General features: G+C 39.3%; 51 protein-coding genes (2 of these 51 running past the window's edge). 18 read left to right on the top strand and 33 right to left on the bottom strand.

The window, feature by feature from the left end:
• The 4 genes from H5161_RS14645 to H5161_RS14630 form a co-directional block, all read right to left on the bottom strand.
• Window positions 1-92 carry the start of a ChaB family protein gene (locus H5161_RS14645; protein WP_024590240.1) on the bottom strand. The gene continues 142 nt to the left of window position 1, outside the view, so 92 of the gene's 234 nt are visible here — the first part of the coding sequence; the start codon lies at window positions 90-92; its stop codon lies beyond the left edge, outside the window.
• Window positions 93-108: 16 nt separating this feature from the next.
• Window positions 109-678, bottom strand: coding sequence for a superoxide dismutase family protein (gene sodC, locus H5161_RS14640; protein ID WP_182769563.1), 570 nt, complete (start codon window positions 676-678; stop codon window positions 109-111).
• 588 nt (window positions 679-1,266) lie between these two features.
• Window positions 1,267-1,761, bottom strand: coding sequence for a general stress protein (locus H5161_RS14635; protein ID WP_182769562.1), 495 nt, complete (start codon window positions 1,759-1,761; stop codon window positions 1,267-1,269).
• Window positions 1,762-1,973: 212 nt separating this feature from the next.
• Window positions 1,974-3,206: a cytochrome C gene (locus H5161_RS14630; protein WP_182769561.1), complete on the bottom strand. Its 1,233-nt coding sequence runs from the start codon at window positions 3,204-3,206 to the stop codon at window positions 1,974-1,976.
• A 350-nt stretch (window positions 3,207-3,556) separates the two neighbouring features.
• Between H5161_RS14630 and H5161_RS14625 the strand changes: the two genes are divergently transcribed.
• The 3 genes from H5161_RS14625 to H5161_RS14615 all read left to right on the top strand — a co-directional run bounded on the left by H5161_RS14625 (window position 3,557) and on the right by H5161_RS14615 (window position 5,946).
• Window positions 3,557-3,802, top strand: coding sequence for a DUF4235 domain-containing protein (locus tag H5161_RS14625; RefSeq protein WP_002958040.1), 246 nt, complete (start codon window positions 3,557-3,559; stop codon window positions 3,800-3,802).
• Between the two features lie 384 nt (window positions 3,803-4,186).
• Window positions 4,187-4,495 carry a hypothetical protein gene (locus tag H5161_RS14620; RefSeq protein ID WP_182769560.1) on the top strand — a complete coding sequence of 103 codons (309 nt, stop codon included), beginning with the start codon at window positions 4,187-4,189 and terminating at the stop codon, window positions 4,493-4,495.
• 302 nt (window positions 4,496-4,797) lie between these two features.
• Window positions 4,798-5,946 carry a hypothetical protein gene (locus tag H5161_RS14615; RefSeq protein WP_182769559.1) on the top strand — a complete coding sequence of 383 codons (1,149 nt, stop codon included), beginning with the start codon at window positions 4,798-4,800 and terminating at the stop codon, window positions 5,944-5,946.
• Between the two features lie 238 nt (window positions 5,947-6,184).
• On the opposite strand, the gene H5161_RS14610 is transcribed toward H5161_RS14615, so the two are convergent.
• From H5161_RS14610 to H5161_RS14585, 6 genes are all read right to left on the bottom strand, one after another.
• A complete protein-coding gene (locus tag H5161_RS14610) occupies window positions 6,185-8,992 on the bottom strand; it encodes an NACHT domain-containing protein (protein ID WP_182769558.1) in 2,808 nt (935 codons plus the stop codon).
• Between the two features lie 1,023 nt (window positions 8,993-10,015).
• Window positions 10,016-10,960 carry a hypothetical protein gene (locus H5161_RS14605; RefSeq protein ID WP_182769557.1) on the bottom strand — a complete coding sequence of 315 codons (945 nt, stop codon included), beginning with the start codon at window positions 10,958-10,960 and terminating at the stop codon, window positions 10,016-10,018.
• A gap of 764 nt (window positions 10,961-11,724) precedes the next feature.
• The gene (gene gcvP / locus H5161_RS14600; protein WP_182769556.1) at window positions 11,725-14,616 is read right to left on the bottom strand and encodes an aminomethyl-transferring glycine dehydrogenase; all 2,892 of its coding nucleotides are present in this window, start codon (window positions 14,614-14,616) and stop codon (window positions 11,725-11,727) included.
• A gap of 175 nt (window positions 14,617-14,791) precedes the next feature.
• Window positions 14,792-15,181 (bottom strand): glycine cleavage system protein GcvH, encoded by a 390-nt coding sequence (gcvH, locus tag H5161_RS14595; protein ID WP_002958029.1) that lies wholly within the window; start codon window positions 15,179-15,181, stop codon window positions 14,792-14,794.
• Between the two features lie 73 nt (window positions 15,182-15,254).
• On the bottom strand, window positions 15,255-16,337 hold the full coding sequence (gene gcvT / locus H5161_RS14590) for a glycine cleavage system aminomethyltransferase GcvT (protein WP_002958027.1): 1,083 nt from the start codon (window positions 16,335-16,337) through the stop codon (window positions 15,255-15,257).
• A gap of 98 nt (window positions 16,338-16,435) precedes the next feature.
• A complete protein-coding gene (locus tag H5161_RS14585) occupies window positions 16,436-17,035 on the bottom strand; it encodes a hypothetical protein (protein WP_182752437.1) in 600 nt (199 codons plus the stop codon).
• Window positions 17,036-17,161: 126 nt separating this feature from the next.
• On the opposite strand from H5161_RS14585, the gene H5161_RS14580 reads away from it, so the two are divergent.
• Together H5161_RS14580 and H5161_RS14575 are read left to right on the top strand one after the other, a co-directional pair.
• Window positions 17,162-18,007, top strand: a complete 846-nt coding sequence (locus tag H5161_RS14580) for a LysR family transcriptional regulator (protein WP_002958025.1) — start codon at window positions 17,162-17,164, stop codon at window positions 18,005-18,007.
• 212 nt (window positions 18,008-18,219) lie between these two features.
• Complete coding sequence (locus H5161_RS14575) at window positions 18,220-20,376, top strand: TonB-dependent receptor domain-containing protein (protein ID WP_182747586.1); 2,157 nt, start codon at window positions 18,220-18,222, stop codon at window positions 20,374-20,376.
• A gap of 219 nt (window positions 20,377-20,595) precedes the next feature.
• Here H5161_RS14575 and rlmB read toward each other — a convergent pair whose 3' ends face one another.
• From rlmB to H5161_RS14545, 6 genes are all read right to left on the bottom strand, one after another.
• A complete protein-coding gene (gene rlmB, locus H5161_RS14570) occupies window positions 20,596-21,339 on the bottom strand; it encodes a 23S rRNA (guanosine(2251)-2'-O)-methyltransferase RlmB (protein WP_002958023.1) in 744 nt (247 codons plus the stop codon).
• The gene (gene rnr, locus H5161_RS14565) at window positions 21,336-23,831 is read right to left on the bottom strand and encodes a ribonuclease R (RefSeq protein WP_058154169.1); all 2,496 of its coding nucleotides are present in this window, start codon (window positions 23,829-23,831) and stop codon (window positions 21,336-21,338) included. Before rnr ends, rlmB begins: the two co-directional genes overlap by 4 nt.
• Window positions 23,832-24,020: 189 nt before the next feature.
• Window positions 24,021-24,755: an enoyl-CoA hydratase/isomerase family protein gene (locus tag H5161_RS14560; protein ID WP_182736221.1), complete on the bottom strand. Its 735-nt coding sequence runs from the start codon at window positions 24,753-24,755 to the stop codon at window positions 24,021-24,023.
• 98 nt (window positions 24,756-24,853) lie between these two features.
• A complete protein-coding gene (locus H5161_RS14555) occupies window positions 24,854-25,468 on the bottom strand; it encodes a DNA-binding response regulator (RefSeq protein ID WP_024599310.1) in 615 nt (204 codons plus the stop codon).
• Window positions 25,468-26,568: a sensor histidine kinase gene (locus tag H5161_RS14550; RefSeq protein ID WP_182769555.1), complete on the bottom strand. Its 1,101-nt coding sequence runs from the start codon at window positions 26,566-26,568 to the stop codon at window positions 25,468-25,470. Before H5161_RS14550 ends, H5161_RS14555 begins: the two co-directional genes overlap by 1 nt.
• Window positions 26,565-26,735, bottom strand: coding sequence for a hypothetical protein (locus H5161_RS14545; RefSeq protein WP_182769554.1), 171 nt, complete (start codon window positions 26,733-26,735; stop codon window positions 26,565-26,567). The genes H5161_RS14550 and H5161_RS14545 overlap by 4 nt, the downstream gene beginning before the upstream one ends.
• A gap of 158 nt (window positions 26,736-26,893) precedes the next feature.
• On the opposite strand from H5161_RS14545, the gene H5161_RS14540 reads away from it, so the two are divergent.
• The 4 genes from H5161_RS14540 (at window position 26,894) to queG (ending at window position 30,927) form a co-directional block, all read left to right on the top strand.
• On the top strand, window positions 26,894-27,760 hold the full coding sequence (locus tag H5161_RS14540) for a DMT family transporter (protein WP_024594632.1): 867 nt from the start codon (window positions 26,894-26,896) through the stop codon (window positions 27,758-27,760).
• Entirely contained in the window at window positions 27,757-28,461 is a 705-nt protein-coding gene (locus H5161_RS14535; RefSeq protein WP_182769553.1) for a glycerophosphodiester phosphodiesterase family protein, read from the top strand. Before H5161_RS14540 ends, H5161_RS14535 begins: the two co-directional genes overlap by 4 nt.
• Before the next feature lie 45 nt (window positions 28,462-28,506).
• Window positions 28,507-29,727 (top strand): methyl-accepting chemotaxis protein, encoded by a 1,221-nt coding sequence (locus H5161_RS14530; RefSeq protein WP_002958016.1) that lies wholly within the window; start codon window positions 28,507-28,509, stop codon window positions 29,725-29,727.
• 66 nt (window positions 29,728-29,793) lie between these two features.
• The gene (queG, locus tag H5161_RS14525; protein WP_058154164.1) at window positions 29,794-30,927 is read left to right on the top strand and encodes a tRNA epoxyqueuosine(34) reductase QueG; all 1,134 of its coding nucleotides are present in this window, start codon (window positions 29,794-29,796) and stop codon (window positions 30,925-30,927) included.
• 34 nt (window positions 30,928-30,961) lie between these two features.
• Here the strand turns inward: queG and H5161_RS14520 are convergent, their stop codons facing one another.
• The 3 genes from H5161_RS14520 to H5161_RS14510 all read right to left on the bottom strand — a co-directional run bounded on the left by H5161_RS14520 (window position 30,962) and on the right by H5161_RS14510 (window position 34,746).
• Window positions 30,962-32,089, bottom strand: coding sequence for a PleD family two-component system response regulator (locus tag H5161_RS14520; protein WP_182693580.1), 1,128 nt, complete (start codon window positions 32,087-32,089; stop codon window positions 30,962-30,964).
• 54 nt (window positions 32,090-32,143) lie between these two features.
• Entirely contained in the window at window positions 32,144-34,138 is a 1,995-nt protein-coding gene (locus H5161_RS14515) for an ATP-binding protein (RefSeq protein ID WP_182711443.1), read from the bottom strand.
• 119 nt (window positions 34,139-34,257) lie between these two features.
• On the bottom strand, window positions 34,258-34,746 hold the full coding sequence (locus H5161_RS14510) for a GNAT family N-acetyltransferase (protein ID WP_182769552.1): 489 nt from the start codon (window positions 34,744-34,746) through the stop codon (window positions 34,258-34,260).
• Between the two features lie 81 nt (window positions 34,747-34,827).
• Between H5161_RS14510 and H5161_RS14505 the strand changes: the two genes are divergently transcribed.
• From H5161_RS14505 to H5161_RS14480, 6 genes are all read left to right on the top strand, one after another.
• A complete protein-coding gene (locus H5161_RS14505; protein ID WP_182694709.1) occupies window positions 34,828-35,403 on the top strand; it encodes a glutathione peroxidase in 576 nt (191 codons plus the stop codon).
• An 86-nt stretch (window positions 35,404-35,489) separates the two neighbouring features.
• A complete protein-coding gene (locus tag H5161_RS14500; protein ID WP_002958009.1) occupies window positions 35,490-35,771 on the top strand; it encodes a peptidylprolyl isomerase in 282 nt (93 codons plus the stop codon).
• Window positions 35,772-35,835: 64 nt separating this feature from the next.
• Window positions 35,836-36,414, top strand: a complete 579-nt coding sequence (locus tag H5161_RS14495; RefSeq protein ID WP_182769551.1) for a glutathione S-transferase family protein — start codon at window positions 35,836-35,838, stop codon at window positions 36,412-36,414.
• A gap of 17 nt (window positions 36,415-36,431) precedes the next feature.
• Entirely contained in the window at window positions 36,432-36,782 is a 351-nt protein-coding gene (locus H5161_RS14490; RefSeq protein ID WP_002958007.1) for a DUF2750 domain-containing protein, read from the top strand.
• 99 nt (window positions 36,783-36,881) lie between these two features.
• The gene (locus H5161_RS14485; RefSeq protein WP_138488564.1) at window positions 36,882-37,562 is read left to right on the top strand and encodes a hypothetical protein; all 681 of its coding nucleotides are present in this window, start codon (window positions 36,882-36,884) and stop codon (window positions 37,560-37,562) included.
• Between the two features lie 148 nt (window positions 37,563-37,710).
• Entirely contained in the window at window positions 37,711-40,284 is a 2,574-nt protein-coding gene (locus H5161_RS14480; protein ID WP_058154160.1) for a M1 family metallopeptidase, read from the top strand.
• An 82-nt stretch (window positions 40,285-40,366) separates the two neighbouring features.
• Here the strand turns inward: H5161_RS14480 and H5161_RS14475 are convergent, their stop codons facing one another.
• Both H5161_RS14475 and H5161_RS14470 read right to left on the bottom strand, forming a co-directional pair.
• Window positions 40,367-40,732: a hypothetical protein gene (locus tag H5161_RS14475; protein WP_007376965.1), complete on the bottom strand. Its 366-nt coding sequence runs from the start codon at window positions 40,730-40,732 to the stop codon at window positions 40,367-40,369.
• A gap of 75 nt (window positions 40,733-40,807) precedes the next feature.
• The gene (locus H5161_RS14470; RefSeq protein ID WP_182732803.1) at window positions 40,808-41,683 is read right to left on the bottom strand and encodes a hypothetical protein; all 876 of its coding nucleotides are present in this window, start codon (window positions 41,681-41,683) and stop codon (window positions 40,808-40,810) included.
• 157 nt (window positions 41,684-41,840) lie between these two features.
• Here H5161_RS14470 and H5161_RS14465 point away from each other — a divergent pair, with 157 nt between their 5' ends.
• The 3 genes from H5161_RS14465 to yjjG all read left to right on the top strand — a co-directional run bounded on the left by H5161_RS14465 (window position 41,841) and on the right by yjjG (window position 44,037).
• Window positions 41,841-42,740: a phosphoribulokinase gene (locus H5161_RS14465; RefSeq protein ID WP_002958002.1), complete on the top strand. Its 900-nt coding sequence runs from the start codon at window positions 41,841-41,843 to the stop codon at window positions 42,738-42,740.
• Between the two features lie 63 nt (window positions 42,741-42,803).
• The gene (gene yjjX, locus H5161_RS14460; protein WP_096040826.1) at window positions 42,804-43,349 is read left to right on the top strand and encodes an inosine/xanthosine triphosphatase; all 546 of its coding nucleotides are present in this window, start codon (window positions 42,804-42,806) and stop codon (window positions 43,347-43,349) included.
• A 13-nt stretch (window positions 43,350-43,362) separates the two neighbouring features.
• Window positions 43,363-44,037, top strand: coding sequence for a pyrimidine 5'-nucleotidase (yjjG, locus tag H5161_RS14455; protein ID WP_182711439.1), 675 nt, complete (start codon window positions 43,363-43,365; stop codon window positions 44,035-44,037).
• An 81-nt stretch (window positions 44,038-44,118) separates the two neighbouring features.
• On the opposite strand, the gene lpxC is transcribed toward yjjG, so the two are convergent.
• The 12 genes from lpxC to murE all read right to left on the bottom strand — a co-directional run.
• Window positions 44,119-45,030 (bottom strand): UDP-3-O-acyl-N-acetylglucosamine deacetylase, encoded by a 912-nt coding sequence (gene lpxC, locus H5161_RS14450; protein WP_002957999.1) that lies wholly within the window; start codon window positions 45,028-45,030, stop codon window positions 44,119-44,121.
• 106 nt (window positions 45,031-45,136) lie between these two features.
• Window positions 45,137-46,372 (bottom strand): cell division protein FtsZ, encoded by a 1,236-nt coding sequence (gene ftsZ, locus H5161_RS14445; protein WP_154903867.1) that lies wholly within the window; start codon window positions 46,370-46,372, stop codon window positions 45,137-45,139.
• Window positions 46,373-46,393: 21 nt separating this feature from the next.
• Window positions 46,394-47,626, bottom strand: a complete 1,233-nt coding sequence (gene ftsA / locus H5161_RS14440; RefSeq protein ID WP_007582937.1) for a cell division protein FtsA — start codon at window positions 47,624-47,626, stop codon at window positions 46,394-46,396.
• Complete coding sequence (locus tag H5161_RS14435; RefSeq protein ID WP_002957996.1) at window positions 47,623-48,408, bottom strand: cell division protein FtsQ/DivIB; 786 nt, start codon at window positions 48,406-48,408, stop codon at window positions 47,623-47,625. Before H5161_RS14435 ends, ftsA begins: the two co-directional genes overlap by 4 nt.
• Before the next feature lies 1 nt (window position 48,409).
• The gene (locus tag H5161_RS14430) at window positions 48,410-49,330 is read right to left on the bottom strand and encodes a D-alanine--D-alanine ligase (protein ID WP_076923701.1); all 921 of its coding nucleotides are present in this window, start codon (window positions 49,328-49,330) and stop codon (window positions 48,410-48,412) included.
• A complete protein-coding gene (murC, locus tag H5161_RS14425; RefSeq protein WP_024599291.1) occupies window positions 49,327-50,778 on the bottom strand; it encodes a UDP-N-acetylmuramate--L-alanine ligase in 1,452 nt (483 codons plus the stop codon). The genes H5161_RS14430 and murC overlap by 4 nt, the downstream gene beginning before the upstream one ends.
• Window positions 50,779-51,855, bottom strand: a complete 1,077-nt coding sequence (gene murG, locus H5161_RS14420; RefSeq protein ID WP_182769550.1) for an undecaprenyldiphospho-muramoylpentapeptide beta-N-acetylglucosaminyltransferase — start codon at window positions 51,853-51,855, stop codon at window positions 50,779-50,781.
• Complete coding sequence (gene ftsW / locus H5161_RS14415; RefSeq protein WP_024606332.1) at window positions 51,852-53,027, bottom strand: cell division protein FtsW; 1,176 nt, start codon at window positions 53,025-53,027, stop codon at window positions 51,852-51,854. Before ftsW ends, murG begins: the two co-directional genes overlap by 4 nt.
• Window positions 53,024-54,358 carry a UDP-N-acetylmuramoyl-L-alanine--D-glutamate ligase gene (murD, locus tag H5161_RS14410; protein WP_182769549.1) on the bottom strand — a complete coding sequence of 445 codons (1,335 nt, stop codon included), beginning with the start codon at window positions 54,356-54,358 and terminating at the stop codon, window positions 53,024-53,026. The genes ftsW and murD overlap by 4 nt, the downstream gene beginning before the upstream one ends.
• Window positions 54,359-55,441, bottom strand: a complete 1,083-nt coding sequence (gene mraY / locus H5161_RS14405) for a phospho-N-acetylmuramoyl-pentapeptide-transferase (RefSeq protein ID WP_002957990.1) — start codon at window positions 55,439-55,441, stop codon at window positions 54,359-54,361.
• The gene (murF, locus tag H5161_RS14400; protein WP_182711435.1) at window positions 55,441-56,823 is read right to left on the bottom strand and encodes a UDP-N-acetylmuramoyl-tripeptide--D-alanyl-D-alanine ligase; all 1,383 of its coding nucleotides are present in this window, start codon (window positions 56,821-56,823) and stop codon (window positions 55,441-55,443) included. The genes mraY and murF overlap by 1 nt, the downstream gene beginning before the upstream one ends.
• Window positions 56,820-57,671 carry the 3' portion of a UDP-N-acetylmuramoyl-L-alanyl-D-glutamate--2,6-diaminopimelate ligase gene (murE, locus tag H5161_RS14395; protein ID WP_182769548.1) on the bottom strand. Its footprint extends 627 nt past the window's final position, so the window shows 852 of its 1,479 coding nt (coding positions 628-1,479); the start codon falls outside the window, past its right edge; it ends in the stop codon at window positions 56,820-56,822. Before murE ends, murF begins: the two co-directional genes overlap by 4 nt.

The raw sequence follows: 57,671 nt of genomic DNA, 5'->3' as shown, positions 1-57,671 counted from the left end.
CTATTAAACGCCTCTTGATATATGTCTTGAGCATGTTTTGGTAAGTTACTTTTTACCGACTCAGGTAATTCATCACGATTTTTATATGGCATAACTTTCTCCTTATATTTACTCAATTACGCCACAAGCAACACGTTTGCCACCGCCACCTAATGGCTTTGGCTTATCTGCATAGTTGTCACTTCCTGCGTGAATCATTACTGCGTGTTGTTTAAGTTTTTCAAGCGTGAGCCTTGGTGCTAAAACAGGCGATTTAGCTTGGCCACTTTCATTTACATACAACGCCGGTAAATCGCCTAAATGACCATCCCCCCAAGGAGCATCATGATGCTCGCTAGCTTTTGGATCGAAATGCCCACCAGCGGCGCCCCCCGGCACAACTTTCTCGCCTTTTTTCTTGGGTTCACAACTAGCAAATTGGTGAACATGAAAACCATGCAGCCCCGGTGTTAAACCTTTTAAACTTGGTGTAAAAACAACGCCGTTATCATTTTCTGTTAGTGTAATAGTACCTAGTGATTGCCCTTGGCCTGACTTAGTTACTTGGTGCATTTGAACTTTTACATTAGCCAGTGCGCTATTTTGTAGTAACACAACGGTAAGTAGTATCGCAAAAGTTGGTTTTAAAACGCGGGTTAAAGATCTTTTAGCGTTTGAATCAAACTGCAAACAATTCATCATCATCTCCTCGTTTAGTATCAAATTAATAAAACAATAACGCTAAATTAAGCGACTATTAAACAAGTAGTTTCAATGTATATACCAGCCCTGCGCGTAAACATGAATTTATGTATGATTTATTTTTAATTTATTGATTAAAAAGTAAATTTATAATTTTTAATAATTTTAAATAAATAGCTAATTAATTAAAAAACTGACTTTCACCCAAAAGTTAAGCAAAAACCAAGGCATATTTACAAACAGAATGGCAACTTTACAAAGCTCATAAAAGAAGATTACCAACGATCCAGTCCAAAAAGACAAGCCAAGTTAAAAGGCAGCTATTAAAAAGGCCGTTATTATATAGGCGGTAGTCTCAAGAGTTGGTGTTGTTAGGGGGGCCTTACGACATGTAATAAAAAGCGCCTATCTAAATAAGTCTTTTCTATAATCAAAGCATGTTTAAAACCAATTTACTTATATATGGAGTTTATTTAATGACAAAAAATTACGTTAATATTTATGATTGCTCCGCCGTTAAAAACGAAAAAAAAGGTGAAACTAAGTTTCACCTTTTTAATTAATTTTGAAACTAATTAGTTAGCGTTAAGCCGTAGAAACGTTACTTGCGCCTGCATTGTTAAGTATTTCTTCAATAGCGTTTTTGTTGTCACTATCGTACTTAACACCAATTAATATAGAGCCCTTTTCAATGGCATCTTCATAATACTTAATTTCGTGCTCAGGAATAAACGCACCAATTGCAGCACCTAAAGTACCACCTACTGCGGCGCCTGCGCCACCAGCAGCAAATGCTGCGACTAATGGTCCGGCAACTAATAAGCCCGTACCACCTGTTGCTACAGTACCTACTGTAGTAAAACCGCCAATAATTGCAGCAAGAATACCACCTGAAGCCGCGCCTACAAGGCCGCCTTCAGCCGCTTTTGTACCTTCGTCTACAGCAAAATCTTCCTTTGCGTATGAGTCGTTGGCTACAATGCTTATGTCAGCTTCATTAATACCTAAAGCTTCTAATCTATAAATTGCGAGTGTTGCTTGTGATGCACTTTCGAATAACCCAGTAATAACGGTACTCATAATAACTCCTTTATTTTATTTAAGAAAATACACTTACTACTAAGCAAAACCTAAACCACAAATTTAACCAATAAAAATCAAACCCTTACATAAATAATTGTATCAATTTACTTATTTAAAAGGTAAAAATTGCTAAGCTTTGTAAAAAACTCCTACCTAATATAAGAAAACTTACTAGTAAGCAGTACGCAGCTTTAACTCAAAATAAATTATTACTTACTCCACGTAATTTCAGCTAATTGGTTGGTCGCTGTTTGATGAATGATCAGCCCATTATTCCCCATGCGCATATGCCTAATTAAGCCAGAGTAAACTCCTTCTTTACTCGGAATTTGCCAGCTCTGCATAGTTTCGGTATTAAGGTCGAACCTTACTAAGGTTTCAGGACGCTTGGCTGACTCGTTAAACCAAATGGCGTTATCGGCATATTCAATTGCATACGGATGACTGTTTTCACCACTGGGATTATCCCACTGCGTTATTTTACCGTTTTTGGGGTTATAGCGGCCAAGTTTACCCATACCAGAGTTAACATAAAAAACTATATCGTCAGGCGTAATGGCTAATCGCCTAATATGCGTTTTAGCGCCTGGGAGTTTAATCTCACTAAGCTCCATGGTACTTTTATCAACTTTAACCAAACAGTTACTACCATTACACGACACCCACGGCGTGCCTTTTGAATCAAGCTTAATACCATATGGCCGTGAGCCTTTAGTGGGTAAAGTAGCTAATTGAATATCGCCAGTTGTAGGGTCTAGCTTGCCAATCATATTGCTATGCTGGAGGGTAAACCAAAACATTCCGGCCTCATCAAATACACCAGTATGCGGGTCGCGGGCGTTTTTATCGGGCATTTTATACACTTTAAATTTTTCGGTTTTTAAATCTAAATATCCAACCGTGCCATTTTTATTACCTAAAAACCAAGGAGTTTGATTTTTATCAAGCGACACACTGTGCGCATAGGTACCACTTGGCAGTGTGTACTCTTTCATATCGCCGGTTTTAGGGTCTAACCTGCCTAAAATATTACCCCACTGGCCAACCCACCAAATAAGTCCGTTTTTACCTTGTACCGGATCGCGAGCGCGCTGCCCAAGAGTAGGCACTTGCCAGTACTTAAAGCTAAGCTTTAAATCGCCCGTAACAACCTTAGATTCGCGCTTGGTATTAACAGGATAATGATCAGCTAAGTAAGCGCTTATATCTTTACTAAGCGCAGTACCCTCGCCCGTATCAACCATATAGCTTATTAATGTTTGCCAGTCCTGCTGGCTATAACCCGCACTGCGCTCAAGATTGGTTAAACTATGGCAACTAGCACAAAGCTGCTCAACTACTGGCCCCTCATCCTTGCCATAAACAGATAGCGGTGCAAACAAAGTGCCCGACACAGCCATTACCAAAACGTATTTATTAAATAAAAATCGATTTTTACTCATAACGCCCTCCCTTGTTTTTTAATATTAAAGCATAGGGTGAAAGTGTTTACTATCTGTACAGCAATGAGAGCGATAAGCCGGCTAGAAAGTAAGTTAAATTGCAGAGTTAATATCTAAAAAGAAGATTTTGAGCAGAGTTGCGCACGCTCTACAATGGTTATTTAGCTTGTGTGTAAATGTGGTGAAAGTGTGATGTGAGTGTGGTTTTAAACGACTAATTTGCATAAAACAAGAACGCCCTAATTTAAAAGCGCCTCAGCCTATCGGTACATAAATTGCTGTTATTAATATTCTTACTTAAAGAGTTATACATAAATAACGCTGCCGTTATTTATAAAAAGGAGAACATTATGAGTAATAAACAACTAATTACGACAATAGGTATAGGTCTCGCCGCTGCATCAGCAGGTATGTTAACAAGGAAAACTTTACAAAAATCGTGGGAAAAGGTTACCAACGAACCAGCTCCAAAAGATAGACCAAGCGAAGAAACAGATCTTAAAGAGGCCGTTACATGGGCAGTAGTCTCAGGTATTGGTGCGGGTGTTGCAAGAATGGCCGTACGCTACGTACTAGACAAGCGCCGCTCCAAATAAACCTACCCAATTAATACCTATTATAAGTATTAAGCGTAATGTGGTGAGGCGCTAAAGGCGCCTTGCGACAACCACTCCCCAATTGTCGCAAGCAACTTGGCAAAAGCCTAGGTTAAGGTTACTTAACTATTGAGCTAAAAAATATATTAGTACCCAAATCGGGGTTAAGTGATGAAACTTAAAAAGTCCGATGGCGCGGCTGCGCAACTTATCCGACCTACATAGATTGAAAAACTGGAGGTGCCTTGCAATATGACCCTTTATTTTAAGCAGATACACTCTATTGGACATTAACTCCCTTTCAAAGTTGTTGCCTGCCTACAAGCTTGCGTATAATGCCCACATTCCGGCTGCATTTTTTAGCCGCTAACTTGGATTTTAATAATGAAAAAACTCTCTGCAGTGCAAATAAAACAGCAAGCGCTTGTAATTAATACTGCTGAAAAATTAGAAGAGCAAGGCCGCGCTGAGCTTCCTGGTATGTTGCAATGCTGGTTTGATGTGGAATATCACTTATTTCCAAGTTCACTACTGCTGTGTTTTCAGTTTGAAAACGAGCAAGCCTTAGCAGCCGCAGAGCCAGATTTATTAAAATGGCAAAAACGCTTAAGCGGCGCAATGCTTAAAAAAGGCGTGATTTTAAAGGATATGCGTAAACATTTAGTGTTTACCTTAAAAGGGCCAGATGATTAATAGAGGGTTTTAAAGGACTATAAAGCCTTTCGCTCGTATCGTCGAAGCGCATAAAACCATAATGAAAAGCCGTTGCATTGCTGTAACGGCTTTTTACTTTTATTAGAACTTAAAGTAGAACCTATAAAGATCAATTTTTGACTTAGGGATTTTTATTAGCCGATGATACTAATTGGCCGTTAAACAATACTAATGCACGGCAAAAGCAAATTTCAGTCGATTCAACGTTAATCGGTTGCCCTAAGTTAGTAATAATAGGATAGTAAATTACACATAAAAAATAGCCTTATATTAGGAATATTATGATCAAAGTATTATTAGCGACCAGCTTAATTGCCTCTTCATTCGCTGCTTTAAGTAATCCTTTAACTGTTGAAGAACAGCGTATCAACAAAGCCCAATCAGCAATGCCAAATGTTTTAAAAGCATTTACCCCACAAGTATCAAGTTTTGAGCAACAATTTAAAGAATTAAACGACTTTAAAAGTGCAAAAGCATTAGTACAAAGCTTTAGCTTTGAACTATGGGAAAACGCCAAACAACGCATAATAAAAACCAATAACTACGACGACCGAGAGCTTTACTGGGCACGCCTGCTTTCAAGCAAAGTAATACGCACAACTTCACCTAAATTCTCAATTACGCAGGCTCAACTAAATACTTTACTAACCCTACTTGAAGAAGGCAGCAGAGGACGTACCGATCTTACTTTTTCATCAGGCAGCACTAAAAAAATATTACTAACAGGCTTTGACCCTTTTTTACTCGATAAAAACATAAACCAAAGTAACCCCTCAGGTGTTGCGGCGTTATTACTCGACGGCCAAGTTATTAATTACAACGGCATAAGCGCAGAAATTAACACCGTTATGGTGCCTGTACGCTACGAAGACTTTGATCAAGGTATAATAGAGTCGCTACTTGCCCCCTACTACTCACTTAATAATGTAGACATGGTAGTAACCGTAAGTATGGGCAGAACAGAATTTGATTTAGAGCACTTCCCGGGTAAACGTCGCAGTGTAACCGCCCCCGATAATGCCAATATTGTGTATGGTGGAACGCAAACAAACCCAGTAATACCAAAACTTAATGGCCGACCGCTACCGGGCAACGAGTTTGTAAAATTTAGCTTGCCTGTAACTTACATGCAACAAGCCAAAGGCCCTTATAAAGTTATCGACAATCACGAAGTCACCACGCTTGAAAAAACCTATAAAGCGGGTTCGTACGGCGATCTAAAAAATAGTATTGCGGTAAATGGCGGCGGCGGTGGTTACCTGTCTAACGAAATATCGTACCGAAGTATTCGCCTGCGCGATGCGCTTAATTCAAGTATACCTACAGGGCATATTCATACCCCACGTATACAACAATTTGAACCTGAAACAGAAGCTAAAATAGTAAAACAAATAAAGGCAATGCTAGAGCAAAGCTTAGTCGCGCTATAGTTTATAACAACTAGTTTAAGCGCATAATAAAGGGCAATAACATTGCCCTTTTTTATAACCAACTGAAAATCAGCTTTTTAGGTCGTTGGGTGAAGAAATACTCTTTTTTGCTTCTTTATCAAATTCTTTTTTAAACAAAGTTACTAGCGGCTGGTTTTGCATTTTTCATTAATCACAAAAGGCAAAAAGAAAAATCGGACTCTACCTATTTTTTCTAATGGGTGGCTTCTTTGAGCTTTTACTTTAAATACTTCAGAAAAACATTAAACAAATTGTTACCGCATTCAATCCAATTAACGTCTTTAGTTATACATTCGCTATACGGTAAAGACTTTTCGTCTACGATCAAGTCGGTTCTTTTAGCTTCTATACACACTTCTAGGTTGGTTATAAATCTATCCGATAATATTTTTGGCTCAGGTGGTAGCTTAGGTGGTTTCTCTTCTTTCTCTTTGTAAATACTACTATATTTCTCTTTATTTGCTTTATTCATACTAATGAGTTTTCGTAAATCAGAAAGCTCTTCATAATATTCCGACTTCCTAACCTCTAAATAGTTACTTTCAGCTTCAAACCAAGAGTTAAATGAGATATTTGAAAACATGAACTTACATTTATCAAAAGTCATTCCCGACGTAAAAACATCACCTTTTAGATAACTAAAACAACAACCTATAAATATACAATTTTTAAACAGGCAGTTATCCATATTAATTACTGAAAAATCTAAGAGTACAAACGTACAATTAGTATAAGTCATTTTTTGTAGCCTAAAGGCAGAAGATAAGGTCTTACGCTTTCCAACTACCTTGTATGAAGAATTAAAAAGCACACAAGATTTAAGTGAACTTACTTTATGCTCGCCTTCTATTTTTGACGTGTCAAACTGTGATTTTGATATATCAGTCCCAATAATATTCAGTTGTTTTATTTGTGAAAATTTTGACTCATATATTTTGCAGTTTTTTATTGTTAAGGTTGCACTTCCTTGAACATCAACACTATGCAGTTTGCTATCCTCTATATCTAATACATTATCTTCTTCAGAAAATGCGATAGATACATTCTTTAAGCTAGAATTCTTTTTTATGGTGGAAGAAATAGAGCTAAGTTTAATAAACTCTAATTGTTTAAATGCGCATTCTTTAAAGATTGATTTCGTGAAAGTACATCCATACATTGAATTACTAAATGTATTTTTCAAAAAATCCAAATCGCTAAATTTTAAATCGTATATTTTATGCTTAGGGAATGGCTTTCTGGACTTTGAATAAATTGATAACATGTTAGATTTTAATGTTTCAGAGGCTGCTGAACTACTCTTAATTGCACTTGTAAATTTTTCTTCTACCAAATTTAGAAGCTCAGGTTGGGTGTAACACATGTCGCCTAAGAAAAAACCAACTTCTTTAGATAACTTAAGATTTTCTAACAAACTAAAATCGCGCTCTTTACTAATAAAGTTCGCAAGATGCAAAGCCGCGAAAAACTCCATAAAGGATTTATGGGCAAACCTGAAGACATTGCTTTCATCTCGGTTTAAAAACGCACATGATTGAATATGAGTTACAAAGTATTCGAATGCACTCTCTTCATCTGAAAAATAATCCTGAACAACTTGAGGCAATTCAAGATAACTTAATTCAAGTACGTTATTTTCGTACATATTCCAAGCTAAGTTACATACGAAATCTCTTTTATTTTCTTGAGTTATTAACTTTCTAAATTCACCTTTATCTTCATCTCTTTTCATCCATGCGCTGGTATAAACAAAGTATATAAGTGACGGTGTGGCCTCTTTATCATTAGAAAGATTGGGCAATGAGGTTGCAATTAAAAATAATAAAATAGGTCTTTTAGCTAAATCTTCCAAATCATAAGTATTTCTAATCCGATTTCGTATTTCGATTACGAAATCGCAACTTTCATTTGAATAAAATTTATTCAAATATTCATCAATATCTTCAGCAGAAAAACCCGACAAATTTAGCACAGAATAATAATCTCTTGCTGTATATTCTTTTTCATTAGAAATCGCTGAAAAGACGCTTTTAGCAAAATCATTGTACTCTTCCCTAATGTTTTTTTTGTACTTTTTAGAATCTAAGTTGATGGGATATTTAACCAAGTCCAATACACTTGTCATTTCGAATTTAGACAAAAAATATGAGGGTCTGCAGGTAAGGATGCTTTTTTTCGATCTACTTATAATATTAACTAACTGTTCAAAGTGTTTTTTTCTTTTTTCACTATCAATATGTAATCCCATTTCATCGAAGCCATCCAACAGAACAACAAAGTTTTTTTCTTTTGATAACTTCGCAAACTCTTCAAATCGAATACTTCTAGAAAACTCTGTACTTAGCTGAGCTTCAAAAAAGCTTTCTACGGTTGTATAAGTATCAAAATTCTTTAAAGTTATATAGAGCGGGATCAGATTCGCCTGCTCATCTAAATAATTTCTTGCTAACTCATATTTCAATCGCTTTAAGAAAGTACTTTTACCTGTACCAAAATCACCTAATAAAACTAGTAGCGTTTCTCCACTTTCAAGCCAATCATTAGTATATTTCAGTAAGTCTTGCCGTTGATTTGCTTTTGAATACTTTAAAGGTATGTAGACTTCGTTTTCTTTATCAGACTTGTACGAAGATAAATATTCACGTAACTCTCTTAAAACTCCAACGGATTCGTTCTTAAGATCGTATAGTGTCGTTGTCGAAAGTTCTGCGTTAACAATAGAATTCGCTACTTTAGGACTCAGAGCCTTTCGTGTAACTAGGACTCCACCTGTAAATGATGGTACTGATGTTTTAACCCGAGAATAAGAATTTGAAAACTTATCTATATCCTCCGAGTTCAAATTTGACTTAACATAATTCTTGCACTCGACATACAGCTTCGTTTCATTTGATATTCCTGGAGTTCTAGTGCGAGCAATTAAATCTATTTGTTTACCTGCGATTTGAACATCTAATTCAACTTTATAGCCTAAAGCTAAGAAAGCATCAGCAACCTCACGCTCAAATTTTTTTCCATCATTCATATGGATCCCTCCGATTTTTGAACTAAATAGGTAATTAAATGAATATTTAAATTCTTAGAATAACTTTCCAAGTCAGGTTCCACAGGAGCAAAGGGATAACTGTTAGATGGGCTTCCCTAATTACACTGGACCGATTTTAACTCAGAATAATACGCTTATTTAAACTTAGCAGGTGAAATATCGCCAGTGTATTAATGGCGACTTTTTAGAATTGTAGCATTTCTATAATATTTAATATCTTAGCTTTTGCATATTCTCCCGTGAACTTAATAAGGTCAGCTTTGCTTCTTCCCAAGACCAAATACCAACTTTCCGTTTAACACCCTCACCGTCATCACGACCTGAAAATAAGCAATTGATGAGTAATGCATTTCATGGATGAAATAAAAGCCATGCTTGCACATGGATGTGCTTTCATGGCGTTTACGTTCACATCAATTGTGCATTGAAGGATTAAGCGTGATGCTCGGGTGCGCTGAGAGTGTCCAGAGAGGGGTCAGCGGCAGCCCCTCTTTGGCTGCTGTCGCCAGCGCGACAAAACCTTGAATAAGGTTTCTAATATTTAAAAGTACGGAACGCATTCACATTATCGGTGATTATAACCTCAAGCAGCTGTTCAAATACTTATTCGGGCTATCGCCCGCGCGTCAGCAAGCTAAACGCCTACAATAAATAACACATACTCTTGGGTTGTGAGCGAGTAAGTATATTTGTGAATTGTTGGGTTTCGTTTCACTCTATCCAACCTACGCCCATATAATTTATGGCGAATCACTATGCACAAAAAAGCCGTTGCACTGCTGCAACGGCTTTTATAATTTTGATATATCCCACTCTATACTGGAACTTACTACCCGTTAAATTTGTCACTTTCGAATGAAGTTTGAAACTAAAAACACTGATTTTAACGAACTTTATTTCAACCATAAGTTTAAAGAAAAAAGCATAAAACTACACTTTTAGCCGTTACGGCGTTAATAAAGATTGAAACTCATATTTTTATAGGTTCCAGAAATCATTTAGTTACTTTTTAATGTACATATCAATTATTGACTTCACCGACACGCAAAACCAAATAGTGAACTTTGCAAATTTACTTAATTCCTTTTGAACTTTTTGTTCTGTAATTTCTTTGAACCTAAACCCAGGCTTTAACGTAATTGCGGTTTCAAATTTTTGCCGTCCCTCACTAAAGTAATTTAATGCTTTTATGAATGAACCAAACATCATAACCAACAAGAACATTTGAGCAAAAAATGTCATTACTAACATTAAGAACAACATTGAAACTTCTAAAAATTTAAAACCCGATGTTAAAAAGTTGCTATCGTTTTTATCTTCACCTTCTGAGGTTTTCCCGATTTGACCCTTCGCTTTATTTACAACAAACACCGGCTTATTTTTCAAATTGAATGTTGAGCCTGTCGAATCAATTTCCCATTCGCTTTTGCTTGTAATTGTTATTTTTCCTTCTAAACCTTTCTCTTGGTTATTTTCTATTCCTTCAAGCCTAGAAGTTAAATTTGAATAAGTATCGATAGTTAATTGACTCATAAATGGCAGTAAAACAGCACTTATAATAGTAAATGCAACAAGTGTAATCACAGCAACAAATCGGCTATTAGTCTTCGGCCTTTCAGGAAAAGCTTCAAAGCGAAGAGGATATTCTCTGTAGGTTTCAAGTGCTCTAACTGGATCATCGAATTTATCTAACTCTTTGAAAAAATCTACACTTGCTTTATAACCAGTAACGGTTCTTAAACAATGGTTCTTTGCATATATATAAGCAAACTCTGATGTCTTATTTTTATCGTCAATTTCCAAGAGTAACTCAATACTTCGTTGCTCCAATTCTTTTTGCTTATCCTTCCTTGTCAAAAAGTTCCACCCTAATGGTAACAACAAAGCTAGAAAAGCTATCAATAATGTAAAAAACTGAGCATTTAGCTCTACATTTCCAAAAAGCACTAAAAATTCCTTAATAATAATTAATTGCGGTTGGAATATACTTTAAAAACAGCAAAAAGTTAAGGGACACTTCACATTAACCGATAAAAATCAAGAGGTTAAAATAGAAAACTTTTTAAACTTGAGCCTATTGCATTTTTTGATTGCCCATTAAAGAGTATAAGAATACAGAGGATCAGGTCTTGTTTCTTGCCAAGACCAAACAGCAATCTCACGTTTAACACCCTTCCCCGTCATCACGCCCTGAAAATAAGCAATTGATGAGTAATGTCGCGCATGGATGCGCGATAAGGCGAAACTAGGCCATGGATGGCCTATCTTCGCCGTTTACGTTCACATCAATTGTGGTTTGAAGGATTAAGCGTGATGCTCGGGTGGCGCTGAGAGTGTCCAGAGAGGGACCAGCGGCAGCCCCTCTTTGGCTGCCGTCGCCAGCGCGACAAAACCTTGAATAAGGTTTCTAATCTTTAAAAAGCGCGAAAGGCATTCACATTATCGGTGACTATAACCTCAAACACCTATTCAAATACTTATTCGAGCTACCGCCCGCGCGTCAGCAAGCTAAACGCCTACAAGAAATAACACATACTCTTGGCTTTTGAGCGAGTAAGTATATTTGTGATTTGTTGGGTTTCGTTTCACTCTACCCAACCTACGCCCATATTATTTATAGCGAATCCCCACATAAAAAAGCCGCTACATTGCTGCAACGGCTTTTTCAATTTTATAAATTCCCAATCTTTAATTGGAAATTTTAAAAATTATCAATCTCTATATGTCTCAACCGCAGGGCATGAACATACTAAGTTACGGTCGCCGTATACGTCATCAATACGTGTAACGGTTGGCCAAAACTTGTTTTTAGCCACTGCAGGCACTGGGAATGCAGCGTAAAAACGGTCGTACGCGCGGTCCCATTCGTTACCTAACACATCGCCTTGTGTATGCGGTGCAAACACTAGCGGGTTGTTTTCGATTGACCATTCGCCAGAGATTACTTTTTCAATTTCGCCTTTAATTGACACCATTGCTTCGATAAAGCGGTCAATCTCACCTTTTGATTCAGACTCAGTTGGCTCAATCATTAATGTGCCAGCTACTGGGAACGACATAGTTGGTGAATGGAAACCGTAGTCTTGCAAGCGCTTAGCTACGTCCATTTCAGTAATGCCTGATTGCTCTTTAAGCGGGCGCAGGTCAACAATACATTCGTGAGCAACACGGTTGTTACGACCACGGTATAAAATTGGGAAGTGCTTGCTTAGCTCATGCGTTAAGTAGTTAGCATTAACAATTGCCATTTCAGTGGCTTGTTTTAAGCCCTCTGAACCCATCATGGTAATGTAAGCCCATGAAATAGGTAAAATAGCGGCTGAACCGTAAGGCGCTGCCGATACCGCACCGTTACCGATGTTAGTACCTGGTACGTTAATTACGCTGTGGTTTGGCATAAACGGCGCAAGGTGCGATTTAACACCAATTGGGCCAACACCTGGACCACCGCCACCATGTGGAATACAAAACGTTTTATGCAAGTTTAAGTGCGATACGTCTGAGCCAATAAAGCCTGGGCTTGTTACGCCAACTTGCGCGTTCATGTTTGCGCCGTCCATGTAAACTTGGCCGCCGTGCTCATGAATAATGTCACAAATTTCGCGAATTGTTTCTTCATATACGCCATGCGTAGACGGGTATGTGATCATGATGCACGATAAGTTTTCAGACACTTCCTCAGCTTTTGCTTTAAGGTCTGCCATGTCTACGTTACCGTTTTTGTCGCAGTTAACTACCACAATTTTCATGCTCGCCATTTGCGCTGATGCAGGGTTAGTACCGTGCGCAGAGCTTGGGATTAAACATACATTACGGTGTGCATCCCCGCGTGACTCGTGGTATTTACGAATCGCGATTAAGCCTGCGTATTCACCTTGCGCGCCAGAGTTTGGCTGAAGTGATACTGCATCGTAACCGGTAATGTTTACTAGCCAGTCGTGTAGCTCGCCAATCATTATTTGGTAACCCTCTGCTTGATCTAGCGGGCAGAATGGGTGAAGGTTTGCAAACTCAGGCCACGTAATTGGGATCATCTCAGCAGTCGCGTTTAGTTTCATGGTACATGAGCCTAACGAGATCATTGAGTGATTAAGCGATAAGTCTTTGCTTTCTAGTCGCTTAATGTAGCGAAGCATGTCTGTTTCGCTGTGGTAGCTGTTAAAGTTTGGATGCGTTAGTACTTCGTCGTCACGTACTAAACTTGCAGGGATAGACTCGCTGCCATTTGCTTCCACGTCGGCTGCAATAGCGTCAACACTTAGGCCATGGCCTTCGCCTAAAATAATATCGAATAACTCAGCTACATCGGCACGTGTTGTAGTCTCTGATACCGAAATTGAGTACTCGCCTTCGTGGTTTGTTGCAAAGTTTACGCCTTTTGCAATTGCACGCGCTATTACGTGATCTTTGTTGTCGCTTACTACTGTAAGGGTATCAAACCAAGTGCTGTGCTTAAGTGCGATGCCTTTAGCTTTAAGGCCACTTGCTAAAATATCAGCAAAGCGATGTATACGCTGCGCGATAGTTTTTAAGCCTTGTGGGCCGTGGTACACCGCGTAAAACGCTGCCATGTTGGCAAGTAATACTTGTGCTGTACAAATGTTTGAGTTGGCCTTGTCGCGGCGAATGTGTTGTTCGCGCGTTTGCATTGCCATACGTAGTGCGTCGTTACCTAAACGGTCTTTAGATACACCAATAATACGACCTGGTAATGAACGTTTGTATGCGTCACGTGTTGCAAAAAATGCAGCGTGTGGACCGCCGTAACCCATAGGTACGCCAAAACGCTGAGCCGAACCAAGTACTACGTCTGCGCCTAGTTTACCCGGCGCTTTTAACAGTAATAAACTCATTATGTCGGCAGCAACACAGGCAATGGCCTTTTTGCTTTGTACGCCAGCAATTAGGTCAGTTATGTCTACCACTTCGCCTGATGTAGTTGGGTATTGGAACAATGCGCCAAATATGTCGTGGTTTACGGCATCTTCTGCTTTACCTACAATTATTTCAAAACCAAACTGCTCGGCACGCGTTGTTACTACGTCGATTGTTTGTGTGTGTACGTCGTCGGCAATAAAAAATGCATTGGCTTTTTTAGCTTTTGATACGCGTTTTGCAAGGCCCATAGCCTCTGCAGCGGCTGTTGATTCGTCAAGTAGTGATGCGCTTGCTAAATCAAGACCGGTTAAATCTAGGGTCATAGTTTGGAAGTTTAATAATGATTCTAAACGCCCTTGAGCAATCTCTGGCTGATACGGTGTGTACGCTGTATACCAACCTGGATTTTCTAGTACGTTACGTAAAATTACGTGCGGTACGTTAGTTGGGTGGTAGCCTTGGCCAATGTACGATTTGAAAACTTTATTTTTGCTTGCTACTGATTTTAAGTAGCTTAGTGTTTCAACTTCAGTACGGCTTTGTCCAACTGTTAGCGGTTGTTCTAGACGAATGCTAGCCGGTACAGTTTGGTCAATGAGCTCTTGCACACTCGATACTTCTAAAGCACTTAGCATATCGCTTACTTGTGCTGGGCTTGGCCCAATATGGCGGCGAATAAAATCTTGCTTTTGCTCTAGTTCTTCAAGAGATTTGGCGTTTGACATGTGTCCAGATTCCTATGATCCAAAAAATGTGGCTACTGCTGATGGGTAAACAGCAATAACTTAAAATTCTTATAATTTAACAGCTTACTTTGTATGGAAAAGTTAACTGTAAAATCATAAAAGCCCCGATATCTAAATAAAACACACGGGGCTTTTAGTTATCTACAAAGAATAATTATTCTTCGTCGATAGTGTGCGAGTAACCTTCAGCGTCTAATAAGTTGTCTAGCTCAGACTCGTCAGATGCTTTAATACGGAATAACCAACCGTCGCCGTAAGCGTCGTTGTTTACTGTTTCAGGTGAGTCTTCAAGTTCTTCGTTAATAGCAACAATTTCGCCACTGATAGGTGCGTAAATGTCTGATGCTGCTTTAACTGACTCTGCTACTGCACAGTCTTCGCCAGCGTCTACTTCGTCGCCAACTTCTGGTAATTCAACAAATACCATGTCGCCAAGAAGCTCTTGCGCATGCTCAGAAATACCAACAGTAAATGTACCGTCGCCTTCGTTACGAACCCACTCGTGTGAAGGTGCGTATTTTAACTCGCTAGGAATGTTGCTCATTTTATTTGTCCTTTGGTTTATATTGGGAGGATATCAATCACTGTAATTACACTGATTGATATAACCAAATTATTTAAATTATTGATTTACCGTTACGTACAAAGCTAGGCTTTACTACTTTAACGTTTACTAATTTTTTACGCATTTCTACTTGAGCTGTATCGCCTGTTGAACGTGGTACACGTGCAAGGGCTACACTAAAACCAAGTGTTGGTGAGAAAGTACCTGAGGTAATAACCCCTTCACCACCATCAACAATTACTTTAGAACCGCTACGCAAAACGCCTTTTTCTTCAAACACTAAGCCAACTAGTTTGTCAGTGCTTTTTTCTGCGCGTTGCTTAACAAGTACGTCACGGCCAATAAAGTCACGATCTTCTGGTTCCCATGCAATGGTCCATGCCATGTTAGCTGCAAGTGGTGATACGCTTTCGTCCATATCTAGGCCGTAAAGGTTCATACCTGCTTCTAAACGTAGCGTGTCGCGTGCACCTAAACCAGCAGGCTTAACACCTGCGTCTAGCAGTTGTTGCCATAAATCGGCTGCTTGGTCGTTCGGTACTACTATTTCGTAACCGTCTTCGCCAGTATAACCCGTTGTGGCAATAAATAAATCACCTACTTGAACACCAAAAAACGGCTTCATACCTTCAACAGCGGCTTGTTGCTCAGCATTTAAAAGAGTAGCTGTTTTTGCTTTAGCGTTAGGCCCTTGCACTGCAATCATTGCAAACTCTGGGCGCTCTGTAACAGTTACGTCAAAGTCGCTCGATACGTTAGCTAAATGCGCTAGGTCTTTTTCGCGCGTTGCTGAGTTAACAACTAGGCGGTAAAACGTTTCACTAAAGAAATAAATAATTAAGTCGTCTATTACACCGCCTTGCTCGTTAAGCATGCCTGTGTAAAGCGCTTTGCCTGGTACGGTTAATTTTGCAACGTCGTTAGCTACTAGCTTACGTAAAAATGCTTTTGCTTGAGGCCCTTCAATATCAACAATAGTCATGTGTGATACGTCAAACATACCTGCGTCGGTACGTACGCTATTGTGTTCTTCTATTTGTGAGCCGTAGTTGATTGGCATTTCCCAGCCATGAAAATCAACCATTTTTGCGCCCGCTTCTAGGTGCTTAGCATGTAGTACAGTTTTAGAAGTCATAACATTCCTTCACGTTTAAATTAACCCTGTTTAGGGCGTGGCTTAAATAGATATAAAAACAGGTAAACATTGTTATGCTCGCCTGTTGTTTTTATTCGTTATGCGGCTTCACTATGCATAAGTGCAAAGCCTTGCGCTTGCATGTAGCTTTGCCATTTTTGTAATTCTTGTTGTTTAGCTACTAATACAAAGTGTTGTTCGTCGTTTTTATCAATGGCGGTAATAAATACATCACCGCTTTGTGCACCGTAGCAAAGTTGCGCGTCAGAAAGGCGCAAACCTGGTGTTAATTTAAAAGCATTAACTAGGGTATCAAATGCGCTGTCGCCACTTAAAATAAAGCTTGCTAGGTCGGTGCGTACTACATAATCAATATCAAAACGTAATTGCTGCTCGTTTATAAGCGCTTGTAGTTGAAGGCTTGCGTTGTGTGGTAGTACGAATCTAAAGGCGGTTTCGCTAAAGTAATAAACTGCAAAACTGTAGTCAGAATTATAGTCGCCATCAAGCGTGCCTTTTAAGCCTAAACCGCTGGCGGTAAGCTTAGTTAAATCAAGGCCTAAAATAGTGCTTAAAAATACACTGGTTTCGGTTCCGCTAAAATCCATTACAACGTGATTGTTGTTAGTTTGCAAAGCGTTAGTAACCGCACTACTTGCGTTGCTGTGGCGGGCAAACATTATTGGGTTAAAAGTCATAACAAACACCTGTGTATTTTCGATTACAAAAGTATATTGCCCACGTCTATCAACAACAAATTGTAATTATTTATCAATTGATAAATAATACTTATATATATGGCTATATAAATTGTAATTTTAAATATGAAAAACATATCAACAGACGGTTTACGTACTTTTGTAATGGTAGTTGAAATAGGTGGCTTTGCTAAAGCAGGCGATTTACTTGGCCTGTCGCAACCTGCTGTAAGTTTGCAAATCAAGCGCTTAGAAGACGTGCTTGGCTATAAACTATTTAAAAAACAAGGGCAGCGCCAAGTATTAAACCAGTACGGCGAGCTATTATTGCCTATGGCAAAACAAATGATGCAACACAACGATGCTATTTTGCAGCAGTTCACCTCAGAAAACATTGCAGGTAAAGTGCGCTTGGGTATTCCGAGCGAATTTGCAGCGCGTATTTTACCCTCAATTATTGGCGACTTTGTGGCGCTCTACCCTGAGGTGTCGTTAGAGGTTAAGTCGCGTTTAAGTAAGCATTTGCTTTCGGCTTCTCGCCAAGATCAGTTTGATTTAGTACTTGCGCTAAATGAGCGACTCAACTCTGATAAGTTTCCTATTTTTATGCAAGACGAACTAGTGTGGGTGGGCGACCTGTCACTTGCGCATAATGAGGTGGTTACCCTAGTTACCGCACCAGAGGGATGTATTTATCGTCGCCGTGCTACTGATGCATTAAAAAGTGCAGGCATTAAATACCGAATAGTTTATAGCAACGCCGATTTAACCGGCCTTATTGCTGCATTAAAAGAAGGCTTAGGTATTACGGTACTTGCCAAAAGTACAGTACCGAGTGAGCTTAACTATCAGGTTCAAACCAAGCATTTACCAGCTCTTGGTAATATTGGTATTAGCTTGGTTAAAAGTTCGGGTGAGTCGGAAAATGCGGTAGATAAACTCGCTGAATTTATAGCTCTACGCTTGGGCTAGCGCTTACGTAGCACATATAATTCGTTCAGCCTTTATAGTTAGTAAAACAATTACAAAACAATACAAAAGAAACAATTTAGTTAATTAAGTTGCATAAGCAGGTATTTTTAGTTCTATTAAACTGAATAATTAAATAGTTAATAACATTGATTCGTATTCGTTAACGTGTTCAAATTGCGCCAATTAAGATAATTGACATGATTAGGAACACAATGAACCCTAAGTTTTTAGTATCTACTTTGGCAACTGCGGTTGCTTTGTCTTTTAGTGCTACTGCAATAGCAAAAGACACCAGCAATAAAGAACAACGCTTTGAACAAATTACTGTTATTGGCTCTCAGCAGGCAATTAACGATATTCCTGGTTCAGCTACGTTTATTTCTGAAGAAGATCTGCAGAAATTCCAGTTTACCGATATTTCTCGCGTTTTAGCGTCTGTTCCGGGCGTTTACGTGCAAGAAGAAGACGGTTATGGCCTTCGTCCTAATATTGGTATGCGCGGTACAGGTACTGGCCGTAACGATAAAATATCAGTAATGGAAGACGGTGTATTAGTTGCACCAGCACCATATTCAGCACCTTCTGCATACTACTTCCCTACTATGGGTCGTATGGAATCTATTGAAGTATTAAAAGGCGCAGCCTCAGTTAAGTACGGCCCGCGTACTACAGGTGGTGTTTTAAACTTACTTTCGCGCAGCTTACCAACTGAGCCAAATAGCTCAAAAGGTATGGTAGATGCAGCCCTTGGTAGCGACGGTTACTACAAAGGCCACGCTTACTTTGGTAAAGAAAAAAATAACACAGCGGGTTTAATTGAAGTATTTACTTACGGCGCAGACGGCTTTAAAGAGCTGCCAGTAGGCAATGACAACACCGGCTTTGAAAAAACAGATTTACTATTAAAGTTTGGCCATACGTTTGGTCAAAACGATGCGCATAATCTTGAGCTAAAAATTAAGTACTCTGACGAAACATCAGACGAAACATACATGGGCTTAACTGACGAAGACTATCAAGAAAGTCCTTACCGTCGTTATGCTGCATCGCAAAACGATGAAATGAATACTCGCCACAACGCATACCAACTTAACTACGCGTACCGTTTTGGTGATGGCTATGAGTTTTTAGCTACGGCTTACTTAAACGATTTTCATCGTAACTGGTATAAAGCCAGCAGCGTAGGTTTAAGTACTCTTGAGCAGTACAGCGATTTTGAAGCAAACCCAACAAGCGAAGGCATTGAAGGTATTGGTGTTAAAGCTAATAACCGCGACTACCAAGCTAAAGGTATTCAGTCTGAATTACATATTCCTGCAGGCGATCACTATGTGACTGTTGGCGTACGTTACCACGAAGACGAAATGGATCGTTTTCAGTGGGAAGACAAATACACACTTAATCAAGACCTAAGCTTAACGCTTACAGAGCAAGGCGTTCCGGGCTCTGATAGCAACCGCGTAGATAGTGCAGAAGCAAGCACCTTGTTTATTCAAGACGAGTGGACAATTGACGCTTTAGTAGTAAGTGCAGGTCTTCGTTATGAAGACATTACTATTACTCGTGAAGAGTGGTCTAAATCAGATCCAACACGCAGCAACGGTTTAACTAAAGATGTGTCGAACGACACTGAAATTTTAGTGCCGTCACTAGGTGCTACTTACACACTTAACGAAAGCGTAACGCTACTTGCGGGCATTCAAAAAGGGTATGCACCAGCAGCACCTGGTAATGCTGACCAAGAAGAAGAAGAAAGTGTAAACATTGAGTTTGGCTCTCGCTTTAATATGGATGGCTTTAGCGGTGAAGTAATTGCCTTTTACTCAGACTACGACAACATGCACGGTAACTGTACTGCAGCGGTTGGTTGTAGCGACGACAACATTGGCGACCAATACAACTACGGTGAAGTAGAAGTAGCAGGCTTTGAATTTAGTGCAGCACGTACGTTTGCAACTGATACAGCTATGTTCCCAGTTAAATTAACGTACACCTACACAGACTCTGAGTTTAAAAACGATTTTGATTCAGAAATTTGGGGCGCGGTAGAAAAAGGCGATGCAATGCCTTACGTACCAGAAAACCAAGTAGCGTTATCGTTAGGTGCTGAGTTTTCTGCGTTTGTAGTTAACAGCCAAATACGTTACGTATCTGATGCGCATGCTAACTTAACGCAGTCGGGCTTAAACGCAATTGATAGCCGCGTAGTATGGGATTTAGCCGCTAAATACTTAATCGATGAAAATCAAAAAGTATACCTAAACGTTGATAACTTGTTTGATAAAACATACGTTGCTAACCGTTCAAACGGTGGCATTCAGCCAGGTAAGCCGCGTACTGTACAGATGGGCTACACATACTCATTCTAACGAGTTAAATAACTCTCTAGCTGCGTTAAAAATAACTCATATAAGAACAACTATATTTCGTTATTTTTGCCTTGCTATAGAGTTATTTTCCTATCGCTTTAATAGAGCATCAATTCAGTACAATTGGTGCAAAGTTAAAGCGTAAATTACAGACACAAAAAAGCCGAGATTGAATTTCAATCTCGGCTTTTTAATACATAAAACTTATCGTTTTATATATTAGTTATTTGCGTTACGTTGGCGTAATACTTCAAACAAACAAATACCCGTGGCTACCGATACGTTTAAGCTTGAAACAGTACCCGCCATTGGGATTTTAACGAGCATATCGCAATGCTCACGCGTTAAGCGTCGCATGCCCTCGCCTTCTGCGCCCATAACAATAGCCATTGGCCCCGTTAAGCTTGCGTCAAATACATGGTTATCAGTTTCGCCAGCGGTGCCTACAACCCATACGCCTGCATCTTTAATTTCGCGAAGCGTACGTGCAAGGTTAGTCACTTGAATAAGCGGTACTGTTTCGGCTGCGCCACAGGCCACTTTACGTGCGGTACCGTTAAGCTTAGCCGACTTATCTTTAGGTACAATCACAGCGTGAACACCTGCCGCGTCTGCACTACGTAGGCATGCGCCTAAGTTATGCGGATCGGTAATACCATCAAGCACAAGTAAAAACGGTGTGTCTTCACGAGCGATTATCGCATCAAGATCTTTTTCATTAAACGTTGGCGCTGCTTTTACGTTAGCAATAATACCTTGATGCTGCTCACCTTTTGATTTGCTATCAAGGGCTTTACGCTGCATAAACTGTACTGAAATACCAAATTTACGTGCTTCATCAATAATCGGAGTTGAGCGTTTGTCGTCACGACCTTTAAGGGCGTAAATTTCTACAAAGCGCTCTGGTTCGCTTTCTAAAATTGCTTCAACAGAATGAAAGCCAAAAATTAATTCATTACTCACGTATTGTCTGCTCCTGGGCTAGTACGTTTGCGGGCATTTTTGCCTGCTCTTTTAGGCTTTTTAACGGCCTTCTTCTTTGGTTTTTTCTTTACGGCAGAGTCTGCTGCTTTTTTATCTGCAGGTTTTGTTGCAGACTTATTTGCAGGCTTGCCTTTATCTTTATTTGCTGGCTTTTTTTTACCTTTTGGTTTGTCATCGCTGTGCGACTTTTTACCTGGTACTTTGCCTGCTTTTAATTGCGAACGCACACTTGCTGGCGCATGCTCAGACTTACCTGAACCTTTTTTTGGTGCACGACGACGTGAGTATCTGTCTTGTGCAACATCGCCTTTAAGCGTTAAGTTTATACGGCGATCGTCTAAACTAACCGACGCAACTTTAACTGTTACCTTATCGCCAAGGCGATAAACTTTGTGAGAGTGCTCACCTATTAGGGTGTGTTTTGCAGCATCATGCGCAAAAAACTCGTCGCCTAAATTAGTAACGTGAATAAGCCCATCAATTTGTAAATCGTCTAAACGAATAAACAAACCAAAATTGGTGACCGATGAAATAACACCATCAAACTCTTCACCTACATGGTCTTGCATAAACTCACATTTAAGCCAATCAGCTACTTCGCGAGTTGCATCATCGGCGCGGCGCTCTGTTGTAGAACACTGCTCACCTAGTTGATCAACTTCATCGTCGGTATAAGCGTATTCGCCAGACGTTTGCTGACCTTGTGCTTTTATTACTGCTTTAATAGCACGATGCACTACTAAATCTGGGTAACGACGTATTGGCGATGTAAAATGCGCGTAAGCCGATAACGCTAAACCAAAGTGACCAATGTTATCTGGCTGATATACAGCTTGTTTCATTGAACGCAGTAACATAGTTTGAATAAGTTCAGCTTCTGGGCGGTCACCTAGTCGCGCTAATACTTGCGTTATTTCTTTTGGTGTTGGCTCGTCGCTTAATGTACTTTCAATACCTAACTCGCCTAAAAACTTAGTAAAGTTACCTAGTTTTTCTTGGTCTGGTTCGTCATGCACGCGATAAAGCGCGCTTGCTTCGTGCTTTTCAAGAATTTTAGCCGCTGATACGTTGGCTAAAATCATACATTCTTCAATGAGTTTGTGCGCGTCGTTACGAATAACAGGCACTATTGATTCTATTTTACGCTGAGCGTTAAATACAAAACGTGTTTCTAGGGTTTCAAACTCTATGGCACCACGGTCTTGGCGTGCAGCTTTAAGTGCCATGTACATTTGCTGTAAATCAGTTAAATGTGGCACAACGGCTGAGTATTCTTCGCGTAGTTTTTCGTCGTTTTGTAAAATGGCATTTACTTTGGTGTAAGTTAAACGTGCATGCGAGTTCATTATCGCTTCGTAAAACTTATAACCGGAAAGTTTACCCGCACTCGACACGGTCATTTCGGCAACCATACATAAGCGATCTACTTTTGGATTAAGCGAACATAATCCGTTAGAAAGCACTTTTGGTAGCATCGGAATTACTTGCTCAGGGAAATACACTGAGTTACCACGCAAAATTGCTTCTTTGTTAAGCGGCGTGTTCATTCCTACGTAATGCGATACATCGGCAATAGCAACCCATAAGCGCCAGCCACCTGATTTTTTAGGTTCACAGTATACGGCGTCATCAAAGTCGCGTGCATCTTCGCCATCAATAGTTACAAGTGGTAAATCACGTAAATCTACGCGACCTTGTTTGTCAGCTTCTTCAACAAATTCACCTAGATGAGCAACTTGTGCTTCAACTTCTTCTGGCCATACATGTGGAATATCGTGATTGCGCAGTGCAACTTCAATTTCCATACCTGGGGCTAAATGCTCACCAAGTACATCTATAACTTTACCTACCGCGTTCATGTTACGGCTTGGGTTTTGCGTAATTTTAACCTGCACCATTTGGTTATGGCGGGCACCGTTTTCGTTGCCTGGTAAAATCATTATATCTTGCGTTATGCGCGGGTCTTCAGCGACTACAACAGCAACACCGTGCTCAACAAAGTAACGGCCAACAATTGGCGCGCGCTCGTTAGTAAGCACTTTTATAATACGTGCATCGCATTTTGAGCCAGAACCACGTTTAGTGCCTTTAGCTAGTACAATGTCGCCATGTAACACCATATTCATTTGGTGCTTAGCAATAAACCAATCTTTACTCTCGCCTTCAACTTCTAAAAAGCCGAAACCGTCTCTGTGGCCTATTACTTTGCCTTTGGTTAAACCGGCTTCGTCAATTAGGGCGTAGCATTTAAATTTATTGAAATACAGCTGTCCGTCACGCTCCATAGCGCGAAGGCGGCGTTTAAATGCTATTTGGCGTTCGTCATCGTTTACTGCTAGTTCTTCACATAATTGCGCGTAGTTAGCAGGCTTTGAACGCTCTTGAAGGTGAGTAAGTATAAACTCACGACTAGGGACTGGGTTTTCGTACTTTTCTTGTTCTCGACTGAGATTTGGATCTTGGTTTGACATTCACTATCTTGTTAGTTGGTTATGTAGGTATTTTAACCCATATAGTTATAATGAGACAGGTAAAAGCTATTAAACTTTTAAGAAAGCACTTTTACCTTGCTGTATAGTTTAAAAATCTAGCGCAATGGGGCTTAACGATCCCTTAACTGCAAAGTGTTTAGTCATCTCGTAGCAATGCCAAAACCTATACTATTTTTTTTGTAGGTTTTTCCACAGCAGTTTACTTATATTATCAATAAAGCTTGGGTCTTCTTCTTTCATCGTAAGTAAAATCTGCTTATTCATTTGTGTTTTATTTTGAGCGTAAATCCAACGATTTTTATTAAATTGCTGGGCAAACTCAAGTGCACCCGCTTGTAGTTCGTCGTTATTTGCAAACACAGCTTCAACTACTTTGTTCTCTAGCAACTGCTGTGCACCAACCCGCTCTCCTGACATAGCTAGACGATTAAAGAAGGTTTGCGAAATAGCCTTATTAATTATAGGAAACATCGACGGAACAAATGGCACCATTACATCCACTTCAGGAAAACAAAAAAAGCCTTTGTCTGATTTCATAAATCTAAAGTCGCACGCACACGCAAGTACAGAACCATTACCATAGGTATGCCCGTTTAACGCAGCAATAATAGGCATAGGAAAAGTAACTATGCGTTTAAATAAGTCACTTATTTGAATCATAAAGTCTGAAATTGCTGCAGGTAAAATACTTGGATTAGACATCCATTGGAGGTCGATACCCAATGACCAGTTTTTATCACTTGAAGACGTTAAAATAACTGACTTAATATTTTGTTCTGCTTCAATGTGGTCTAGGTGTAAATTAAACTCAGCCAAAAACGCTGGGTTGTGGCGGTTTTCAGCGGTATTCATGGTGAGTATAGCGATATTATTTTTAGTTGTTAGTTCTATTAAATTTGCCATTAAAACCTCTTTTAGCGCGTTTTAAGCTAATTTTAAGCGCTGTTCGTTACTTTTACATATCATAGTAATACTTTGCTTATAATTTATAAACCCACTGATTAAAGCCACCCTTTTTGTTTAGCTATACGCGCAGCATCTATGCGGTTAGTAGCGTTTAATTTTGCAATGGCATCAGATAGGTAGTTACGCGTAGTCCCTTCGCTAATAAATAACTGCTTGGCTATGTCGCTTGTTTTAAGGCCATCGCTTGCAAGTTTAAGGGCTTTGCGTTCTTTATCGGTAAGTGGATCTGCGTCGTCTAATGCATTAATAGCAAGCTCTGGGTCAATTACCTTTTGTCCCTGCATTACTTTTTTAAGCGCATTTATTAACTCTTCACTTGGTGCTTCTTTTAAAATAAAACCTTTAACGCCAGTCGTAAGCGCTCGCCTAATATAACCCGCACGAGAAAATGTAGTCATAATAACCATTTTTATAGCAGGAAATTTAGCGGCTATTTTTTCGCTAAGCTCTATACCATTCATGGTTGGCATTTCTATATCGGTTAAAATTATATCGGGATGTAAATCACTATCAAGTGCCTCAATTGCATTAAGTGCATCTTGCCCGTTACTTGCTTGCCCAATAATCTCAATATTAAAATCAAGCCCTAACAATGCTGCTACTGCGTCGCGTACAAGCGCCTGATCTTCCACTAAATATACTCTGATCATTATAAATCCTTAGCTGTAATTGGCAGCACTACTTTTAAAGTAAAATTATCGCCACAGGTAAATGCTGCACTGCCATTTAGTTGCTCTGCTCGCTCTTTAATACCATTTAGGCCATTGCCCGAATTCAATGTACTGCACGGACCATGGTCAATTACGGTTATAAGTAACTGCTGCGCTGTTTGTTCTATATTTATTTCGCAATTTTTTGTGTTGCTATGGCGTAATAAGTTAGTAACTGCTTCTTTAATTATAAGGCCTGCTATACCCTCTACTTTAGCGGGCAGAGCATTTAAAACCACATTAAATGAAACGTTAAATCCTTGCTCTATTAACCTTTGCTTTAACTGTGCTACTTGGCTGACAAGATTAAGCTGTTTTAAATCACTTACGGCGCTTCTTACATCGCTAAGTAACTGCCTTGCCAAATCGGCCACTTGTGCAATTTCGCTATTTGCTTGAGCGTAGCGCTCTCCTTGGTTTAATTTATTAGCAAGCTCAGCTTTTAAAGCAATAGATGAAAGTGAATGACCTAAAATATCATGCAAGTCGCGAGCTATTCGTTCTCGCTCTGCAATAGCTGCTAATTGCTCTAGTTGGTTAGCGCTTTCTTGTTCGCGCTTTTTGTATAAGCTTTCTCTTTTTGCTGCAATACCGTAACTAAATAATGTGGCGCATAGAATCAAAGCAACGCCTAAAAAGTATTGAACCTTACCTATATCTCCAAGATATGTGCTTAATAAAACCGTGAATATAATTGCGATCGCAGCATAAATTCTTTGACGGTAGCTGTAAGAGTAGCCTGCTATATAGGCTACGAAACCAAATAAAGTAGGCGTACCTGTGGTGTAAAAAGTAGCGCAAAAACAAATTAAGAGCATGGCTACAAATAACTTAGTCACCCCTGCGCTTTTACAGTTTATTGCTTTTACATACAAAAGAATAAAAGCAATATAGAAGGCTAAAGACATAACAATTTGGTTAACTGTAAAGCTCGAAAAATTAATTATTAGCGGGAGTAAATAAAAGCCGGTAAAAATTAAATGTCCATATTTCCAAAAACCTTTATCGCTTTGTTGAGAAAAGCTGCTTAACGAGCTCATACTAATACCTCTGGCATATTATTTTTACTTATAGCACTATTTTTATTAATAAATATAAATAACATAAAAATGCATACCAGCATAAAGCAACCTGCGTACGTAATAGTAAAACTTAACGCCTCTAGCACTTCATTAATAGTTAAGCTGATTAAAATTAAAGAATTCATAATTACCTCCTGTTGAGTAAGGTAACTATGCCCGCGTACAAAAATAATAAGAGTGTGAAGTGTCATCAACTTTAATGACTTTTGTCATGCGGAAAAAATTCATCTTAAGAATTTTTAAGCAATGTTAATATATTCAAAAAGTACAACAAGGAAACTAAATGCAGCCTCAGCAACAAAGTTTAATTTATTTACACATAGCGGTATTACTTTTTGGCGGGACCGCTTTATTTGCCAAACTTATTGGTTTAAATGCTTTAGATATTACCGTTTACAGAACTGCAATTGCAGGAATGGCTATTTTAGCCATGCTTTATTTTCAAAAAAAACAAATTAAACTCAACAAACCTAAAGACTATCTTATTGCGTTATTTTTAGGTGTTGCGGTGGGTATTCACTGGGTTACCTATTTTGCTGGTATGCAAATGGCTGGTATAACTATTGGAATGCTGGCATTTTTTAGCTACCCCGTAATGACGGTGTTTTTAGAACCCTTATTTAATAAAAGCAGGCCAAAAGCAAAAGATATAATAAGTGCAGCGGTGGTTGTTTTAGGTATTTACTTATTAGTACCAAGTGCAAACTTGGGCGATGATGTAACCCTAGGTGTAATAACAGGTGTGATATCAGCATTGTTTTTTTCAATAAGAAACATTACTCATAAGCGCTACTTTAGCCAATATGGCGGGCCGCAAACGATGTTTTATCAAACCTTAGTGGCAAGCATTATGTTGTGTGCATTTATAGAAGTACCAGTGTATGAGGTTAGCAATCATGACCTGATTTTAATTGCTGTAGCGGGTGTTATATTTACAGCTACACCGCACTCGTTATTTGCAGCAAGTTTAAAGCATTTATCAGCGGCAACTGCGGGGTTAATTTCTTGCTTGCAGCCACTTTATGGCACCATACTGGCTATAGTAATTATTCATGAACGTCCTACTGTTATGACGTTAGTTGGTGGAGCACTCATAGTGAGTGCCGCTTGTTTTGAAACGTGGTCAATCACTAAAAAGGCTCGACAATGAAAGTATTTGCACACCGTGGTGCCAGTGGGGATTTTCCTGAAAACACCAAAAGCGCTATTTTAGAAGCGTTAAAAGTATGTGTTGATGGTATTGAAGTAGATATTCAAAGTTCCTTCGATGATTACATGGTAATACACGATTCATGGCTTGATAGAACCACCAGCGGTAAAGGCAGGGTGAGTAACTTTACCGCTCATGAGCTCTCTAAGCTTGATGCTGGAAATGGTGAAAAAATTCCTACTCTTCAGCAGCTGTTTGATTGGAATAACAATAAATCTTTATTAAATATTGAGCTTAAACACACGTTTGCACTAGAAAGGTTTGTGGCTCAATTAGAACAAAACATTGAAGCTAAAAAAATATCGAAAACCAATATTTTAGTATCATCGTTTGATCATCATCAACTACAGTGGCTTAAAAACAAGCTACCATGGCTTAAAATAGGCGCCCTTACTTCTTCTATTCCAATTAACTATGCAAAGTTTGCTAGTGATTTAAACGCTTATAGCGTACATGCAGATAAAACCTTTATAAATAAGGCCTTTGCAGAGGATGCAAAAAAAAGAGGCCTAAAGATTTATGCTTATACAGTCGATAGGGAAGAAGATATAGCGCTAATGCTTGAGTATGGCATAGACGGAATTTTTACAAATTACCCAGCGCGAACCAAAGCTTACTTGTTGTCGTTACAAAAAGGCTAACTTACATTCCCCTCACTTAAATAACAATCGTAGGGCTTGAGCATAATGAGTGGTTTCATGAAAATTTATAACTATATAGAGCAAACATTCTTTTTTACGTTAACCCGTAAAATAGTCGGTAATTTAAGTTTTGTATTATTGTTCCAAGCAATTACGTTATTTTGGCTGCATCAGAGTTTAAGCGAACAACAGCAAAGTACAGGGCTATTTTGGCTGCTTACGCTTGTGATTATATCTGGTTTTATTTTTACTCTTTTTTATATGCGTTTTTTAATTGTTCGCCCTGTTACTGCTATGCGCGATACTTTGATAGAAATAAACCAACAAGATGCAAATTTAGCAGCAAAACTTCCCCACTTTTCGTATGACGAATTTAAAGATTTAAGTTCACAATACAATATATTTACTGCCCATTTAAGTGAGTTACTCAGCACAACATATAACAGTGCTCAAGCGAGTGCACACAGCAATACACAAGTCACTGAATCAATGAAAAATACTGAGCAATCAAGTGAGCAACAAATACAGTTAAGCCACAGTATTATTAATGCCAGTATGCAAATAACCCAAAGCTTACAAGACATAGTAAATAATACAGATAGCGTACATAACGTTAATAATGAACACCTTAACTTTGTAAAACTATCTGCGTCAGAACTCGCTGCTTTAGTAGAGCAGGTAAAACTTATTACTAATATGCTAGGTAGCTTTTCAAATACAATTGCGGGACTAAAAGAGAACAGTGAAAACATTCGTAGTATTTTAAAAATGGTTGAAGAGTTTTCTGATCAAACTAATTTGTTAGCCCTCAACGCCGCAATAGAAGCAGCTAGAGCGGGTGAAGCTGGCAGAGGATTTGCCGTAGTTGCAGACGAAGTACGCACGCTTTCAATAAAGGTAAGTGGCGCAACTAGGCAGATTAGCGACTTTATAAGTCAGATGAATGATTTGGTAAACGAGACAAATAAAGAGTCAGAGCAATTAATGACTCACTCTAATAACGCACAAAGCTCAATTAGTGCAACCTGTGATGGCTTTACTAAAATGCTTAGTGAGTTTGAGCACAACCAGCAGCAGCTGCAACAAATAGCCAGTGCTGTACATTTGCTTGAGGGCACCCAAAGTACGACTCACCAATCGGTAGAGCAAATCGTAGCTTTAGGGGAGCAAGCTAAACAACAAATAGATACGGCATTAGCCGACAGCGAGCAATCTCAACAGCTAAGCTTACAAACCCAACAACAGTTAAAGCGCTTTGTGCACTAAGAAGCGTTTTCGGGCTCAGAGAAATATGGTAAATTACGCAGCTATTAATTTAAGTGTGTAAAGCGTGTGAGCAACCCTACCCCAGACTATGAAAAATTAGCCCTGCAAATAAAAACCTGGGGGCAAGAGCTTGGCTTTAGCGAAGTGGGCATTACTGATATTGACTTATCTAAGCACGAAGCCCAATTGCAACGTTGGCTTGATGCAGGCTACCACGGCTCGATGGATTATATGGCTGCCCACGGTATGAAACGCGCCCGCCCTGCTGAATTAGTGCCTGGTACACAGCGTGTTATATCCGTAAAAATGAATTATCTCCCTCCCGATGCTGGCTTTGCAAAAACCTTAAAAAATAAAGAAAAAGCATATATAAGCCGCTATGCATTAGGTCGTGATTACCATAAATTAATGCGTAATCGTTTAAAAAAACTCGGCCAAAAAATAGAGCAAGAAGTTGGCGAGTATGGCTTTAGACCCTTTGTAGATTCAGCCCCTGTACTTGAGCGTCAACTTGCCGAAAAAGCCGGTTTAGGGTGGCGTGGTAAGCATTCGTTATTAATAAACCAAGAAGCAGGATCATGGTTTTTTTTAGGCGAGCTATTTATTGATTTACCTCTACCAATTGATGCAGAAAACACCTTTGAAGGCTGCGGAAAATGTGTTGCTTGTATTACTCTTTGCCCAACAGGTGCAATTGTAGAGCCCTACGTTGTTGATGCACGTAAATGTATATCGTATTTAACCATAGAACACCAAGGGCCAATACCAGAGCAGTACCGTTCTTTATTAGGTAATCGTGTTTATGGTTGTGATGATTGTCAGTTAGTATGTCCTTGGAATCGTTATGGACAAATAACTGACGAAAATGATTTTCATCCTCGCACTCAATTAAAAGATAAAGATTTACTTGAGCTGTTTGCCTGGGATGAGCCTACATTTTTAAAAAATACCGAAGGCAGCCCTATTCGTCGCATTGGTCACGAACGTTGGTTACGTAATTTAGCAGTTGGTTTAGGTAATGCAGAGTTCAGCCCCGCTATTATTAATGCCCTACAAGATAAAAGCCAAATATGCAGCGAACTTGTTTTAGAGCATATTGAATGGGCACTTGCTCAGCAAAACGATAAACAACGATTACAAATTCGTAAAACAGCTAGGTTAATTAGAATTGTAGAAAAAGGCTTACCAAGGGATGCATAGCACCGCTTAAGTAAACCTTTATATTGCGAAGTAACTAGTTTTTCAAAAGTAACGATAGATCTTGTTCTATCTCTGTAAAGGCTGCTTTGACTTGTTTAACAGACTCTTCTCTTGCTACTGAGTTTTGGATAGTTTCATCTACTTTTTTATAAATAAACACCTCCTGATCTTCATCCAGTCCCATTGATGGGATACGTTCTTCGAGCTCTTCTTGTAACTGTTTAAACACTTTTTCGTTGTTTTGACGGTTTTCATTCAACAAGCTAATTAAGCTATGAAACTTACTATGAACAGTACTTGCTACGGCATTAAGTTTCGCTCGTTGTGATTCAAGCATTTTCTTGGTCATAATGGCGCGTAGCTGCTGCTCGGTAACACTGACAATAAAACATACGTGGTCGCGTATACGACCATGCTTATCAGGGTCATGATCGGGCATATTTAAAATGAGTAAGCTAATCAATTCATAGTTAACTAAAATTCGGTGCGAAAACTCATGTAAGCGCCCTTTGTTTTTCAGCATTTCAAATAGCTCCACCACAATAGGTGAACACACGCCGTTTAGCGCAAAGTGGCTAATTTCATTATTTTCTCTAAATTCTACATTGCTTTGTAAATCAAAAGACTGCAGACAATCTACAAGCGCTTTACCTAGCTCTTGAGGATCGTTAATAAAGCCTATGTTTTCAACGTAGTTAACTATTTGCCCCATTTCACTGCTATTGGCCATTGCATTAAATGCAGTTGATGTTGCATCTTCAACTTGCTTTTCTAGACTTTGCTTTTCAACGAGTACTTGATTTAAATTTTTAAGCTTAGATTTAAGTTCGTCATGGCCAAAAGGTTTTACAATATAATCTTCTGCGCCAACAGAATAGCCTTCCATGCGTTCTTCAACAGTGCCGCGAGCAGAAACAAACATAACAATAATGTGTGCGGTATTTGGATTTGCTTTAAGTGCTTTACATACTTCATAGCCGTTCATTTGCGGCATACTTACGTCGAGTAATATAACCTGAGGCATATAACCTTCAACCATGTTTAAACACTCAGGACCATTTGTTGCTACTTGTAATTCAAAATCAAGCTCCTCTAAAATTTCCTCAATAATTTCAAGGTTAAAGGGTTCGTCATCAACGGCAAGTATTTTAGTTAAGGCCATAATTTATCATCCATTCAAATTCTTTAAAAAGTTACTTGGTATGCCAAAAAACAATTAATTAGTGTGTTGTATTAACTGATCTTCAGCTAAATGCTCGTCTAAGTTTATTTCTAATGGCACTTGTATAGATATAGTTGCACCACCATTTTCGTTGTTACGTGCAGTGATTTCACCTTGGTGTAAAGATACAAACTCTCTACACAATGCAAGGCCTAACCCTGTGCCACCAGCACCACTATTTGTTTTACTGCTTTGCACAAACTTAGTAAAAATATGCTCCAACTCATCTTCTGGTATACCGACCCCATTATCGGTAACCTCTATAGTAGCAAGCTTATTATCTGACTCTAAATTTACCCGTATTTTACTTTTAGGTTCGCTAAATTTAAGTGCGTTACCTAGTACGTTTCGAAGTAACTGGTTTATTTGCTCTTCATCACATTGTGCAATTACAGGTAATGGCTGTGCGGTAAATATAATCTCAATTTCTTTTTCCATTGCCGTACCAGACACATCATCAATACTTGTTTTAATAATATTCGCTAAATTATAGGGACGAGGGTTAAATGGAAACTTGCCTACATCTAGCTTAGATAGGTCGAGTAAATTATTTAGTAACGACAGTAAACGCTCACCACTACTCTCTATTCGCGATAAATACTTAATGAGTTTTTCTTTTGCAAAATCTCCAGCTTCTAATTTACTTAAACCAAAACGAGAAAAGCTTAAAATAGAGTGCATAGGTGTTCGAAGTTCATGCGACATGTTTGCTAAAAATTCTGATTTACTTAAGTTTGCAGCCTCAGCCACATTTTTAGCATGCTCGAGTTGTGAAGTACGTGCTCTTACTTGCTCTTCAAGAACATCTTTTGCTTCAAGTAATAAATCCTCTTTTTGCTTAAGATGGGTTACATTTTTAAATATGACCGCAAGTGCTATTTCGCCATGGTGATCTATCTCATTAAAAGAGCCAACTAAGGGTATATAACCTCCTGCTGTTTTAGATAAACGTAAATCGCAGCTAAATTGTCGATTACTATTTAATGTCGAAATCTTATCTTTAATACCTAAAATTGAATCATCATCTAAAAAATCAAATACTGATTTACCTTCGAGTTCATTAAACGGTAAGTTAAATAGTCTCAAGCAAGCATCATTAGCTTCTATCACTCTACCGCACTTTTCAAATAACATAATTGCATCGGGCGTATGTTTATAAATAACCTGAAGTAGGCTGTCTTTTTCAATTAGGGCATCAACCGTATCTTGTAGCCTTTCTACAAGCTCTGCGTTATGACGTTTTAATAACTCTGTTTGCCATAATTTATGTATTGATTGTAATAGTGAGCTATCGTTTAAAGGTTTAATAAGTACGTCTTCTACACCTTGACGAATTGCGTCGATCATTGAAACTTGATCAGGGCGTGAGGTAAATAACAAACAACGACAATGCGGTTGAGTTACTTTTAAATTTGAAAAAATTCCTAAACCTGTTCCGTCATCTAAAATAAAATCGCTTATCAGTATATCTATTTGCTTTTCTTTACTAATTTCTAAAGCTTCTGCGGAGGTTGTTGCAGTATGAGTCTCGATATGAGCACCGATTAAGCTATTTTTCATTTTTTCGAGACGTTCAGGAACATGGTCGACGAGTAAAATAGTAGGTAATTGCAAAATATGGTTAGAGCCTAATTCTAATAGGCTCTCTAAAAGAGAAGTAATTTCTTTATTAGAAAAAAATGGGTAGACCACGGTTGCGTCAGGCGCAATATGATTTAGCTCGCTAAACGCAGTTAGTTGTTCACCGCTTTGTGCTTTTGGCGCAAGCAGCATAAAGCGCTCTTGCGCTACTTCGCTTACAAGCGGTTTTATAGAATCAACAGGCACACCATGGGCAACAACAACTAAGTCGTAATCGCCTATATTGGTATACATGTCTAGCATGCTGAAATGAATTAATTCGACCTCACACCCTATTAATTCTAAAAGCACTTTCACACGCATCGCGATGACACTACTACTATCAATAATTAATATTTTTCGAATCATCAAGCCACACTTCAAATTAATAAACTTAATATCCTAATAGCGTAGTCTATTTTTATTTAATTGGCATAAAGCCCTATCGTTATTTTGTAAAAAAATATTACAAGCTTTCAAAAAACAGTTTATTTAAGATGCTTTCCAAAAATAGTCAGGCTGTAGGGCTTGTTATCCATTATGGCAACGCTTGGTAACTCGCCCCATATTTCAAAATCAAAATGCTTAAATAATTTAACACTGGGTAAATTATGACTAAAAATAAAACCAAGCAATACTTTAATATTTAATTGCTTAGCTTGTGTTTGAGCAAATATCATTAGCTTTTTACCAAGCCCTCTACCTTGTGCTTTACGGGTAATGTAAATGCTCATCTCTACTGTGCCATCGTAAGCAGGACGCCCATAAAACGATTTATAACTTACCCAAGCAAGTACTTGGTTATTTTCGCAGTAAACATAAATAGGCCTTTTATCGTTATGGCTATTAAACCAGTCACGCTTTTCGTCAACAGTAACTTCTTCGGTATCTGCAGTTACCATTCGCCCTGCAATGGTTTCGTTATAAATGGCTACAATTTCATTAAGATCATCAATAGTTGCTAAACGGGTTGTCATAGGTCATTCAAAGGTTGATCAATTTGTTTCATATTAGCGTATGATTATCCAATCAAACAATTGAAAAGTTTAGGTAATGTAATGCTAAAAAAAATTATAATAGGATTAATGGCTTTATTTATTAATGCCCCACTCCACGCTGAAACATCATCAACTATTAACCAAACCTCTACCCAAGACTGTCAAGATTTTACCAATGTCGATGTTCGAAAGCTTCGCTCAAAAGAATCTATTAATTTATGCCAATTTAAAAATAAGCCTTTATTAATAGTAAACACGGCAAGCAACTGTGGTTTTACACCCCAATTTAAAGGCCTTGAAGCGCTATATCAACGATACAAAGAACAAGGTTTAGTCGTATTAGGGTTCCCTTCTGATGATTTTTTTCAAGAAGAGGATAGTGAAAAAGAAACTGCAAAAGTATGCTTTGTAAATTATGGTGTAACCTTTCCTATGTTTGCTACAAGCGAAGTGCGTGGTAGTAAAGCGAACCCAATTTTTAAATATTTGAATGAGCAAACTAGCTCTCCAAATTGGAACTTTTATAAGTATTTAGTGTCTGCTGATCGTGAGACGGTTTTACGGTTTAACAGCAAAGCAGCACCTGATTCAGAACAAATGATTGCTGCAATTGAAACTGTGCTTTCTGATAAATAAGTTTATACTGGTACAATTAGTTGAAACTAACTAGAATGATATTTTAATTCGGTTAAAAAAACACCACACTATACTCGGGAGATTTTATGACAGTAGCAAGCGCACGACATATACTTGTAGACAGTGAAGCACAATGCTTAGACTTAAAAACAAAAATTGAGCAAGGCGAAGACTTTGCTGAATTAGCCAAAGCGCATTCAAACTGCCCATCAGGTCAAGATGGCGGTGCTCTTGGTGAGTTTGGTCCTGGTATGATGGTTCCAGAGTTTGATAAAGTTGTGTTTTCAGCTCCAATTAACCAAGTACAAGGCCCTGTGCAAACTCAATTTGGTTATCATTTACTTGAAGTTACTAGCCGTTCAGAATAAATTTAACTGTATCGTAAGTAACGTTTTATAAAAGCCGCTTATGCGGCTTTTTTATGGAGTAATTATGCAATTAATTGGTTCTGTACCTTCACCTTACGTGCGCCGAATTAGAATTTGGGCACAACAAAACAACTGTAAACTAGAGCTTGTGAGTCTTGATATATTTTCTGAGCAAGATCGCCCTACTATTGCCAGTAAAAATCCAGCTCGAAAGATTCCTATTCTGGTAGATGGCGACTTAACACTTAGTGACTCTAATTCTATATTGCGCTATTTACTTGAAAAAACAGGTCAACCAAAACTAACGTGGCCGCAAGAGCACTTACTTACGACTATAAATGCCTGTAACGATTCGCTAGTAGAAATGTTGCTATGTGAACGCTCTGGATTTGACACCAAAAGCGATAAACTCTTTTTTAATTTGCAAAACGAACGAATTGAACAAACATTAAGCTTTTTAAATACCCATTTAAGCGATGAAGAATTTAAAAGCTGTGAATACCTCAACATCAGTTTATACTGCCTGCTTGATTGGATTTGCTTTCGTGAATTAACTGACTTTAGTCAGTATTCAGAGCTTGTTGCTTTTCATAAGCAATATGGCAAGCGTCAAGCAGCAATAGATACTAATCCTCGTCACTAATTTAAAAAGGTAAACACATGAGCGATATCGAAATTGAATCACAACTAGTTAACTTTGTAGAAAAAGTACGTGTTAGCGAAGTAATTTGGGCACTTGGTGCAGAAGATAATGGCTTTGTAGTGTGCGATTCTAACCAATTTGACGAAACTGACGTACTACTGCTTTGGGAAAGTGAAGAAGCAGCTAAAGCGCAATGTAAAGAAGAGTGGAAAGACTACAGCCCTGTAGAAATAAATCTTGATGAATTTTTAGATGCATGGGTTGAAGATTTAAATGAAGATAACGCACTTGTTGGCATTAACTGGAATGATGACCAAGTATGTACAGAGATTGAACCTACTGGTTTAGCTCGCGCATTAAGTGAATAATACTTTATACGCTTTATTTTAAGAGCGGATAAAACCCGACTAGCATCTACTGCTAGTTGGGTATAAAATAAAACACATCATTATTTTCAAGGTATTACGTTGAAAACCCATCTTGGTCGCCGGCCCTTTTCAGCCATGGAACTGCACACTCTTTATAATGGATATATATACGGTGATTTTAAAGTTGCACGTGAGCAACCAAAACACTGGCATTTTTGGCTTCCTCTAATTGCATACTACAGTGGTGCATATAGCGATGAAATTGGCTATCTAACGCTTGATGATCTGTCCCTTGAAAAAGATGTCTTATGTTTTAATTTTCATACTCACGGTAAGATAAAACCTCGCTTAGTTCCAGTGCATCAGGCACTTATAGATGCCGGGTTTAATGAATATTTAGCATTCATAAAATCACAAAATCAACAACGATTAATGTTCGACTTACCCGCTAAAACTGGCAGATACAGTGAAAAAGTCCGTATTTGGTTTTCAGGTGAAGGTGAGCGAGCCGGCTATTTACAAAAGTGTGATATACCAAACGTTGATCAACTCGGTATGAAAACAGCCATAAGCAGCCTTCGTCTTAACTTTGAGCAACAAGTGCGTATACATGCTCTGCAAGCCAACTCTAAAGACGCCTTTAATTATCTCATGGGATTTAACGAATACCCACATAATGAATTTAAGGACGTGCTTTTATTAAATAACGTGATCCAAAAAATACGTATTATTAACTCACACCTGCATTGGCAGCGTTTTATAACACGCGAAAGCCACTGACAAACTTTGTTACTATTTCCCCTTAAAGTCATCGTTATAATCAATTACTCTATTAAAAAAAACTGTTAGGATATCTAACCCCCTAATAATATGAGCATAAAAAAGCCTATTTAGGGTAGTTTCTAACAACAACAATCTAGGGATCACTATGTTTCTTAAAAGCCTCTTAACAGTGAGCGTTGCTTTGGCAATGGGTGCTGCAAACGCTAACGAATTCGTTATTGAAAAACTCGCAAAACCAAGTTCACAACAGGTATCGTTAACACTCGATCCGAGCCAAGATACATTCACAGGGATGACTGAGATTTCCCTAGAAGTACTAAAACCAACAAAATACATTGAATTAAATGGCGTAGCTTACGCTGTTAAAATGGCGCAACTGCTTGGCGACGAAAACTGTGACTTAAACAACGAAATGCTTAAAACAGGTAAAGTTAAATTTAGCTGTGATGAGCAAATTCAACCAGGTAAATACACCCTTAAAGTTGATTTTTCAGCGCCATATAACCGTCAAAGTGTTGGTTTATACAAAACGTTAGACCAAGGCACACCTTACTTATTTACTCAATTTGAAATGAGTGATGCACGCCGTGCATTTCCTGTTTTTGATGAGCCAAGTTACAAAATTCCATTTCAGTTAACGATTACCGCGCCTACATCACAAAAAGTATATTCAAATACGCCAGAACTAAAAACAACGGTTGATGGCGATATGACCACACACTTTTTTGATAAAACGCCGCCAATTCCTTCATACTTAGTCGCGATGGCTGTTGGCCCATTTGAAGAATTAGATATTAAAGGCATGCCAATTCCTGGTCGTGTAATTACCCCTCAAGGTAAAATTCACTTAGCCCAATACGCAAAAGAAAACATGCCAAAAGTACTGGGCGCACTTGAAGCGTATTTTGGTATTCCTTACGTTTACAAAAAATTAGACTCAGTAGCGGTACCAGAGTTTCCATTTGGCGCAATGGAAAACTCAGGCTTAGTAACCTACCGAGAAGATATTTTATTAGTTGATTTAGCTGCAGCAACACGCAGTAAAAAACAGCGTAATGTATCAATTATTGCTCATGAACTTGCTCACCAATGGTACGGTAATTTAGTAACCATGAAATGGTGGAACGACTTATGGTTAAACGAAGCATTTGCTAGCTGGATGGCTGCAAAAATTACTAAGCAGCTTAACCCTGAGTTTGAATCGCACTTAGACCTGCCACAAAACAACGTAATGGCACTTGATGCACGCCTAAGCACCAAGCCTATTCGTAAGCCAATTAAAACCGAAGCCGACATTATGGACGGTTTAGGTCTTGCTTACAGTAAAGGCAGCTCAGTACTTGCTATGGTTGAAAACTGGATTGGCGAAGATGCATTTCAAAAAGGTATTCAAAGCTACTTAAAAGAGTTTTCATATAAAAATGCTGAAGCGGCCGACTTATGGGAAGCACTTGGTAAAGCGTCAAATAAAGACGTAGCGAGTGTTTTAAAATCGTTTATTGAGCAATCTTCTTTCCCACTAGTTAAAGTAACTCAACAAGGTAGCAAAGTAACTATTTCACAAAGCCGCTTTGTAAACGCAGGCGTTGATGCGCCAGAGCAGTTATGGAATGTACCGGTGGCAATTAAATATGGTGCTGGCGATAAAGTGAAAACAGCAAACGTATTACTTAATAAACAAAGCCAAACACTAGATTTAGACTTTGAACCAGAGTGGATTTATCCCGACCAAGGTGCATTAGGCTACTACCGCTGGGTAATGGATGATGCACAATTTAGCGCACTTGTTAAAAAGGCGCCAAGCGTACTGAGTGACCGTGAACGCTTAGCGTTACTATCTGCTACTGATGCGCTACTTGATGCTGGTGTTATATCTGCTGCTAAGTTAATGCAAACACTTGAAGTGTTCGTAAGCGATAGCCACCCTCGCGTAGCAAATACCGCACTAGGTTACTTAGTGTCGCAACAGCGCACTTTTAAAGACGATAGCAATAAAGACCTATGGCCTGAATTTATTCGCGGTGCAGTAACGCCTGCTGCTAAAAAATATGGTTTAGAAGCAAAAGCGGGTGAAGATGGTGCTATTGCACAACTTCGTGCAGCCGTTGTATCACGCTTAGGTTTTGATGGTGAAGATCAAAACGTCATCAATAAAGCCAAAGAACAAACGCAGGTTTATTTAAATGATCCACAAAAGGTAGACCCATACTTAGCGGGTACGTACTTAACTCTTGCTGCTTTTCATGGTGACAAAGCGCTGCTTGATCAATTCATGACAACGTTTAAAACGACTAAAGATCCGCAAGTACGCACAAACATGCTTGCAGCTATGGGCTTTTTTGGTAAACCTGAGTTACAAAAAGCGGTATTAGCTTATAGCTTAACGGATGAAGTAACGGCATCTGACATGCGTACTATTTTGTCAGGTCAAAGTTACACAGATGAGCGCCAAGCATTATTTATTGATTGGGTTTACAGTAACTACGATAAAGTAACAGCAAGCTTACCGCCGTTCTTTATACCTAACTTGCCGTACTTTACAACTGCAAGCTGTGATGCAGAAAGTTTAGCGACAACAAAAACCTTCTTTAACGAAAAAGTAGCTGATGTAGCTGGTTACGCTCGCACATTAAGTAAGCTTGAAGAAAGCACAAACGATTGTATCGCGCTTAAAACACGTGAACTTGAATCGGTTAATAGCTTTTTAAAAAGTAAGTAATTATTAGGTTTATTGAGCTATAAAAATACAAAAGCCGCTGAAAATAAATTCAGCGGCTTTTTACGTTTATATTTTTGCTTTATTAATTACCAATAATCATAGTTAGCTTGGCTATAAAATCTTTGGCTGCTTGCTCAGAATTTATTTTAAACGCAACACCGTAGTGAATAGGTTGAGCGCTTTTAAAAATGCGCGTAGGAAAGCGTGTCATCTCACTGCTATGGAAGTACCCTTGCGCACGCGTCACGCCATCTATATCATTAAAATCATCGCTAAACACTTCAAATGCTGGGCGAATTACTATTTTACCCTTGCCGCTTTCGCTGTGGGTATAAAATGCTTCTTTAGAGTTTACTAACATGTACTCTGCAATATTTTTAATCTTAAAATTACTTCTGCACTGTAATTTAATGAGCTGTTCTGTCAGCTCGTCTGCACTATAAGCCACGTGTAATCCCTATTAGTTAATTTGCGTATTAGATTAACGCATACACACAATAAAATCTGAATTTATTTGTCTGCTTCACTTTGTTATATCACATACAAAAGCGAGTTTTTCATTGTTGTAACTCATTCTTGTTATATTTGTTTCGCAGTAGGTGCTTAAATTAAGCCATTGCGATACTTCATCACTTCCATCAAGTTTACGCTGATAAACGCGGTTTTTAATAGCATAAGCAATGGTCGCATTATCTTTTAAAATAAAATCTTGAACTTGAGCCGGTAACCTTAATAGGTCTTCAACTTGTTTATCTTGTGGATTAAAACTCGCTAAAATGTGTTGCTCGTTTTTAGTGTAACTAAATAAAAATGCAGCCATTAAGTTGTTATAAATAAGCGTTCGGCCAATATTACTGGCAGCTATTTCCCCCTTCGCTTGTGCAACAGAAGTATATTGAAGCGTGTGAGGCTTTCCTAAAATAAACATCACTAAATCATTTTGGACACCCCATGCATGGTATCCAACAGGTTCAATCCAATCAAAAATACGACGTGGCGCATCTTCATTTTTGAGTGGGTATTGCCACAATTTTTGCTTACCGTCAGCTTCTACAACAATCGCTGATATCGCATCACCACTTGGCATAACTGTTGGTGAGTATTCGCTTACGGGAGAGTTAGTTATATTGGTAACTTTTTTTGACGTGAAATCATAATAAGCAATATCAGTTTGGCTTTGCCCTTTATTAATTACTTCATGAGTAAAGTATAAACCTGTACTTGTTAAGTGCGGTTGGTTGTTATAACTATTTTTATCGCTCACAATACTAACTTGTACCCCGAAAGGTGTATTTAAATCAGCAAGTAATACTTGGCTTTTTGGCATGCTAGCCTGCACCACTATTGGGCTCAGCGCTGCTATAGAAAATAATCCAAGTAATGGTTTAATAAGTTTCATGCTTTCTCTCGTTTTAATTTTAAGCACCTCATGATAACGTTATTTGCTGATGGCGTCACTTGAGCTAAGTCAGTCAACTCTTAAGATACCCAAACGACTTAAAATAATGTTAAGTTTAGTCTGGTTATAAAACCTGGTCCTAAAAAAGAGAATTAACATGTCAGCTAAAAATCCTATTATTGCGATTACGGGTTCATCTGGTGCGGGTACAACCACCACAACGAATGCAATTAAACATATTTTCCGTAGCCTTAATATTCAAGCGGCTTTTGTCGAAGGAGATAGCTTTCATCGTTACACTCGCCCCGAAATGGATAAAAAAGTTCGAGAAGCACAACAAGAAGGTAAACATATTAGTTACTTTGGCAGAGAGGCCAATGACTTTGGCGCTTTAAAAACGCTGTTTGAAAACTATAGCGAAACAGGTCAAGGAAAGTTACGCCGCTACTTACATACCTTTGATGAAGCCGTTCCGTACAATCAATTACCAGGTACATTTACACCTTGGCAAGATCTTGACCATAATACTGACATTTTGTTTTATGAAGGGTTACACGGTGGTGTTGTTGATCAAGATGTAGACGTTGCAAAGCATGTCGATTTATTAATAGGCATGGTTCCAATTATTAACCTTGAATGGATTCAAAAATTAATACGCGATACATCCGAACGAGGCCATTCTCGCGAAGCGGTTATGGGCTCTATTGTGCGCAGTATGGATGACTATATAAATCATATTACCCCGCAGTTTTCTCGTACCCATATTAATTTTCAACGCGTGCCGACCGTTGATACATCAAACCCATTTAGCGCCAAAGATATTCCATCTCTTGATGAAAGCTTTGTAGTTATTCGCTTTAGGGGTATTGATGATGTTGATTTTCCTTATTATTTACGGATGATCGAAGGCAGTTTTATGTCTCGTATTAATACGCTTGTAGTACCAGGGGGCAAAATGGGCTTAGCTATGGAGCTGGTTCTTACTCCACTTATTAAAGATATTATTTTGAAAAAGCGTGCACTGGAAAACTTAGCACCTTTGGATATACCTATTTAACTCCTCTTCTAAGATTGAGCTCTCTCACGTACACTGCTGATTTTAGTAACAATAAGGGACATTGTGTTGTACTCATTAAAAATTATTGTGGGTTCTAAAAACCCTGTAAAAATTAACGCGGCTAAACATATTTTTGCAATGTATTTCCCTGAACATGAAATTGATTGCCAAGGTGTTGATGCCCTATCCAATGTGCCAGATCAACCTATTGGCGAAGAAGAAACACGTGTTGGCGCACAAAACCGTGTTAATTATTGCAAAGAGCATTACCAAGCTCACTACTACGTGGCAATGGAAGGCGGTGCAGAGCAATTTAGCTATGGTGCAGCAACGTTTGCTTACGTAGTTATTGATAATGCCTTAAATCAGGTTGTAGGGCGCAGCAGCAACCTCCCCTTGCCTCAAGTGCTTTATAACGCATTACTTAACGGCGAAGAGCTTGGCGATGTAATGGACAAAGCATTTAATACCACCAACGTTAAACAAAAAGGGGGCGCTATTGGGTTACTTACAAACAATCACGCCACGCGCGAAAGCACCTATACACAAGCACTCACTTTAGCTATGGCGCCCTTTCTACACGTAGATCTCTACAGCCAAACAAATTAATTTAGGAAGTTTAATGAAATACAACTATGTATTGTTTGATGCAGACGAAACCTTATTTAGGTTTGATATTTTAGCGGGCATGACTCGCATGTTTAAAGCTTACAACGTAGATTTTAGCCAAGACGACTATATTCATTATCAAAAAACCAATAAGCAGCTGTGGGTTGATTATCAAAATGGCACTATTAGCGCAGATTACTTACAAGTAACACGCTTTAATGAATGGGCTTCAAAACTCAATGTGCCCGCAAAAGAGCTAAACGATGCTTTTTTAGATGCTATGGCGCAAATTTGCGAGCCATTACCTGGTGCTATTGAGCTTTTAAATAAACTTAAGCCAAATGCTCGATTAGGTATTATTACTAACGGATTTGCCCGCTTACAAACCGTACGCCTTGAGCATACTGGCTTAAAAGATATGTTTGAATGGTTAGTAATATCTGAACTTGTGGGTATAGCAAAACCAAATAAAGCGATTTTTGAGCACACATTTGAGCTAATGGGTAACCCAGATAAAAGCGAGATACTTATGGTGGGTGATACTGCTGCAAGTGACATACTTGGCGGCAACAATGCAGGTATTGATACTTGCTGGTTACAACACCCTGGTGAGCAATTAGCCGATGGAATAAAACCAACCTATACAGTAACTCATTTAAATCAGTTACAAGCTCTTTTAGAGTTATAATAGAGTAAATTTTACGCAAAAAAAATGACGCTAATTAGCGTCATTTTTTATAACTGTTTGTGAGCTGTTCTTTTACTGCTTTTAGGCTGGAGCTAACTCAAGACCGGGTGCAGGCATCGTCACAGGCGTTTCAAATGTTGCCCACTCCCATGCTGACTCTGTAGCCATAATTTTACGTAGTAATTTATTATTTAAATCATGACCCGATTTAAATGCAGTTACTTTACCCAAAAGGTTATGACCTGTCATAAACATGTCACCAACACAGTCTAATATCTTGTGCTTAACAAACTCATCGCTATAACGTAAGCCATTAGGATTTAAAACTTTGAATTCATCAAGTACCACAGCACTATCCATGCTACCACCTAGCGCTAGGTTGTTTGCATGCATGTATTCAATATCTTTCATAAATCCAAAAGTACGCGCACGGCTAATTTCTTCAATAAAGCTTTGCGTTGTTATATCCAACCCAATACGTTGGCGACTTTCATTGATAGCTGGGTGGTTAAATGCAATCTCAAAGTCGATATGAAAACCATCATATGGTTCAACTTCAGCCCACTTACCATCTTCTTCAATGCGTACTTTTTCTTTAATACGGATAAAGCGTTTAGCAACGTTTTGTTCTTCAATTCCGCCTTTTTGTAACAGATATATGAATGGTAATGCACTACCATCCATAATCGGCACTTCTGAGCTGTCCAATTCTACAATTAGATTATCAATGCCCATTGCAGCAACAGCTGCAATAAGATGCTCAGTAGTTGATAAGCGAACACCATCTTTGTTAATTAAACAGGTACACAACTGCGTATCACCAACGGCTTCAGGTGTTGTTTCAAAATCAACAACCGGATCAAGGTCGACACGACGAAATACAATCCCAGTATTTGCGCTCGCAGGTCGGAGAGTTATTGTGACCTTCTCACCTTTATGAAGTCCAATTCCTATGGCTTTGACTACTTGTGCAATCGTACGCTGTTTAATCATAGGTATGCTCACTTTTAAATCAGTTACAGTTAGACGGCGGATTTTAACATAAATCCTTTTGCCTTTCAATATTTGTACATATTTCAAACAAAAGTATTATTAAATGTTAATCTGCCTGCTTACGTAAAAAAGCGGGAATATCAAAATAATCACCACCTTCTGATTTATCTGCTTTTTTACTATTTTGCGCTGAAGAACTTGAACTCGTTGAAGGCGCTTTTTCTTTGCTTTGCGCTTGCTCTTTAGTCGTATTTTCTTCAGCGTTTGTATCTTGGCTTGCAAAACTTGGTACGTACATGCTGCTCGTTTGGTTTGATGTGCTTGCAACATCAGAACCTGATGCTTTTTTAAAGCCGTTATCAACAATACCAAACTGTGGACGACGATCGCCGCCTAAACCAGTTGCAACAACCGTTACACGTAGCTCATCAGTCATTTCTGGATCGATTACCGCACCAACAACAACCGTTGCGTTTTCTGACGCAAGTGCTTTAACGTGATTACCAACAATTTCAAATTCTTCAATCGCAATGTCCATACCAGCGGTAATATTAACTAAGATACCTTTAGCACCTGTTAAATCAACGTCTTCTAGTAGTGGGCTTGAGATAGCTGCTTCTGCAGCTTCTTGTGCACGATCAGGACCTGACGCAGACGCCGTTCCCATCATTGCAGTACCCATTGCAGACATTACTGTTCTAACATCGGCGAAATCCACGTTAATTAAACCAGAACGTGTAATTAGCTCTGCTATACCTTGTACCGCACCAAATAATACGTCATTAGCTTTAGCGAAGGCATCTAGAAGTGTAGTCCCTTTCCCTAAAACTTTAAGCAATTTATTGTTAGGAATTGTAATAAGTGAATCTACAATTTCTGACAATTCATTAATGCCTTGTTCAGCGGCTGCTGCACGTTTTTTACCTTCAAAATCAAAAGGACGTGTTACAACTGCAACGGTTAAAATACCGAGTTCTTTAGCAATTTTAGCAACTACCGGTGCAGCACCAGTACCTGTACCACCGCCCATACCGGCTGCAATAAATACCATATCGGCGCCTTCAAGGCTGGCACGAATTGTATCTGCATCTTCTTCAGCCGACTTACGGCCTACTTCAGGGTTTGCGCCCGCACCCAACCCAGAGGTTATTTGCGTGCCTAGCTGAACTGTAATATCGGCTGCAGAGTTACGTAATGCTTGCGCATCAGTATTAGCGGCTATAAAACGCACGCCTTCTATTTGTTGTTTTACCATGTGCTCAACAGCGTTACCGCCACCACCGCCCACGCCGATTACTTTTATTACAGCTTCTTCGCTGTGTTGTTCCATTATATCAAACATGTTTACTCTCCGACTTGAGTCTTAAAACTCGCCTTGGAACCATTTAGTAATGCGGTTCCACCAATTATTGTTATCCTCTGCTTTCGACTTTTGTGCATTCATCGATTGCATGGTACGCCCGTATTGTAACAAACCAACAGCGGTTGCGTACGAAGGATCATCTACATAGTCTGTCAAACCAACCATCCCGATTGGTTTGCCTATTCTTACTGGCATTTGGAAGATGTCTTCTGCCACTTCCATCGCGCCAGTCATTTTAGCAGTTCCGCCTGTAATAACGAGACCTGCCGCAATTTGGTCTTCTAAGCCTGAACGACGAATTTCTTCCATCGCAAGCTCAAATAATTCTCTAAAACGAGGCTCTACCACCTCAGATAATGTATGGCGCGACATTAACCTTGCTGGTCGTCCGCCTACACTTGGTACTTCAATTGTGTCTTCGCTACTGGCCATTTGGCTACTAGCACATGCGTATTGTACTTTGAGTGACTCGGCATGTGATATAGGTGTGCGAAATATTTTTGCAATATCACCAGTAACTTGGTTACCCGCCACTGGAATAACCGCAGAGTGACGAAGTGCACCATTAATATAAATGGTGATATCCATAGTGCCGCCACCAATATCAAGTACTGCAACACCTAGCTCTTTTTCGTCATCTGTTAGTACAGAATAACATGACGCTAATGCAGTAAAGATAAGCTGATCGACTTCAAGACCACAACGCTCCACACATTTCTCGATATTTTTTGCCATATCGTTTGAGCACGTAATGATATGTGCACGCGCTTCCATACGAACGCCGCTCATGCCTAGTGGGTTTTTAATGCCCTCTTGCATATCAATGCTGTATTCTTGTGGCAATGCATGTAGCATTTTACGCTCTGCTGAAATAGGCACAGAACGCGCAATATGTATTACGTTTTCAATGTCTTCGTCAGTGACTTCGGTGTTATTGATTGCCACCACGCCACTTTCGTTTTGACACTGTATATGTTTGCCAGAAATACCCAAATACACAGAGCTTATACGACAATCAGCCATTAACTCGGCTTCGTCTATTGCTCGTCGAATAGACTCAGACACTAAGTTTAAATCGTTAACGCCGCCTTTATCCATACCATGAGATACTTGGCTGCCCACACCAACAATGCTGAGCTTGTTATCTGCGGTGATTTCACCTACCGTGGCAACCACTTTCGAGGTGCCAACGTCTAATCCTATTACTAGGTTTCTTTCTGCTGACTTAGTCATGCCTTACTCTTATTTTGTAATTGTTCTTCTTGCATTGGCTTAAAGCTTACTGCAAGGCCGGTATCATACCGTAAATCGATTGTATCTACTTGTGCATCTGCACGTTGTTCCATTCGTGGATAAACGTCTATAAAACGTTGTACACGCTTGGCTTTATCTTTACGCCCTAAATTTAAGCGAATTCCGTTATCTAGCCAAAGTTGCCACGAAAAACGCTCCGATAATGCCAAACTTGTTAATGTTAAACCATTAACTCTGAGCATTTCATCAAATTGCTTAAAAGCAACCCACGCCTCTTCTTCGCTACCTTCTGGGCCATATAACTGCGGTAAGTTATCATCTAACTTATCGCTGCTGGCTTGAAATGCTTGGCCACTTTGGTTGAGCAACAAGTCGCTATTCCAGTGAGCAACTACTTCATGTTCAACTACATACACCTGTATAGTATCAGGCCATTGTTTACGTACCGAAGCGGTAGCAACCCAAGGTAAATCTTGAACTAACTGCTGCACGTGCTTAACATCAAGTTCAAAAAAACTACTTAAATCGGCTTTTTTAATTGCTTTTATAATTGCCGTTTCATCTGTGTATTTGGGATGCCCTTGCACTGTAAGGTGCTTAATTTGAGCATCTTTATTTTCAACTAACCAATCAGATACACCTGTGGTTATTTGTACTAAGCCTATAACCACAACCAGAAAAAAACTCACTCCAAAAATCAGCGACCAATTAAAGTTAAGTTGCTGTTTTAGTTGTTGAGCTTTTTCTAAAAGGGGATGCATATTAAAGCGTTTGCTCTAAAATGCGAACAACTAATTGTTCAAAAGTTGCCCCATTCGCTTTTGCAGCCATTGGTACTAACGATTTTTCAGTCATGCCTGGTACTGTATTTACTTCAAGGAGATAAAAATTACCCTGCTCGTCTTGCATCGCATCAACACGGCCCCAGCCGCTTGCACCCACTAAATCAAAAGCATCTAGTGAGATAGCTTGTAAGTACTTAGTATCTTGCTCTGACAAATCTGCAGGGCAATGATACTGCGTAGTATTTGATTGATACTTAGCTTGGTAGTCGTAAAAACCATTTGGTGTCGTCATTTCAATGACTGGTTGTACTTCGTCGCCAAGCACTGTGATTGTAAACTCACGTCCCGTGATCCACTGCTCTACAAGCACTTGGTTATCAAACTTAAATGCATTAGCTAATGCATCTTCAAGTTCTTGTACTGTACTTGCTTGTGCCATACCTATGCTTGAGCCTTCGTGCGATGGCTTAACCATTACCTTTTTAAACTCACCCATAATAGCTGCAGCATCAAAGCCTTTTTTGGCATCAACTACGGCATAAGGTGCGGTGCTTAATCCCGCTGATTTAAATAAGTGTTTACAACGTACTTTATCCATAGCAAGTGCTGAACCTAGTACATTACTGCCCGTGTAAGGCAAGTTCATAAATTCAAGCGCACCTTGTACAGTTCCGTCTTCGCCACCACGCCCATGCAAAGCAATAAAAACACGCTCTACATTTAATTCTTTTAATTCCCACAAAGAACGACTTTGTGGGTCAAATGCAATTGCATCAATACCACTATTTTGCAGTGCATTTAAAACAGCTTGACCCGATCGTAAAGACACTTCACGTTCTGCTGAGTTACCACCTAGCAGTACCGCTACTTTACCAAATTGTGTGTTTACCTGAGTCATACTTCACCTTGCTTAAGTTTTTCTATCGACATACCCGTCGCAGCTAATGTTTTAACTAACTGACCTATATTACCAGCGCCTTGAGTTAATACTAAATCATTATTTTGTAAATTTGCGGCCAAAACGCCAGCAAGCTCTGCATTTGTTGCTACATGCAGCGGCTCTTTGCCACGTTGACGAAGGCTACGGCATAAGCTTTTGCTGTCTGCGCCAACAATAGGATCTTCACCAGCGCTATACACATCAAGCAGTAGCAACTGATCTACATCAGCAAGTACTTTTACAAAATCTTCGTATAAGTCGCGTGTACGGGAAAATCTATGAGGTTGATATACCATTACTAAACGCTTATCAGGCCAACCTTCACGTACTGCTGCAATTGTTGCTGCAACTTCTGAAGGATGATGCCCGTAATCATCAACTAACATCACATTGCCACGCTCGTTTTCAAATTCACCATAGTGCTGAAAACGACGACCAATACCTTCAAACTTCTGCAGCGCTTCTAAAATTGCATGATTCGCAATGTTTTGATCTTTTGCCACAGCAATCGCAGCGGTTGCATTAAGTGCGTTGTGTCTACCTGGCATATTCAACGTGGCAGTTAAACACTCACCTTGTTTGTTAGTTACTGTAAATGTGCATGTATTAGCTGATTGGCTAAAGTCGCTCATGCGGTAATCAGCATCCTTCGATTCGCCATACGTGATAACTGGGCGACCAAAGCGCGGAATAAGCTCAGCAGCAACTTCAGAGTCAATACATACAACAGCTAAACCATAAAAAGGCAAGTTATGAATAAAATCCACATAGGTGTCTTTCATCTTTTCAAGACTGCCACCGTAAGTATCCATGTGATCTTCTTCGATATTTGTGATCACCGATACCATTGGCTGTAAGTGTAAAAACGACGCATCGCTTTCATCTGCTTCTGCAATTAAAAAATCGCTTTTACCTACTTTTGCGTTACTACCTGCGCTGTTTAACAAGCCACCAATAATAAACGTTGGATCAAGGCCTGCTTGTCCATAAATGCTTGCAATTAAGCTCGTTGTTGTTGTTTTACCATGCGTACCCGCAATGGCTATGCCGTGACGAAAACGCATTAGTTCAGCAAGCATTTCTGCACGGCGTACAACCGGAACTCTTGCGGCTTTAGCTGCGATAATTTCAGGGTTTGTTTCATCAATCGCGCTTGAAACAACCACTACATTGGCATCTTTCACGTTATTTTCATGATGGCCAATAAATACTTCAGCACCGGCTTTAATTAAACGATCTGTCATAGCGCTATGAGCAATGTCAGAACCTGTAATACGGTAGCCTTCAAATGCGAGTACTTCAGCAATCCCGCCCATACCAGCTCCACCAATACCGATAAAGTGGATGGTTTCTATTCGGCGCATTGCAGGGCGTGTATGCTTTTCTTGTACTGATATCTCTTTCACTTATTTTCTCTTATTTGTTACTTGCTCACAGTGCGTAGCTACGCTTGCTGTGGCATCTAAAATGGCTTGTTTTTTTGCATTTGTAGCCATTTCAGTAATTAATGAAGGTTGGGCTAAATACGGGCTTAATAGTTCAATAATTGATTGTTTATTAAACTGTCCTTGCGGCATTAATAATGCCCCATTCGCCATTACCAAATACTGTGCATTCGCTGTTTGGTGGTCGTCCACCGCATGAGGAAACGGGACAAAAACAGCCATTTTACCTGCCGCTGCGATTTCGCTAACAGTTAACGCACCAGCACGGCAAACAACAATATCAGCCCAGCTATACGCCGCGTCCATATCATCAATAAATTCAGCTATTTTTGTACTACCATCCGCAAAGCCATGCATTTTATAAGCTGTTTCTACAGTAGATAAATGACCCTTACCTGTTTGATGCCATACGCTTATAGGAGCTGTATTATTTAGTACTTTAAATGCTTCTGGTAATGTTTGATTAAGCACTTGTGCACCGAGCGAGCCCCCTACCACTAAAATATTAATAGGGCTTGATACATCGCGTTTGGCTATATTCATAACGCTTTGGCGAACTGGGTTACCTACTAGCTCGGCTTGACCCTGTGCAAAAGCACTTGGAAATGCTGCTAATACACGTGTAGCCACCTTAGCTAGCAGTTTATTACTCATACCCGCTACAGCGTTTTGCTCGTGAATAACTAACGGAATACCTAAACTCTTTGCGGCAATTCCCGTGGGTCCCGTAACATAACCGCCCATTGCGAGTACTACATCAGGACGCTGTTCTTTCAATACCTTACGCGCTTGCAATACTGCATTAACTACCATGAATGGGGCTTTAATAAGACGTTTTAATCCGTTACCACGAACACCTTTTACATTAATAAAATCAATATCTATATTATGCTTAGGTACAACGCTTGCTTCCATTCGATCTGGTGTGCCAATCCAGCTAACTTGCCAGCCCTGCTGTTTTAAATAATCAGCCACTGCAATACCAGGAAAAATGTGTCCGCCAGTTCCACCAGCCACTACTACTAATTTTTTACTCATCGCTTGCCTCCACGTGAGGTGGCTTGTTTGGTTGCCATTTTGGTTTCAAAATCTACGCGCAATAAAATGCCTGTGGCAATGGTCATAATTAACAAGCTTGAACCACCATAAGAAATAAATGGCAGGGTTAAACCCTTAGTTGGCAAAATACCCGCGCTCGCACCCACATTCACCATGGTTTGAAATGCAAACCAAATACCAATGGCAAACGAAAAATAGCCTTCGTATTCTTTGCCACATTTAAGCGCTTGTTGGCCTATTAATAACGCTCTAAATACTAAAGTAGCTAATACCATTAAAATACTTACAACGCCTATTAAACCAAGTTCTTCACCTATTACAGCAAAAATAAAATCGTTATGCGCTTCAGGTAAATATTGCAGTTTTTGTACACTGTTACCTAAGCCTTGGCCAAACCAACCACCTTGGCTATAAGCCATTAGCGATTGAACTAACTGATAACCTTTACCAAAAGGATCATCCCAAGGGTCCAAAAAGCCGACAACACGCGCCATTCGATATGGTTCAACAATAATCAGTAATACAACTAAACCGACGCCAGTTAGAATAAGCACAAAGAACTGCCATAATTTAGCGCCAGCTAAAAACAGTAAACCAACCGTTGTTACAAACATAACAACCACTGTGCCTAAATCAGGTTGCAGCAAAATAAGTAGCGCATACACTGCAAATACAGCTATTGGCTTTGCAAAGCCTTTAATATTTTCTTGTACTTCTTCGCGTTTTCTTACCAAATAACCCGCAATATAACTAAAAAAGTATAATTTAGCGGCCTCAGCAACCTGAAAACCAACAGGACCAATAGGTATCCATCGTTTAGCACCATTCACTTCACGCCCAACAATCAATACCGCTATTAACAACACCATGCCTAGTATTAATAAATAAGGGTTGGAACGTTTCCACCAATCCATTGGCACACAAACACTTATCCAAAAAAGCACAAAAGACATTGCCAAAAACATGCTGTGGCGAATAGTAATATGGTATGGGTCATCAAATAACCGCTCAGCGGTCGGCATTGAAGCGCTGGTTACCATGATAAAACCAACACCAATTAACATAATTACGCAGTACAGCAGCGGTACATCATACAACTGACCTGAAGGTTTTGGTGTTAATGCATCTCTTATATCGGCAAAAGCAATCATAGTTGCCCTGCCATAACACATTGAATAAAGTCATCACCGCGCTGCATATAGTTGTTATACATATCAATGCTGGCACATGCAGGTGCTAACAAAACAATATTGCCTGTACTACTAAGTACGTTGGCCAAAGCAACGGCTTCTTCCATATTGTTAGTTAAATAGCTTTTATTGGTAATCGCAGCTAAGTCACTTGCATCTTTACCAAAACAAATTAATGCTTTTACATGCTGTTCTATGTAAGGTTTAAGTGCGTTTAAATCAGCGCCTTTAGCATCGCCACCTGCAATAACAATCAGGTTTTCACCATCACTAGCCAAGCTATCTATTGCAGCAATGGTCGCTCCAACATTCGTTGCCTTTGAATCGTTAAAATACTTTACACCGTTAAGCTCAGCTACAAATTGGCAGCGATGAGCCAACCCATTAAATTGACTTAACGCGTTCTTATATTGCTCTTTACTTACTTCAAACGGACTTAAAAGCGCCATTACTGCAAGCGTATTTAAATAATTGTGTTTACCCACTACCGCAAGCGTATCAATAGGTAAAAAGGTATCGCCTTTAAGCATAAAATGAGTTTCGCCATTATGCTGCGCTAAATGGTAATCACCTTGTTGAGCACCAAAGCTGGTTAGGGGGGTTGTACCGCGCTCAACTGGATGTGTTTGAATATCGTCTGCATTGACAACAATAAGCTCTGTACCGCCATAAATACTTAGCTTTGAGTCTATATAAGCTTGGTAACTGTCGTATCGGTCAAGGTGATCTTCTGACACATTTAATACCGTTGCACTCACAGGTTTTAAACTCGTTGTGGTATCTAGCTGAAAACTAGATAACTCAAGTACATACACATCAAAATCATCGTTGAGTAAATCAAGCACCGCTGTGCCAATATTCCCACCCAAAGCAACTTTATAGCCGGCTTCTTTTAATACTTCATAAGCGAGCGTAACCACGGTTGATTTACCGTTAGAGCCCGTAACAGCAACAACCGGTTTTGTATTAATACGTGCAAATAACTCAACGTCGCCAATCACTTCAACATCTGCGTTAATTGCATTTGCAACAGCTGGTATTTTTAAGCTAAGCCCAGGGCTTATAATAATCATATTGCTTGAACAAAGCTCAGCGTCATCTAAATTACCAAAGTGGGTATCTAGATTTGGCGCATGCTCTTTTAACCAATCAATCCCCGGCGGGGTTGCTCGGCTATCAACGACCTTGGGGGCGAGGCCATGAGATAATAGAAAACGCACAATGCCCAGACCGGTTACACCGAGTCCGAGCACTGTTATTTGTTTGTTTTTTATCTCGTTTAAATACTGCATTTATCGAATCTTTAAAGTAGCTAAGCCAGCAAGCACTAGCACAACAGAAATAATCCAAAAGCGCACAATAACGCGAGGCTCTGGCCAACCTTTTAATTCATAATGATGATGAATCGGCGCCATTCTAAAAATGCGTTGACCGCGTAATTTATACGACCCCACTTGTAATATTACCGATAGTGCTTCCATTACAAATACACCGCCCATAATAATAAGTAGTAACTCTTGGCGTACTAAAACAGCAATAATACCTAATGCGCCACCAAGTGCTAATGAGCCAACATCGCCCATAAATACTTGTGCTGGGTAAGTGTTAAACCATAAAAAGCCAAGCCCTGCGCCCACAATGGCAGTACACACAACTACAAGCTCACTCGCTAGCGGTAAATGTGGAATATGTAAGTAAGCCGAAAAGTTAATATTACCTGTTAAGTAAGCAATAATTGCCAATGCTGCAGCCACCAAAATAATTGGCACAATCGCCAAGCCATCTAAACCATCGGTCAGGTTTACTGCGTTTGATGTACCTACTATCGCAAAGTACGTAAGCACAATATAAAACAAACCTAATTGCGGTAATACGTCTTTAAAAAATGGAACAACAAGAGATGTCTCAGATGCTTGTGCACTGGTAAAGTACAAAGCAGTAGCTACAACTAATGCAATGACCGATTGCCAAAAGTACTTCCACTTAGCAATTAAACCTTTTGGGTCTTTACGAATAACTTTACGGTAATCATCAACAAAGCCAACAATACCTAATGAGCCAATTACAAACAGTGTTGCCCACACATATTTATTTGATAAATCGGCCCAAAGTAGCGTGCTGGTAAAAATAGCCGCTAAAATAAGTAAGCCACCCATTGTCGGTGTACCCGACTTAGACAAATGCGATTGCGGACCATCGTCGCGAACTGTTTGACCTATTTGCATACGTTGCAAACCACGAATTAATTTAGGCCCCAAATAAAGAGACATAATTAGCGCAGTTAAAATACCTAAAATGGCACGTAGCGTTAAATACGAAAAAACATGAAAACCACTAAAATACTGTGTTAAATACTCTGCCAGCCAAACTAACATTATGATACTCCATTGATGGCTTGTTGCTGGCCATTAACTAAATCGGTTACTAATAATTCCATGCGAGAACTGCGCGATCCTTTCACTACTATTGTTGTTTTTTTATTCACTTTATTAATGCTTTCTTGAATTTTTTGCTGCATCTGTTCGCGGCTCGAAAAGTGACGATTAGGGAGTTCAAACACATCACTTGCGTATTTACTTAACACGCCTAATGTAAATAACTCATCAATCCCTTGTTCAAGTGCATACTCGCCAACTTCTTGATGGTACTTACGTGCATCTTCACCAAGCTCACCCATATCTCCGAGTGCTAAAATGCGGTGACCTTGCATATCACTTAACAAGTCAATTGCAGCCTTTACCGACTTAACATTGGCATTATAGGTGTCATCAACCACGGTAAGTAAATCAGACACTTCAATTAAATTAACGCGCCCTTTTACATCACCCATTGTGGCAAGTGCATTGGCTATTTCTTCAAGGGTTACATCAAATTCACTGGTCAGTGCTGCTGCAATAAGTGCATTACTAATATTATGCTTACCAGGTAGTGCCAAAGTAACAGGTACTTGCTTGTTTTTAGTGCAAAGCGTAAAGCTTGCACGTGCATTGGCATCAAGCGTGATGTTCTCTGCCCAAATGTCTAGTTTTTCGGTTGTAGAAAAGCGTTTAACATTACGCCCTTCAAGTTTATCTAACCAATACTGGCTAAATTCACTATCGCAATTAACAATGGCAACGCCGTCATCTTTAAGGCCATCAAAAATCTCACCTTTAGCTTTTGCAACGCCCATTAAGCTACCAAAACCTTCCAAGTGAGCTGCTGCAACATTACATACAACGGCCACATCTGGTTTTGTCATTGCCGTTGTGTAAGCAATTTCACCTAAGTGATTTGCACCTAGCTCAATAACAGCAAAACGATGTTGAGGCTCTAAGCGCAATAACGTAAGAGGGACGCCAATATCGTTGTTAAAATTACCTTTAGTAGCTAATACATCACCGTGAACCGACAATATTGCCGCACACATTTCTTTTACGGTGGTTTTGCCTACACTCCCTGTAATTGCAATTGTTTTAGGCGCCACTTGGGCCATAACAGCGGTGCCAATTGTACCTAGTGCAATACGTGTATCGCTTACTATAAATTGTGGAATATCTACATCAACTTTGTGCTGAACAATAACGCCTATAGCGCCTTTTTGTTTAGCCTCAGCTATAAATTTATGGCCATCAAAATTTGGCCCTTTAAGTGCTAAAAACACTTCGCCATCGCACACTGTGCGAGTATCAGTATTTATATTTAGCACGTGTTGATTATCACCTTGATAATCGGCTGTTAGCACATTAGCTAACCAATCAAAATCCATTGGGATCATTGTGTTATCCCTCTTACTGCTTTTTTTAGTTGTTCTTGTACATAACGGCGATCGCAAAAGTCGATGCGCTTATCGCCTATAATTTGATAATCTTCGTGGCCTTTACCTGCAATCAAAATAACATCATCAGCTGTAGCGTTTTCTATAGCAAAACGAATTGCAGTTGCTCTATCAGCCTCTAGATGTGCATTTTGAGGATGGGTTAGACCGCCTGCTACATCTGCAATAATGTCATCAGGATTTTCTGTTCGAGGGTTATCGCTGGTAATAATCACTTTATTAGCGTTTTGCTCTGCAGCTTGCGCCATTAATGCGCGCTTACCTTTGTCTCTGTCACCACCGCAACCAAATACACAACTTACACCACCTGGCACATGCAACTGCAATGCTTGTAATGCAAGTGCAAGTGCATCGGGTGTATGGGCGTAATCAACAACACACGTTGGCATGCCAGCTTGACTAAAAGCTTGCATTCGACCAGCGACTGGCTGTAACTGCGCACAACCAGCAACTAGTTGTTCAAGCGGATAACCTAGCCCTAGTAATGTAGCGAGCGCTGCCGTTAAGTTATATAAGTTGAATTCGCCAAACAGAGGCGATTTAATAGAAATATCACCCCAACTTGTCGACAACTGCGCCGAAATACCTTCACTTGAATATTCAACATCAGAAAAATAAACGTATCGGGCATTTTTAGGAGCTAAGTTTTTGCGGCCATAACAAATTAGGTTATTAAAATCATACTTTTCAAGCCATTGCTCAGCTTGAAAGTCATCTTGGTTGAGCACTACAACTTGCGGCTCAAAATCACGGAAAAGCATTAATTTCGCATCACCGTAACTTGCCAT

The organism is Pseudoalteromonas sp. SG43-5 (genome assembly GCF_014164345.1).
Classification (GTDB): domain Bacteria; phylum Pseudomonadota; class Gammaproteobacteria; order Enterobacterales; family Alteromonadaceae; genus Pseudoalteromonas; species Pseudoalteromonas distincta.
The sequence above is the reverse complement of the archived record's forward strand: the minus strand, read 5'-3'. Positions and strand labels throughout refer to the sequence as shown.

What these genes read in the sequence shown, in the direction of transcription:
- sodC (WP_182769563.1), bottom strand. Translation starts at nt 678, where the DNA reads ATGAATTGTTTGCAGTTTGATTCAAACGCTAAAAGATCTTTAACCCGC.
- H5161_RS14635 (WP_182769562.1), bottom strand. Translation starts at nt 1,761, where the DNA reads ATGAGTACCGTTATTACTGGGTTATTCGAAAGTGCATCACAAGCAACA.
- H5161_RS14630 (WP_182769561.1), bottom strand. Translation starts at nt 3,206, where the DNA reads ATGAGTAAAAATCGATTTTTATTTAATAAATACGTTTTGGTAATGGCT.
- H5161_RS14625 (WP_002958040.1), top strand. Translation starts at nt 3,557, where the DNA reads ATGAGTAATAAACAACTAATTACGACAATAGGTATAGGTCTCGCCGCT.
- H5161_RS14620 (WP_182769560.1), top strand. Translation starts at nt 4,187, where the DNA reads ATGAAAAAACTCTCTGCAGTGCAAATAAAACAGCAAGCGCTTGTAATT.
- H5161_RS14615 (WP_182769559.1), top strand. Translation starts at nt 4,798, where the DNA reads ATGATCAAAGTATTATTAGCGACCAGCTTAATTGCCTCTTCATTCGCT.
- H5161_RS14610 (WP_182769558.1), bottom strand. Translation starts at nt 8,992, where the DNA reads ATGAATGATGGAAAAAAATTTGAGCGTGAGGTTGCTGATGCTTTCTTA.
- gcvP (WP_182769556.1), bottom strand. Translation starts at nt 14,616, where the DNA reads ATGTCAAACGCCAAATCTCTTGAAGAACTAGAGCAAAAGCAAGATTTT.
- gcvH (WP_002958029.1), bottom strand. Translation starts at nt 15,181, where the DNA reads ATGAGCAACATTCCTAGCGAGTTAAAATACGCACCTTCACACGAGTGG.
- gcvT (WP_002958027.1), bottom strand. Translation starts at nt 16,337, where the DNA reads ATGACTTCTAAAACTGTACTACATGCTAAGCACCTAGAAGCGGGCGCA.
- H5161_RS14585 (WP_182752437.1), bottom strand. Translation starts at nt 17,035, where the DNA reads ATGACTTTTAACCCAATAATGTTTGCCCGCCACAGCAACGCAAGTAGT.
- H5161_RS14580 (WP_002958025.1), top strand. Translation starts at nt 17,162, where the DNA reads ATGAAAAACATATCAACAGACGGTTTACGTACTTTTGTAATGGTAGTT.
- H5161_RS14575 (WP_182747586.1), top strand. Translation starts at nt 18,220, where the DNA reads ATGAACCCTAAGTTTTTAGTATCTACTTTGGCAACTGCGGTTGCTTTG.
- rnr (WP_058154169.1), bottom strand. Translation starts at nt 23,831, where the DNA reads ATGTCAAACCAAGATCCAAATCTCAGTCGAGAACAAGAAAAGTACGAA.
- H5161_RS14560 (WP_182736221.1), bottom strand. Translation starts at nt 24,755, where the DNA reads ATGGCAAATTTAATAGAACTAACAACTAAAAATAATATCGCTATACTC.
- H5161_RS14555 (WP_024599310.1), bottom strand. Translation starts at nt 25,468, where the DNA reads ATGATCAGAGTATATTTAGTGGAAGATCAGGCGCTTGTACGCGACGCA.
- H5161_RS14550 (WP_182769555.1), bottom strand. Translation starts at nt 26,568, where the DNA reads ATGAGCTCGTTAAGCAGCTTTTCTCAACAAAGCGATAAAGGTTTTTGG.
- H5161_RS14545 (WP_182769554.1), bottom strand. Translation starts at nt 26,735, where the DNA reads ATGAATTCTTTAATTTTAATCAGCTTAACTATTAATGAAGTGCTAGAG.
- H5161_RS14540 (WP_024594632.1), top strand. Translation starts at nt 26,894, where the DNA reads ATGCAGCCTCAGCAACAAAGTTTAATTTATTTACACATAGCGGTATTA.
- H5161_RS14535 (WP_182769553.1), top strand. Translation starts at nt 27,757, where the DNA reads ATGAAAGTATTTGCACACCGTGGTGCCAGTGGGGATTTTCCTGAAAAC.
- H5161_RS14530 (WP_002958016.1), top strand. Translation starts at nt 28,507, where the DNA reads ATGAGTGGTTTCATGAAAATTTATAACTATATAGAGCAAACATTCTTT.
- H5161_RS14520 (WP_182693580.1), bottom strand. Translation starts at nt 32,089, where the DNA reads ATGGCCTTAACTAAAATACTTGCCGTTGATGACGAACCCTTTAACCTT.
- H5161_RS14515 (WP_182711443.1), bottom strand. Translation starts at nt 34,138, where the DNA reads ATGATTCGAAAAATATTAATTATTGATAGTAGTAGTGTCATCGCGATG.
- H5161_RS14510 (WP_182769552.1), bottom strand. Translation starts at nt 34,746, where the DNA reads ATGACAACCCGTTTAGCAACTATTGATGATCTTAATGAAATTGTAGCC.
- H5161_RS14505 (WP_182694709.1), top strand. Translation starts at nt 34,828, where the DNA reads ATGCTAAAAAAAATTATAATAGGATTAATGGCTTTATTTATTAATGCC.
- H5161_RS14500 (WP_002958009.1), top strand. Translation starts at nt 35,490, where the DNA reads ATGACAGTAGCAAGCGCACGACATATACTTGTAGACAGTGAAGCACAA.
- H5161_RS14495 (WP_182769551.1), top strand. Translation starts at nt 35,836, where the DNA reads ATGCAATTAATTGGTTCTGTACCTTCACCTTACGTGCGCCGAATTAGA.
- H5161_RS14490 (WP_002958007.1), top strand. Translation starts at nt 36,432, where the DNA reads ATGAGCGATATCGAAATTGAATCACAACTAGTTAACTTTGTAGAAAAA.
- H5161_RS14480 (WP_058154160.1), top strand. Translation starts at nt 37,711, where the DNA reads ATGTTTCTTAAAAGCCTCTTAACAGTGAGCGTTGCTTTGGCAATGGGT.
- H5161_RS14470 (WP_182732803.1), bottom strand. Translation starts at nt 41,683, where the DNA reads ATGAAACTTATTAAACCATTACTTGGATTATTTTCTATAGCAGCGCTG.
- H5161_RS14465 (WP_002958002.1), top strand. Translation starts at nt 41,841, where the DNA reads ATGTCAGCTAAAAATCCTATTATTGCGATTACGGGTTCATCTGGTGCG.
- yjjG (WP_182711439.1), top strand. Translation starts at nt 43,363, where the DNA reads ATGAAATACAACTATGTATTGTTTGATGCAGACGAAACCTTATTTAGG.
- lpxC (WP_002957999.1), bottom strand. Translation starts at nt 45,030, where the DNA reads ATGATTAAACAGCGTACGATTGCACAAGTAGTCAAAGCCATAGGAATT.
- ftsZ (WP_154903867.1), bottom strand. Translation starts at nt 46,372, where the DNA reads ATGTTTGATATAATGGAACAACACAGCGAAGAAGCTGTAATAAAAGTA.
- ftsA (WP_007582937.1), bottom strand. Translation starts at nt 47,626, where the DNA reads ATGACTAAGTCAGCAGAAAGAAACCTAGTAATAGGATTAGACGTTGGC.
- H5161_RS14435 (WP_002957996.1), bottom strand. Translation starts at nt 48,408, where the DNA reads ATGCATCCCCTTTTAGAAAAAGCTCAACAACTAAAACAGCAACTTAAC.
- H5161_RS14430 (WP_076923701.1), bottom strand. Translation starts at nt 49,330, where the DNA reads ATGACTCAGGTAAACACACAATTTGGTAAAGTAGCGGTACTGCTAGGT.
- murG (WP_182769550.1), bottom strand. Translation starts at nt 51,855, where the DNA reads ATGAGTAAAAAATTAGTAGTAGTGGCTGGTGGAACTGGCGGACACATT.
- ftsW (WP_024606332.1), bottom strand. Translation starts at nt 53,027, where the DNA reads ATGATTGCTTTTGCCGATATAAGAGATGCATTAACACCAAAACCTTCA.
- murD (WP_182769549.1), bottom strand. Translation starts at nt 54,358, where the DNA reads ATGCAGTATTTAAACGAGATAAAAAACAAACAAATAACAGTGCTCGGA.
- mraY (WP_002957990.1), bottom strand. Translation starts at nt 55,441, where the DNA reads ATGTTAGTTTGGCTGGCAGAGTATTTAACACAGTATTTTAGTGGTTTT.
- murF (WP_182711435.1), bottom strand. Translation starts at nt 56,823, where the DNA reads ATGATCCCAATGGATTTTGATTGGTTAGCTAATGTGCTAACAGCCGAT.